This window comes from Mesorhizobium sp. M1423 (genome assembly GCF_040317575.1).
In the GTDB taxonomy this organism is placed as follows: domain Bacteria; phylum Pseudomonadota; class Alphaproteobacteria; order Rhizobiales; family Rhizobiaceae; genus Mesorhizobium.
On sequence record NZ_JAMYKU010000002.1, the window covers coordinates 224,993 to 281,522 of the forward strand.

Here is a 56,530-nt window from a genome sequence, read left to right on the forward strand (position 1 = left end):
CAAGGCCGGCCAGAAACGCGTGCTGGACGGGTTTGTCACGGGGGTTTGAGGCCGCCGGTCACCGATACCGCGCTTGGTTCCACTTATGGCCGAGCAGCGACAGGATGATGATCAGCCCGTTGAAGAACTGGACGTAGAAGCCGCTCAGTCCCGCCGCGACGACGCCGGTCTGGATGAAGGACACCGTAACCGCGCCGATCGCGCCGCCGACGACGGTGCCGATGCCGCCCCAGGTCGGCGTGCCTCCGACGAACACCGATGCCAGCACCGGCAGCAGGTATCCGTCGCCCGCCGTCGGCCACCAGGTGAAGTTGATCATTACCGAGAACGTGCCGGCGATCGCCGCGCCGATACCGACGAAGACGAACACTTTCACCCTGACGCGCTTGACATCGATGCCCATCTGCTGGGCGCTGTCGGGATTGTCGCCGACCACCTTGACCTGGGCACCGAAGCGATGGCGGTTGTAGAGCAGCGCCGACAGCACGACGAAGGCGATGGCCCAGAATATCTGCACCGGGATGCCGTAAAGCTGGCTGGAGAAGATCTTGTAGGCCCAGCTGTCGGCAAGGCCGGTCAGCGCGGTCGACCTGCCCTCGTTGATGATCTGGATCAGGCCGCGCAGCAGGAAATTCATGCCGAGCGTGGCGATCAGCGACGACAGCCCGCCATAGACGACCAGCGAGCCGACCAGGAAGCCGAGCAGCATGCCGGTGACGATTGCGGCGGCGATGCCGACGAACGGGTCGTAGCCGGCCTGCACGACCAGCGCGAAGACCCACGAGGCGAAGCCCATCGTCGCCGGAAACGACAGGTCGATCTCGCCACAGGTGACGACGAAGACGAGCGGCACCACCACGAACAGCGCCACAGGCAGCGTGGTCAGCACGGAACTATAGAGATACCAGCTGGTGAAGACCGTCGGATTGGCGATCATGAACACCGCCATCATCACGATGAACACGGCAAGCGTGCCGAGTGCGGCGCGGTTGTCGAGGACAAAGCCGCGCAGCCAGTTATCGGACGGGTGTTTCCATGCCTTTCGGGCGGCATCGCTGCTGCCTAGAGGGGTCTGCAGATCGGGATCCATGGTCTTGCTCATCGCGCTATCTGCTCCCCGGCGTCGCGAAGTCCCGGCAATCCGCCGGGATGTGCCACGTCTTCCATGAAATTGATGAGGTCTTCGGCCGACTTGACCTCGCTGCGGTCGGCGCTGAGCGCGACCTTGCCGCGGTCGAGCACCACGAAGCGGTCGGCGATATCGAAGACGTGATGGATGTTGTGGCCGATGAACAGGATCGACCGGCCGCTCGCCCGCACCTGGCGCACGAAATGAAAAACCTTCGCGGTTTCGGTCAGCGACAGCGCCGTCGTCGGCTCGTCGAGGATGATCAGGTCGGCCTGCTTGTAGATGGCGCGGGCGATCGCCACGCCCTGGCGTTCGCCGCCCGACAGCTGGCCGACGATCGACTGCGGCGTGAACACCTTCGAGGTGAAGCCGATCTCGCGCATCAGCCGGCTCGCCTCCGCGATCTCCTTGTTGACCTTCAGCCATCCAAGCCAGCCGGTGAGCTCGCGGCCCATGAAGATGTTGCGCACGATCGTCTGCTGCACGGCGAGCGCCCGGTCCTGGAACACCGTTTCGATGCCGGCGTCGCGCGAGCGCGCAGCACTCCACCCGGTCACCGGTTTGCCGCGAATGAGGATTTCGCCGCTGGTCGGCTTGACCACGCCGGAAAGGATCTTGATCAGCGTCGATTTGCCGGCGCCGTTGTCGCCGATCAGGCCGACGACCTCGCCGCGGTCGACGCTGAGATTGACGCCGCCAAGCGCATAGACCTGGCCGTAGGACTTGCTGATTTCACGCAGTTCGATGAGGCGTTCGGCCATGGCGGTCCTCGCTTGTTTGTCGGTCGTCGCCGGCCGGGATTCAACCCGGCCGGCAGATCGGGCGATCAGCGCAACGCCTGCTTGGCGAGTTCGGAAACGATCTCATAATTCTGCGGCGTGACGAAGCCGGCACCGGTGTCGACATTCATCGGCGCCAGACCCAGCACCACCTGCTGGCAGAGGCTGAGGATTGGTAGGTAGCCTTGCATGAACGGCTGCTGGTCGGCCGTCAGCTGCACCCAGCCGCCCTTGAAGCCCTCGACGATCTGCGGGCTGGTGTCGAAGCCGAAGTTGAAGATGTCGCCCGGCTTCCTGCCCGCCGCCTGCATGTAAGTCGGCACATTGCCTAGCAGCTGCCCGCCGGGATAGCCGACCGCCTTGACGTCGGGATTGTTGAGCAGTGCTGCCGTGATCACCGGAATGGCCAGATTGGGATCGGCTGCCCACTCGGTTTGAGAATTGATTTGAACGACGTCGATGCCGGCCTCTTTCAGTGCGGCGACCGTGCCGCGTTCGCGCGCGCCGCGGCTCTCGTTCTCGAACGGGCCGATCATGATCGCCTTGTCGCCGGCCTTCAGCCCGGCCAGCTTGAACGCCTCGGCGCCGAGCGCCCGGCCCTGCTGCTCCTGCTGGGCGCCGACATAGCCGCCGCCGAACGCCGCCGTGACCGTCGGCACCGGCACGTTCTGGTACATCATCTTGATGCCGTCCTTGTGCGCCTGTTCGGCCAGCGGCATGATGGCGGCGCTGCCCGGGTGGCCCATCATGGCGATGCCTTGGGGCTTGACCGCAACAGCCTCGCGCAATTGCTGGACCATCTTCTCCACGTCCCACCCAGAGAAGATATAGTCGACCTTGGGCCCGAGATCGGCGGCCGCCTGCTTGGCGCCATTATAGACGATGGTGCCGAACGCATCGCCCTCCGCCCCGCCGGCGAAGAAACGGATATGGACATCCTTGCACCACTGGGCATCGAGCGCCTGCGCCGGCAAGGTCGAGAGTGCGGCGGCGAACGCCATCGCGGCCGCCGCGACGGTCGAGCGCAGAACTGTCCTTCTCATCGTAATGCTCATGCACGTTCCTCCCTTTGTTCCCTCGCTAGCCGAGGGGTTTTGACGATCGCTTCGGCAACGCGCCGCAATCTTTCGCTGGCCGGCACCTCCCGCCGGCCGACTTCTCACACCGGGTTCGGCAGATAGCTCGCGCCTCCCCGGCATTGTTTGAGATAATCCAGTGCCCGCACCTGGCCGGTGATCTCGAGATCGCCACGATAGACGGGGTCGTGCCAGCCCTCGATGTCGATGGCGCCCTTGTAGCCGGCCAGCCGCAGCTCGCTGATCACTCGCGTCCAGTCGCTGTCGCCGAACCCCGGTGTGCGCATCTGCACGAACGGCAGGCGGCCGAACACGCCATGTTCGCGGATCACGTCCCAGCGCACCGTCGCGTCCTTGCCGTGGACGTGGAAGATGCGCGGCGCCCATTTGCGGATCTGCGGGATGGGGTCGATCAGGTAGACCAGCTGGTGGCAGGGCTCCCACTCCAGGCCGAGATTGTCGTCCGGCAGTTCGTTGAACATCAGCTCCCAGGCGTCTGGATTGTGGGCGATGTTCCAGTCGCCGCTGGCCCAGTTGCCGTCCATGGCGCAGTTCTCGAAGGCGATGCGCACGCCCTTGTCGGCAGCCCGTTTTGCCAACTTCCCCCATACCTCGCGGAAACGCGGCAGGCTGTCTGGCAGCGGCTTGCCGCGAATGCGGCCGGTGAAGCCGCTGACCATGTTGGTGCCGAATAGATGCGCGTTGTCGATGATCGTTTCCCACGCCTGGAGCACGCCGCGATCAACTTCACCGCTCTCCAGCGGATTGCCGAACACCCCGATCGACGAGATGACGACATCGGCATCGCCGATCGCCTCGCGGATCTCGCCCGCCAGCCGTGGAATGTCCTTGCCGCCCAGCGTCTGCCAGAAGAACGGCTGGATGCTCTCGAAGCCGAGCGGCAGGATCTGCCTGACATAGGCGGCCGGGTCGTCGAGATTGGCGCGCACCATGGTGCCGATCCTGATGTCGAGCAGCGGGTTTGGCATCATGATCCTTCCTGTGCAGTGATAGCGACCCGATGCCCGGTCTCGGCGCTCTCGATCGCAGCGAAAACCATGGCCAGGCTCTTGATGTTGTCGGCACCGCGCGTCTCCGGCTCGGTGCCGGTTTCGACGGCGCGGACGAAATCCTGGATAATGCCGAGATGGCCGCCGACGCGATCGGCCGGGTCGAGCGGCGGCACGGCGATCGGTTCGGTGCGGTCGAACAGGCCTTCACGGACCGGCCGCACGACTTCCGCCTTCAGCCCATCCTCGCCGTCCCAGACAATGCTGCCGCGCTCGGCGACAATACGCCATGTACTGTCCCAACTGGTACGGAAGCCGGCCGCGCACCAGCTGCCGGCATAGGTGAACAGCTTGCCGCCGCCGAGGTCGAAGCTTGCGGTTGCCGACGACCCTTGCCGATACCAGGAATTGGCCGGCTCCCACTCCTGGCAATGGACTCCGGTCGGTTCGCCGGCCACCATGTAGCGGGCCGCGTCGAATGTGTGGATCGCCATGTCGAGCAGCAGCACATGGCGCATCTCTTCGCGAAAACCGCCGAAATGCGGCGCAACGAAGAAATCGGCGTGGATGCTGGTCGCAGCACCAATGACGCCGGAATCGAGAAAGCGCCGGATGCGCCTGACATTGGCGACATAGCGGCGGTTCTGGACGACGGCATGGATACGCCCGGCGCTGCGGGCGGCCTCGACGATGGCACGCGCATTGTCCGGGCTGTCGGCGAGTGGCTTTTCGGTCAGCAGGTGGCAATTATGGGCAAAGGCGGAAAGCGCGACCTCGCGGCGGGCGGCGGGAACCACCACGTCGAATACCGCGTCGGGCCTGGTCTGGTCGAGCACGGCGTCGAGGTCGGTTCCAATGATGGCGCTCGAAAGCTCGTATTCGCGCGCCCTCGCCCGCGCCCTTTCGACATCGATATCGACCAGGCCGACAATGGCGAGCCCGTCGATCTGCCTGACTGCATCGAGCCAAGCCTTGCTCATCGCGCCGCAGCCGACCAGGACGACATTGATCATCCAGTGTTCCTCCCTCTCGGCCCCTCCAGACCGATCCTCACGGCATTCACGGCAGGGCCGTGAATGTTTTTCCGTAAACGTTTACGAGAACACACCCGATGGCGTAGAATGTCAATTGGCCGGTTGCGAAAAATCGTGGTGTCGGCTTGGCCCGGAGAGCAGCCGGTGCTAGCCAAGCAAGGGGGAGAACTGTCCTTTGGCGTCCAGCATTCACGACCTTGCGCGTCACCTGAACATTTCGATCGGCACGGTGTCGCGCGCGCTCAACGGTCGCGCCGACGTCAATGCCGACACACGCCAGCGCGTGCTCGATGCGGCCAAGAAACTGAACTATTCACCGAACCAGTCCGGCCGCAGCCTGCGGCGCGGCGCCACCCATTCGATCGCCTTCATGCTGCAGCCGCATCCGGGCGACCAGGAGTATGGCGAGCCGTTCTTCATTCCATTCCTGACCGGGCTGCAGGCCAAGCTCGCCGAAAGCGGGCTCGACCTGATCGTGGTGATGGGCGCGCCGGGCGACTATCAGCAGGAGCGCCTGCGCCGTGTCGTCGAGACCCGCCGGGCCGATGCCGTGGTGCTGGCCTGGACGCGGCGCGAAGACGAGCGCATCGACTATTTGACCCAGGCCGGTTTCCCGTTCGCGACGCTCGGCCGCAGCCGTTCCGGCGGCGATGCCTACCCCTCGCTCGACCTCGACTTCGAAAAAGCCGGAGCTGACGCCGTCGATCGTCTCGTCGCGCGCGGCCACCGGCGCATCGCCGCCATCCGCCCGTCGCTCGACCTCAATTTCGGCTATCTGTTCCTCGCCGGCTATCGCAAGGCGTTGCGGCGGCACGGCATTGAGTTCGACCCCGAGCTGATCGCCGACGGTTTCATCAACGAGGCTGGCGGCTACGCTGTGACGCCCAAGGTCATGCGCTCCAAGGACCCGCCGACCGCCATCATCTTCAACAACGACGCGATGGCGCTTGGCGGCTGCAAGGCTCTGGCCGAGGCGGGAATCAAGCCCGGCCACGACATCGCGGTGATCGTCATCGTCGACACGCCGCTCTGCCGCTATTTTTCGCCGGCGCTGACCGGCTTCCGCCCGGCGCTGGAGCCGATGGGCGAGCGGCTGGCCGAAATGCTGCTGGCATCGATTCCGGCCTTCGCCGGCACCGAAGGCGCCCGCATCATCCGCGAAGTCTGGCCGCTGGAGCTTATCGCGCGCGACAGCGATTGAGCGCGGCGGTCACCGAGCAGGTTCAGATTGATCAAGGCCCGCCGCGCTCGCGCTCCGGCGTTGCAACCAGCAAGGCCGCTGCGGCATTGGCGGCGGCAAGTGCCGCCTCGACAGGCTGCCCACGCGCAAGCCCCGCCGCGAAGGCGCCAACGAATTCGTCGCCGGCACCGTGGGTGCTGATGACCTTCACCGGCATCGCAGGCAAGGCGAACGCCTGGCCGTCGCGGTCGCGATAGGCGACCCCCTCCCCGCCGGCGGTGACGATGGCAGCCGGGTAGGAGCCGACGAGCATACCGGCCGCCTTCGCAGCACCCTCGAGTGTGTCGACGACCGGAACACCGGCCAGGAATTCCGCCTCGATGGCGTTGACGATGACGATGTCGGTGAGCGCGATCAGCTCGGCGGACAGTTTCCGGGCGGGTGCGGCGTTGAGGAGGACGCGGCCGCCATGCGCCTTCACCGCCCGCGCCGCGGCGATATTGGCGGCTTCTGGCACCTCGTTTTGCAGCAGCAGCACCGCCGTTTGCGCGATCAGCTCGGCCGCCTCCGCAATGTCCTTTTCGCCGAGAGTGAGATTGCTGCCCGAGACGATCACCGCGCCATAGTCGCCGCTGTCGTCGAAAATCGCTACGCTCATGCCCGAGCCGGCGCCGGAAGCCTCCCGCACGGAGCGCCGGTCAACGCCCCAGCGATCGAGATTGTCGAGAAGCGCGCGGCCGAAATCGTCATCGCCGACAGCTCCGATCATTGCCGCACGCACGCCGGCCCGCGCTGCCGATACCGCCTGGTTGCCGCCCTTGCCACCGCATTTTGGATGCCAGGCATGACCGGTCACCGTTTCGCCCTTGCGTGGGCGATCGGGGGCTTCGACCATGATGTCGTAATGCAGGCTGCCGAATACGGTGACCAGCGGCGGGGAAGCCGTCATGTGCCCCTGACTTTCACGAGCCGCTGCCTTTCATGAGTTCTTGTCTTTCCGTTTCGACGTCACCGCGGACATGGTGCGGCCGAGATTGCGCTCCGCCGCCTGGTAGTCGCGTTGCGCCACCGCGACGAACAGCGCGTCGAGGATGTTGAGCTGGGCAATGCGCGCCGCGGCGTTCTCACCCATCAACGGCGAGCCTTGCGCGGTCGAGCAGAGCACGATGTCGGCGACGGCTGCCAATGGCGAGTTATCGTAGTTGGTGATGGCCAGCGTGCGTGCGCCGCTTTTGCGCGCAAGCTGTATAGCGTCGATGACGGCGCTGGTGTTGCCGGAATGCGAAAAGCCGACGGCGATGTCGTCGGCGCCGAGCAACGAGGCCGACATCAGCATCATGTGCGAATCGTCGTAGACAGAGGTGCGGATGCCGATCCGAAGGAATTTGTGCGAGACGTCGCGTGCGATCTGCGCCGAACCGCCGACGCCGTAGAAATCGCGGTTCCTGGCGCGGTAAAGCAGATCGGCGGCGCGGTCGAAATCGTCCATGTCGAGGATGGCGAGCGTCTCCTCCAGCGCCTGGATGGAGGTGCGGAACACCTTCTGCACGATTTCGGCCGAGCTGTCGTCCACCGACAGCTCCTGATGCATCTCGGCGGTCGGCAGGCGGCTGTATTCATAGACCGCCGTGCGGAAATCGCGATAGCCGGAAAAACCCAGCTTCTTCGCGATTTTGACCACCATCGCCTCTGAGACGCCGGCCTCCTCTGCGATCTGCTTGAGCGGGATAGTCTCGTCGAAGCCGCGCCTGCCGAAGACGGTTTCCACCACCTTCGCCTCGAGCGGCGTCAGATGCGGCATCATCATGCGGATGCGCGGCCCTACTGCTTTCAGATCCAGCCCGGTCAATGTCATCCACGTCCCCTCGTCACGCGATCGATAAGCATCGCGGCGAGGATTATAAGGCCAGTTGCCAGGAGCTGATAGAAGGACTGCACGTTCATCAGCGTCAGGCCATTGCGCATGCTGCCAAGGATGACGGCACCCAGGATTGTGCCGACGACGCTGCCCTTGCCGCCCATCAGCGAGGCACCGCCGATCGCCGCCGCTGCTATGGCGTCGAGCTCCCAGAGATTGCCGAGAATGGGTTCGGCCGCACCCAACCGGCCGATCAGGATCTGTGCGGCAAGCGCCGCCAGCAGGCCCGAGATCATATACGCGGCGATCTTGGTGCGGGCGATCGGCACGCCGGCTATATAGGCCGCTTCCTCATTGCCGCCGACGGCGAGCAGATATTCGCCGAACGGCGTCTTCTTGAGGATGATCCAGGCAATCAGCGCGACCACGGCCACGATAATGACCGCCAACGGCAATCCGAACAGCGAGCCATTGAAGATGGCACGGAAGCCGGCAGGCAGGCCGAGCACCGGATTGCCGCCGGTATAGATCAGCGCCAGCGCCCGGTAGGTGCTGAGCGTTCCCAGCGTGACGATGAAGGGCTGCAGCCCGACATAGGCGACCAGCACGCCGTTGAGCAGGCCGCAGGCAAGGCCGATGGCGAAGCCGGCGGCGATGGCCAGCGGAAACGGCACGCCGGCAACCAGCATCGAGGCCGAGATGACTGCCGAAAGAGCTGCCGTCGGCCCGACGGACAGGTCGATGCCGCCCGAGATGATGACCAGCGTCATGCCCAACGCCAGGCAGGCATTGATGCTCGACTGCTGCAGGATGTTGATCAAATTGCGCTCGGCAAAGAAGCCGGGGACCAGCGCCCCGAAGACAGCGAGGATTACCACCAGGCCGATCAGCGTGCCAGCGTCGCGCACCGAAAACCGGTGCAGGAAATCTGCGCTTGGGCGCGCTGCTGTGTGTTGGGTTATATCGGTCATCCGCTGGTCCTGTCCGTTATGCACCGGCCCGACGGCCTTGCGCCTTGCCGGCCTCAATCTCCGTTTGGGGTATGGCGTGCGCGGCGATCGCCTGTTCGCTGAGACTTGCGCGGCCCAGTTCGGCGGCGACCGTGCCGTCACGCATGACCAGCACCCGGTCGGCGAGCCGGATCACCTCGGGCAACTCGGACGAAACGACGATTACCGAATGGCCTTCGGCGGCGAGCTCCTCGATCAGGTGGTAGATCTCCGCCTTGGCGCCGACATCGATGCCGCGCGTCGGCTCGTCGAACAGAAGGATCCGCGTTCCCGCCGCCAGCCAGCGGCCGATGATCGCCTTCTGCTGGTTGCCGCCGCTGAATAGGCGGATCGGCCGGTCGAGCAGGAACGGTCTGAGATTGACGCGTTTCATCTTCTCGGCTGCCACGCGCTTCAGCCGGCGGTGGTCGATGACGCCGCGCGGCGCGAACACGCCCATCGACGCCAGCGCCATGTTGCTGGAGATCGACCGCAACGGCACGATGCCTTCGCGCTTGCGCTCCTCCGGCACAAGGCCGATGCCGGCGGCGATGCCGTCGCGCGGACTGGAAAGTTTTATCGCCTTGCCGTCGATCTCCATTGTGCCTGATGACGCCCGGTCGGCGCCGGCCAGCAATCGCAGCAGCTCGGTGCGGCCCGAGCCGACCAGGCCGGCAATGCCCAGCACCTCGCCGCGATGCAGGTCGAACGAAACGTCACGGACCTTGGTCGCCGAGGCGAGGCCACGCACGCTCAGCCTGATCTCGCCGGAAGCATGCGAGCGGTGTTGTTCCTGCGCAAGCTCGCGGCCGACCATCATCGAAACGACGGCCTTTTCCGACACCTGCGCGAGATCAACGGTTTCCACCACGGCGCCGTCGCGCATGATGGTGGCGCGCTGGCAGATGCCGAACACCTCGTCCAGCTTGTGCGAGACGTAAACGACGGCGACACCGTCGCGCGCCAGACCGGCAATGACTTCCGCCAGCCGTTCGAACTCGCTAGGCGTGAGGCTCGATGTCGGCTCGTCCATCGCCACGATCCTGGCGCGGTCGAGCAGCGCCCGGGCAATCTCGACGATTTGCCGCTGCGCCACCTTCAGGCTGCCGAGCGGGGCTGCCGGGTCGATGGTCGGATCGATGGCGGCGAGGGCTTCCGCAGCGCGGCGTTCCTGCTCGCGCCGGTCGACGAAGACGCCGCCGCGCGTCAGCGGATGGCCCAGGAACATGTTCTGGGCAACGCTGAGACGTGGCACCTGCTGTAATTCCTGATGGATCATCGCGACGCCCGCGGCGCGCGCCTGGGCCGGGTTGTTCAGCGTCACCGGCCTGCCGTCGATGAGCACGCTTCCCGCCGTCGGCCGGTAGACGCCCGACAGGATGCGCAGCAGCGTCGACTTGCCGGCACCGTTCTCGCCAAGCAGGCCATGGATTTCGCCGGCGCCGACCGAAAAGGACACGTCGCTCAGCGCCCGCACGGCCGGAAACAGCTTGGAAATGCTATCGAATTGCAGCCGGGCTGACATTGCTTCGGTGCTCCAGGCAAGGTGCCGACCCAAGGCCGGCACCCGCCGCCCTGCTCTATTGGCCCGCTGCCGCGTCCTCGAGCAGTGCCTTGCGCACGGCGTCGCCGCCGCCCGAGTAACGGTCGGCATTGTCCTTGGTGATCAGCGCCTGCGGCGTGGCAACGACACGCGGCAGCTTCTGCCCGGCCACCAGGCGCAGCGCCGATTCCAGCGCCACTTCGCCGGTCAGCACCGGAAACGAATCGACGGTACCAGTCAGCTCGCCGGCGCGGATCGAGGCATAAGCGTCGGAAATCCCGTCGGTGCCGAAGACGGCGACCTTGTCCTGCAGGCCGGCGGCCTTCACCGCTTCGACGATACCCAGCGCCATGCCGTCATTGTTGGCATAGAAGCCGATCAGGTCGGGGTGCTGCTGCAGGATGTTGGTGGCCGCGTCGTAGGAGGTCTGGCGATCCCAGTTGCCCGGCACGCTGGCGACGACCTCGAACTTGCCGGCTTCAGTAATCGTGGTCTTGAAGCCGTCGGTGCGCTGGACGGCGGCGTAGACGCCAGCCTGGCCTTCGACGATGGCAACCTTGCCGCCATCCGGCCGGTTCTTGATGAACCATTTGGCGACGCGCACGCCATTGTCGCGCTGGACATTGCCGACATAATACTCGGCCTGCGGGATGACCGCGTCATTGACGTTGACCACCGGCACGTTGGCTGCCTTGGCCTGTTCCATGATCGGCTGCAAGTTGGAGTCGGTCTGCGGTGAAACGAGCAGCACGTTGTAGCCTTGCGTGACCAGGCCTTCGGCGATAGTGAGCTGGCCGAGTTGGTCGCCCTCGCTCTGCGCCGCCTGGTAGACGACGGGCACGCCGATGCGGTCGCCGAACGACTTGTAGCCCTCGCCCAGCGAGCGCCAGTATTCGTTGGTCAGCGTCTTGGAGACCGCACCCGCCTTGGTGCCCTCGGGCAGCTTGGGGAAAGCCCCGAACTTGGCCTCGAGCTGCGACCAGTCGACGCGATCCTTCTCGGTGTCGGAATTGAGCGGCGCGAGGTCCGCGGATAACACCGAGCCGATGGACAGCGCCATCAGGGCAGCGGTAGCGGTGACGAGCAGAAATTTCATGGTCTTTCCTCCCTTGTTGAAAAACGGTGATGGCGCCGGCCTCAGCTGTCCGGCCCGAGCATGGCTTCCTGGATGATGGCCTGCGACGCGATCGCGTCCTGACGGTCGACGGCGGCTGACAGGCGGTTGTCGCCGTCCAGCCGATCGACGACGCGCAGCATGCGCTTGACGGTGGCGATGTTGACTTCGCATTCGTGGACGGGATCGAGCCCGGTCATGTCGGGGAACGTGTCGAAGTAGATGGCCCCGGCATAGCCGTCGCGGCGGATCTGCCTGAGCAGCTCGATCGTCTGCAGCGTGTGCACGGCACCGACCATCAGGCCGTCGTCGCGCTTGGCGTAGCCGTCGTTGAGGTGCACGCCGAGCAGCTTGCTGTGCCGTGCTATGAGGGCGGCAGCGAAAGCCGGCTGCTCGTCGGCATAGAGCACGTGAGCGAAATCGAGCGTCACGCCGAGATTGGGCAGGCCGATCTCGCGGATCGCCAGCAATGTCGTCGCCGCATCGGGCATCAGGCTGTAGGAGCGCGGCTCGTTGGGTTTGTATTCAAGGCTAATCTGGCAGCCCGGATCATGCGCCGCTACTTCACGAATGCCATCGATTTCGTGTTGCCAGAGTGTTGCGTAGTCAGCCTGGAAGGCGTAGTCGAAGCCATCCTGCCCGAGCCACAATGTCATCAGGCTGGCGCCGGCCTCGCGCGCGGCGTCGATGCCGGCCTTGGTCAGGTCGATGGCCTCGCGGCGAACGGAAGGATCCGGATTGGTGAAGGCGCCGAGCTTGAAGGCCGGATTAGAGTAGTAGCGCATGGCGAAGCCATTGATGGAAAGCCTGAGATTGCCGAGTTTGCGTGCCATTTCCGCAGGTTTTTCATCGACATGGTCGGGGAAGTTGAGGTCGAGATCGGTCAATTCCGCAACCTTCGCCGCACGCGCCGCCATTTGCAGCATGGACGGTTTACCAACAAGATCAGGCCACTCGGCCTGTGGCCGCGAGGCAAAGGAATTGAGGCGGGTAGCGAAACGACAGACTGTCATCGGTGACCTTTCATTGTCATAACTTCACATAAGAATGATTATTTGTAAAGTTGTTAATTGCTCTCGGTGGCGACGGATTCGCCATGCCCGGGCTAGTTGCGACCACATGAGGCCCAGGCAAGCGCAGCACTGTCACGCAAGTATCATGTTCGCGTCCTAGATCGCTTCTCCGAAGGCTTTCGCGGCATTCTCGATGCGACGCGGCGCTTTTTCAGATCCCGGCTGTTTTGTCACAAAGAGGATTTCCATGAAAAACCTGCACCGAAACGCGTCCCTCGCAGTCGCGCTGGCGATGTTCACCGCCTTGACTCCGGCCTTGGCTGAAAACGCAGCGACCGTCGGCGGCGTCAGCTTCGTCAACAAGGGCCTGGTCGGTGTCGGTCGCATCCCGGCCAGCCAAAGGGACAAGTTCGGCGAGACGTTTGGCTCCGGCTCGGGCATGGCGATCGACGCTGCCGGCTGGACGCATGGCGCCGATGGCTATAAGGGCTCGCTGTGGCTGCTGCCGGATCGTGGCTACAATGTCGTCGGCACCACCGATTACCGTCCGCGCATCAACACGATTGCCCTCGAGTTCGCCCCGATCGCGCCGGGTGCAGTGCCAGCCGCCGGCCAGGAACAGTCGGGCCTCAAGGCAACGCTAGCCGACACCATGCTTTTGACCGACGACAAGGGCATCGATGCAACCGGCCTAGATCCGCTCAACGGCGTGCGCGCAGCGACCGACGACATGCCGATCCTGCCCGAAGCCAACGGCAAGCTCGCGCTCGATAACGAGGCGATCGTGCGGCTGCCCGACGGCACCATGTTCATCTCGGACGAATATGGTCCGAACATCTACCACTTCTCCGCCGGTGGGCGTCTGATGTCGGCAACGCAGCCGCCGGCGGCGCTTGTCCCGATGCGTCATGGAACGCCGAACTTCGCGTCCAACAATCCAGGACCGGGCGCGGCAGACCCAGATCCGAAGGATCCCGAAACCGGCCGTCAGAACAACCAGGGCCTCGAAGGCATGGCACTGACGCCGGACGGCAAGTTCCTGATCGCTGTGCTGCAATCGGCCGCCAGACAGGATGGCGGCGATTCCGCTTCGACGCGCCAGAACACGCGCGCGCTGGTCTACGATGCCTCGGATCCGGCCCAACTCAAGCTTGCGCATGAATATGTCGTGCCGCTGCCGGTGTTCACCGATGCCAAGGGCAAGACCAAGATTGCCGCGCAGAGCGAAATCGTGGCTCTGTCGGACAAGACCTTCCTGATGCTGGCGCGCGACAGCGGCAACGGCCAGGGGGTGAAGGGCGACACCTCGCTCCATCGCGAGATCAGCGTCGTCGATGTGTCGGCGGCAACCGACATCGCCGGCACCGAGTTCGACAAGGACACGCCGGTTGCGCCCAAAGGTGAGCTCGATCCCTCGGTGACGCCAGCCAAGCTGACGCCGTTCATCGACATCAACGACAAGACCGAGCTCGGCCGCTTCGGGCTGCACAATGGCGCGCCCAATGACCGCAACAACCTTTCGGAGAAATGGGAGGCGATGTCGGTGGTAAGCGTCCTCGACCCAACACGGCCCGACGACTATTTCCTGTTCGTCGCCAACGACAATGACTTTCTCACCCAGGACGGCTTCCAGGTCGGCGCGGCCTACAAGGCCGAAGATGGCGCCGACGTCGACACGATGTTCCTGGTCTATCAGGTCACGCTTCCAGGCCTCGCCGGGAAGTAGCGACACCCCCAGGCAGGCGTACGCGCCGAACGCGTCCGCCTGCCTGGCACGATCGAACGGTCGGGCCCTTCAGTTGCGGCTCGCCGGCACAAGGATTGTGTTCTAGTGGGTTTGCAAAACCTAAGACTGACGATCCGTCGAAGGCACTTACCTCAACATCTCCGCGTCCTTTGGCACGCCCGCATCGATCGGCTCGGCCGTCCTGTCCGACACGGCGGCGATCTTCCCGGCGGCCGACAGGTTCGGGCGCACGAAGACCGGCGCGACGCCGTCGACGCGGCTGTAGAGGTCGATAATGTCCTGATTCATGAAGCGCACACAGCCGGAGGAAGCGTTCTTCCCGATGGAATCCCACTCCGGCGTGCCGTGCAGCCGGTACATCGTGTCCTTGCCGTCGCGGAAGAGATATAGCGCGCGTGCGCCCAGCGGGCTGTGCGGGCCGGGCGGCATGCCGTCCTTGTATTTCGCCAGTTCCGGCCGGCGCTGGATCATCTCCGGCGGCGGCGTCCAGACCGGCCACTTCTTCCTCGCCTGAACCACGGCGCTGCCGGTCCATCCGAAACCGGCCTTGCCGAGGCTGACGCCATAGCGAATTGCCTTGCCGCCGTCGCGCACCAGATAGAGGAAGTGCTCGGAGGTATCGACGACGATCGTGCCGGGTTTTTCTCCGGTCGGATCGGACACGATTTGGCGCACGAATTTCGGATCGACCTTGGCTACCGGGATTGCCGGCAGTTGATAGCCCTCGTCGACGCGCGCTGCATACATACTTGCGGCATCGCCGAAAGCCGGATCGCTTGGCGCCGCGGTCACTGGCGGCGCCGCTACGTCCGTCGTGGTGCACGCCGAAAGAGCCACGGAGGCCGCGCCCAAAGCGGATGCACCAAGAAACCCACGCCGGTTCAGGCGCTCAAAAAACAGCGGAATATCGGACATGAACCCCCGGCTTGCCCATGAGATCCAGGAAAGATGCGGCCCCACGCGTGCAGGATCAATATACGATTCCGGAAGCTTTGAGAACATGATTGGATCAAGGCGCGCCAGGCGGAATTCGCAACGCTGCGTCGACCTGTCTCGTTAAATCGGCAATCATTGCGGACCGGACTCAAGATAAGCCTTCGCCGAGTTGCCTGCCATGGACGACAAGATGCCCGCACGCCGGCGGACCAGCGACCTCACCAGTGGACCTATCCCGCGTACATTGCTGCTGTTCGCCCTGCCGGTGCTCGGCTCCAATGTTCTGCAGTCGCTCAACGGCTCAATCAATGCCGTCTGGGTCGGTCGTTTCCTCGGCGAAGCGGCGCTGACCGCCACGTCCAATGCCAACCTCGTGCTGTTTCTCATCCTCGGCACCGTCTTCGGCATCGGCATGGCGGCGACCATCCTGGTCGCGCAATCGGTCGGCGCCCGCGATCTGCCCGAAGCCCGCCGCATCGTCGGCACCAGCGCCACCTTCTTCTTCCTTGTCTCGGTGGTGTTCGCGGTCTGCGGCTGGATCTGGGTCGATACAATCCTCAATGCGCTCGGCACGCCGGCCGATGCGTTGCCGCTGGCGCGCTCCTATCTGCGTATCATTTTTCTCGCCGTACCGATGATGAACCTGCTGTCCTTCGTCATGACGGTGCTGCGCGGCGCCGGCGATTCGCGCACGCCTTTCCTATTCATGGCGCTGGCCGTCGTGCTCGACGTCATTTTGAACCCGTTGCTTATTCTCGGCATCGGCCCGTTCCCCGAACTCGGCATCGCCGGCTCGGCCACCTCGACGCTGATCGGCCAGACGGTAAGCGTGCTTGCCATCCTGATCGTGCTTTATGCGCGCAAGCACCCGCTGCGGCTGGCCGGCGCCAATCTTGCTCTGCTGCGGCCGGACCCGGCGCTGCTGCGCATTGTCGTCTTCAAGGGCGTGCCGATGGGCCTGCAGATGATCGTCGTCTCGTCCGCGGCGCTGACTGTGACGGGCATGGTCAATGCCTACGGCTCGCAGGTCGCGGCTGCCTACGGCATAGCCGCCCAGCTCTGGACCTATATCCAGATGCCGGCGCTCGCCATCGGCGCCGCGGTCTCGTCCATGGCGGCGCAAAATGTCGGCGCCGGGCGCTGGGACCGGATCGGCCGCATCGCGGCGTCCGGCGTCGGCTTCAACCTTGTGCTTACCGGCGTGCTTGTCGCGCTGCTGTTCGTATTCGATCGCGCGGTGCTCAGCCTCTTCCTCAGCAGCGACAGTGCAGCGATCGACATCGCCACTCACATCAACAAGGTCGCATCCTGGTCCTTCATCCTGTTCGGCATCACCATCGTGCTCTTCGCCACTGTGCGTGCCACGGGCGCGGTGATGCCGCCGCTGATCATCCTGGTGATCTCGGTACTTCTGGTGCGCACCAGCTTCGCCTATTTCTTTCGAAGTGCGATCGGTGAGGAAGCGTTGTGGTGGAGCTTTCCGGCCGGCTCGATAACCTCGCTCGTGCTGGCCACGGCCTATTATCGCTTCGGCCGTTGGCGCAGCGTGCACATGATCGAGAGCCGGCCGGCTGCCGGCGAACCGCCGGATACCGGCCTCGGCGTGCCGCGCCAGCGCGCGCATCTTTCGCCCGAGACGCCGAACGGCTGAAAGGCCGGCTCAGCGCGCGTATTTCGCGCCAAACCCGAGCGCCACCAGCGAAAAGACGACAATCATGCCGGCAAAGGCCAGGCTCGCCACGGTCGCGCTTGCCACGGTCGACAGGATGCCGATGCCGATGACCGGCAGCGCGTTGCCGCAAAAACAGCAGATGAAGAAGGCCGAGACCACTTCGGCACGCCGGTCCCCCGGCGCGATCTCGTTCACCACCTGCAAACCACCGCGATAGCCGAGCGCTGACGCCACCCCGCACAAGGCAGTTGCGGCGACCATGATGGCCATCGAGGCGAAGACCTGCGCCGCAACGATCAGTGCGACGCTGGGGATCATCAGCGCAAGTGCCGCAAACATCGCGGCCCGGCTCGAAAGACGCGTCGTCGCCACAATGGTGCCGGCCGCCACGATCGACAATTCAAAGAACAGAGCGCCGGCTACCGCATGGTTGGCTACCTGCAGTTGCTGCGCCAGGATGCTCGGCGCGAGTGCCGCATAAAAGCCGACGAGCGCCATCGCGCCAAAGCCGGTCACCGCCGGCGCAACGAAATTTGCGCGGATGTCATCAGGCACGGAAAGCCGCGGCCGCATCGAGACGTCAGCCAGTTTTCCCGGCCGCGAAACGGTTTCCTGCGTACGCCAGATCAGCAGGGTTACGATCGCTAGCATCGCCAGGTGGACGACGAATATCAGCCTGAGTGGCCAAGGTGCGTATTCTGCGAACAACCCGGCCCCCAGCGCACCAAGGCCGAGGCCGAGAAAATTGGTGCTGGTGGCAATCGTCGCCGCCTGTGACTTGTCGTTGGCCGAGAGCAATTCGGCGAGCCAGGCCGTCCCAGTCCCGGCGCCGACGCCAATTCCCAATCCGCTCAAAATCCGGGCGATGTCGAGCCACGCGACATTTTCTGCGAACAGGAAAAACACCGCGCTGACGACGGCCACCGCCATCCCGGCCAATGCCATCGGACGGCGCCCGATAACATCGGACACACGGCCCAACATCAGCAGCGCTGACAGATTGCCGATGACATAGACGGCGTAGACCAGCGTCAAAGTGATCTGCGAGAAGCCGAAGACCTGCTTGTAGATGATGTAAAGCGGCGTCAGCGCCGTGCTGCCGGCGAAAAGAGCCGCGATCATGGCAGCCACGGCAGCCGCTGCGGCGCTGCCGCCGAGTTCGTGATCGCGCGTCATGACTTGAGCGTGAGCTGTCATTTTTCGACCTTTTGCTGTTCGGATCTGACACCAAACGCCTTTTTCGCGTCAGCCGTTCCCCCTTCCCGACTTGCTCCTGACAAGTTTGGCAGCTTTGCCGATGGCGCTGAGCGAGATCCTCTTTTAACCTCAGCGGATTGTCAGGGGAGATTCATGGGCAAAGGACGGGTCGAGGCATTCACCGATGGCGTGGTCGCCATCATCATCACCATCATGGTGCTGGAATTGAAGGTGCCGCATGGCGAGGATTTTTCCGCGCTGGCACCACTCTGGCCGATATTCCTCAGCTATGTGCTGTCCTTTATCAATGTCGGCATCTACTGGAACAATTTGCACAACATGTTCCATACCGTGCAGCGGGTTGACGGCCGCGTGCTGTGGGCGAACCTCAACCTGCTGTTCTGGCTATCGCTGATGCCGGCGACGACAGCCTTCATGGGTGAGAACCATTTCGCGCCCGTGCCGGTCGCCGTCTATGGCGTCGACCTGGCGCTCTGCGCCATCGGCTTCAACATCCTCACCATGGCCCTGCATCGACTGCACAGCAGCGAAACCCTTTTCGCCAGGGCATTGGGCAATGACCTCAAGGGAAAGATCTCGCTGGCCCTCTATATCGCCGCCGTCGCACTGACCTTCGTCAATCACTGGATCGGTGTCTCGATCTATGTCCTGGTAGCGCTGATCTGGTTAGTGCCGGACAGGCGCTTCGAGCGGCTAATCGAGAAATAGACAGACCATGATCCCGAACCGAAGGACCGCGTCAGCGAAAAGTGGATGCCGGTTTTCGGAAAAGATCATGGTCCAACGAGAAGATAGAGCCCATCCCGAATTTTATCGGGATGGAACAGGCTCTAGCCTCGCATTTCCTTCAGCTTTTCCGCTACCGAGGCGGCAAGGTCGGCGTAGCGCTCCTCCAGCCGCTCGGCCGCCTTGATCACTGAAAAATCATGGCCGAACTTTTCCAGCGCCATACGCAGCTTTTCGACGAACTCCGCCTGTTTTTCGAGCGCCGAAAAAAGCGTTTTCACTTGCGCTTCGCTGATGTCGGGATTGGCAAGCATTTGCGGCACTTCGCGGCCCATCTGGTCGCCGGTTGCGGTCTGTTCTTTCAGGATCTCGATCCAGTCGGTCAATCGTCAGTCTCCTTTTTCGATATCAGCATGCGCAGCGCCCGCCGACGCGGTCAACCCGAAGATACCGGCATCGGCTTGCGCGAGCCTCGTTCCGCGCTAAGTTCGCCGCGGCCAGAACAGGAGAAAATCATGACCACCAACGCCGAGATCCAGACCGCCCTGCCCGCACTTGCCTCCGGTAATGTCGCCGTCATCACCGGCGCGGCCAGCGGCATCGGCCTTGCCGCGGCCAAACGGCTAGCGGCGATGGGCATGAAGATCGTGCTGGCCGACATCGGCGGCGCACGCCTCGATGAGGCCCGACACGCCGTCGCCGCCATCGCCGGCGAGAGCGCCGTGCTTGCCGTTGCAACTGACGTCTCGAAAGCCGACGAGCTCGACCGACTGGCCGAACGGACATTCGGCGCCTTCGGCGACGTCTCGCTGCTGATGAACAATGCCGGCGTCGGCAACAACCCCGGCAAGCCCTGGGAGAACCGCGAGGCCTGGAAGCAGTTGCTGGACATCAATTTCTGGGGTGTCATCCATGGCGTCGAGGCCTTTGCGCCGCGCATGCTGGCGGCGGGAAAGCCGGGTCTGATCGTCAACACCGGCTCCAAGCAAGGCATCACCACGCCGCCCGGCAACCTCGCCTACAACGTCTCCAAGGCTGGCGTGAAGACCTATACCGAGGGCCTTGCACACGCGCTGCGCAACGAGCCCGGTGCCAATGTCGCGGCGCATTTGCTCATTCCCGGGTTTACCTTTACCGGCCTGACCGAAGGTGCGACCGAAAAGCCGGCCGGCGCCTGGACCGGCGAGCAGGTCATCGACTTCATGCTGGCCTCGGTGCTGCGTGGCGATTTCTACATCCTGTGTCCCGATAACGAGGCGACCCGGTCCATGGACGAAAAGCGCATGGCTTGGGCGATTGGCGACATCATCGAGAACCGCCCTGCCCTGTCGCGCTGGCACCCGGACTACAAGGAAGCCTTTGCAGCATTCATGAAATGATCCGGGCGAACGTCGCGCAGGAACCCGGACAACAGGCTCCCTCACGCCGAAGCGTGCTTCTTCGCGTTGCGCTTCTTGGCCACGGCTTTGGCTGCGGCCATGTCGGCAACCTGTTCGTCGTGCCGCTTCGCCGCGCGTTCACATTTGGCCCGGATTTCCTCGACTTCGGATTCGGTCAGGTGCTCGATGCCGATAAAGGTATTCTTGGCTTTGCTGACGCGGATCAACTCGTCGAGCTTGGCCTGGATCGCTGCACTGTCGCGGTTCTGGGTGTTCTGGATGAGAAACACCATCAGGAAGGTGACGATCGTGGTGCCGGTATTGATGACGAGCTGCCACGTGTCGGAAAAGCCGAAGACCGGACCGCTTGCCGCCCAGACCACAATGATCAGGAAACAGACGGCAAACGTCGGCGGCAGACCGGCAAGATGGGCGATATGGTTGGCGATCCTGGTGAACAGCTTTTCGATCATGGCAGGGAGAAACAATCGGCAACTGCTTCGAGTTCCCTGCGAGGAGGAATTCACGGTCAAATAGCGCACGCGCCGCGCTCGCAACGATCAGGCGGCGTCGTTTTCCCAGCGGTCGAGGAAAGCCTCGATAGGCAAGGCCTGCATGTCGGGGACTGCCCTGGCCAGTTTCTCGACCGGCCAGTCCCACCAGGCAAGACGTTCGATCCGTGCCGCAGTTTCCGCGCTGAAGCGCTGGTACAATGGCCTGGCCGGAACGCCAGCGACGATTGCATAGGCCGGCACGTCGCGCGTCACCACCGCGTTGGCACCGACGATCGCGCCGTTGCCGATCACTATGCCAGGCATGATCACCGCGCCATGGCCGATCCAGACATCATGGCCGATGCTGACGGCTTTCGCCCGCCGTCGGTTGCGGAACGCCTGATCGACACCCAGCCAGCGGAAGTACTCGTTGGGCCGGTAGCTGATCTTGTGTTGCGTCAGCCGCTCGACCGGATGTTCCAGCGCATTGATGCGGCTGTTGGCGGCAATCGAGCAGAATTTGCCGATCGTCGTATAGATCGCTTCAGCGTGGCGCTCGAAGTAGGAGAAATCGCCCACCGTCACCTCGCGTAGGATGACCCGCTCGCCGATCGACGCATAGCGTCCAAGCTTGCACGCCTTCAGCTCCGCCGTCGGATGGATGCGCGGCTCGGGATCTTTCAGGACAAGGTGTTCGGGACGGTCCATGCGCGCGCTTTACGCCGGCACGCATAGTCTCGCAAGCCGAGTGCAGCGCCGCGCATCCGTTTGGATGCGCCAAGGACCCTGTAGCACCTTCAGTCTCTATTTCGGCTTGCCGCTGGTCCACACCACGTTCTGGCCGTAGAGCGGCACGGTGGTGACCGACATCTTTGCCGAGCCATCCTGCACCTGGCGCGAATGCGATAGGTAGATCAGCGTCTCGTTGGCCTTGTCGTAGATGCGGTTCACCACCTGCTTTTTCCAGATCAGGCTGATGCCTTGCTTGAACACCTCCTCGCCGGCCTCGCTCATGTCGATGTCGCCAATGGTGATCGGCCCGGTCTGGCGGCAGGAGATCGAAGAATCGGACGGGTCCTCGAACCAGTTGCCTTTCTGCAGGCGGTCGATCATGCCACGGTCGAAATAGGAGACGTGGCAGGTCACGCCCTCGACCTTCGGATCCTTGATCGCCTCGACGATGATGTCGTTGCCGAGCCAATCGACGCCGACCTTGCCGACTTCCTCGGCGACGGCCGCGCCGGCACCAATGACCAGGCATGCAGCCAACGCGCCGCCAATCAATTTTCGCAAAGAGGCCTCCTGCGGTTCGAATTTTGCCGACCTCAGGTGGGACGAACGGCGGCGCTTTGCAAGCAGATCGCCTTCCCACAGCATTGCCGGTTGCGGCAACGCGACATCTTTGCGTCGGTGCGACTGAACCGCTAAGAGTGATCGCCAAGCTGGGGCCTTCACGGCGCCAATATGGCGGCCGATGGAAATCACGACGGACTTTCACTGATGATGCGTTCAATTCTGGTCGGCATTCTGGTCCTGATGGCCGCAGGCATCGGCTGGCTCACCTTCGACTGGTACCGCGGACATTATGGCGGCGAGCCGTTCGGAGCGCCGTTTACGCTGGTCGACCAGAAGGGCGCGCCGGTCACCGAAGCCGCCTTTCGCGGCCACCCCAGCGTCGTTTTCTTCGGCTTCACGCATTGTCCGGAAGTCTGCCCGACCACGCTTTTCGAGTTGGCCGGCTGGCTGAAGACGATGGGCGACGACGGCAAGAATCTGCGCGCCTATTTCGTTACGGTCGACCCGGAGCGCGACACGCCCGAAATCATGAACACCTATGTCAGCAATTTCTCCGATCGCATCCTCGGCATCACCGGCGATCCCGACAAGGTCCACGCCATGGCCAAGTCCTTCGGTATCTACTGGAAGAAAGTCGACACGAACGACGGCGACTACACGATGGACCACACCGCTTCGGTGCTGCTGCTCAATGCCAAGGGCGATTTCGCCGGCACCATTGCCTATGGAGAAAGCCCGGACGCCGCCATCGCCAAGCTCAAACGGCTGGCGGCGGAAGGTTGACATATCCGGTAATGACGCAGACGCGTTTGTATTTCACCGCGGGCAAGATCGAGGCTGATCGCATCTTCGCGGCCCTCGGTGCGGCGTTCGACGATGAGGGCCTGCCGATTGCGGTGCTCGAGGTCGACGAGGACCGCGACATCCACGAAGTATCGCTCTATGCCGACGACGACGTCGATGCGATCGAGGCGCGGCTTAGGGACATCCTTGCCGGACTGTCGCTGTCGAAATCGATAGAGCGCGAAGCGCTGCCCGACATCGACTGGGTGGCGCGCTCGCTGGAGGGGTTGAAGCCGGTGCGGGCCGGGCGCTTCTTCGTCCATGGCGCGCATGACCGCAGGAAGCGCCACAGCGGTGAGCTCGCCATCGAGATCGAGGCCGGCCTTGCCTTCGGCACCGGCCATCACGGCACCACCGCCGGCTGCCTCGAAATGCTGGAGCAGGTCATAGAGCGCGAGCATCCGCGCAACGCGCTCGACCTTGGCACCGGCAGCGCGGTGCTCGCCATCGCGGTGGCCAAGCTCGCGCATATTCCGGTGCTGGCGACCGACATCGACCCGGTCGCCGTCAAGGTAGCCGCCGCCAATGCGCGGCTGAACCATGTCAAGGCGCTCATTGAAACGGTGGCTGCACCCGGTTTTCATCATCCGATCTTTGCCGCGCGTGCGCCCTTCGACCTGATAATTGCCAATATATTGGCGCGGCCGCTGATGCGGCTGGCGCCTCAAATGGCCGGGCATATCGCGCGCGGTGGCTCGATCGTTTTGTCAGGCATTCTCGAGCGCCAGCGCGACGCGGTGATCGCGGCCTATGTCGGCCAGAAATTCCGGCACGTCCGCACCTTGCACCGCGAAGGCTGGGTGACGATCCATCTCAAGCGCTGAGGCGCAGCGCCTTCAACGCATCCGCTCGGACCTAGCGAGAGTTCGCCGCTTTCTTCAGCTCTTCGCGATCGTAGCCGTGAGCTTTCAGCGTTTCGTCATCAAAGCCAAGCAAAACGCCGCTCACATACCGGCTCGCTTCGCGCTGGCGAGCTTCGATCAGCGCGTTCACAGCGCTTCTGAAAAATCCGCGTCTGGCTGAAATCGTGGACATGATGGTCTCCTTTGCAGGCAATAAGACACGTTCCTCCACGTTAAGAAGGTAAGCCTTGCTGACGCTTTTTGAAATCGCCGATTCTGCATGGCCTCCATGCGCAAAAAGAGGCTGTCGCGACCAGGCATGATCGTTCCGAAAATCGATTCCGATTTTCGAGGTCATGCGCTACGGTCGCGCCAGCATTCGAGGAGAGCCCACATGTTCCAGACCTTCGATTCCGCCGGCGATCCGGCCGTTGGCAAGCCGCGCGTGGCAATGCTGCGCCAATGGCTGGCGGCGAACGGGCTGGATGGCTTCATCGTGCCTCGTGCCGACGAGCACCAGGGCGAATATGTCGCCGACCGCTCGGCACGGCTGAAATGGCTGACCGGCTTCAGCGGCTCGGCCGGCGTCGCCATTGTGCTTGGCGAGCGCGCCGCCATGTTTGTCGACGGGCGCTACACGCTGCAGGTGCGCCAGGAGGTCGATCTCGACATCTTTTCGATCGAGAGCCTTGTCGACAACCCGCCGGCCAACTGGATCAAGGACAATCTCGGCAAGGGCGTGCGGTTGGGCTTCGATCCATGGCTGCATACGATCAGCGACGTCAAGGCGCTGAAGGCCTCGGCCGAGAAGTCCGGCGCGATACTGGTGCCGCTCGAACAAAATCCGATCGACGCCATTTGGCAGGACCAGCCCGGGCCGCCACTGGCGCCGGTCGAGATCCATCCGATCGGCTTTGCCGGCGAACTGGCCAAGGACAAGCTGGTCCGGCTGGCGGCAGCCATCGAGAAGGAGGGCGCCACCCATGCCGTATTGACCGACCCCTCCTCCATCGCCTGGGCCTTCGACATCCGTGGCGGCGACGTACCACACACACCGCTGGCGCTCGGCTTTGCCGTGCTCGCCGCCGACGGATCGCATCTGCTTTTCATGGACCAGCGCAAGTTCTCACGCACCGTCGCAGCCTATCTGACGCAGCTCGCCGAATTGCACGAACCCGGTGAATTCGAAACAGCGATCGTCATGCTGGCCAAGGGCGGTGCAAAAATCGCGCTGGACCCGGCTCTGGCGGCGGAGAAGCTCAGCATGCTGGTCGAGGACAATGGCGGCACCGTCACTGCCGCACCGGATCCGGCCCGCATCCCACGCGCAACGAAGAACAAAGCCGAGATCGCCGGCGCCCGCGCCGCGCATCGCCGTGACGGAGCCGCCGTCGCCAAGCTGCTGTGCTGGCTCGACCGTCAGGAACCCGGCACGCTCGACGAGATCACCGTTGTCACCACGCTCGAGGAGACGCGCCGGCAAACCGGCGACGAAACACAGATGCCGCTGCGCGACGTCTCGTTCGACACAATCTCCGGCGCTGGTCCCAACGGCGCCATCATGCACTATCGCGTCTCCCGCGCCACCAATCGCAAACTGGAGCATGGCGAGCTGTTCCTGCTCGATTCCGGCGGACAGTACCAGGACGGCACCACCGACATCACCCGCACAGTGCCGATTGGCGCGCCGACGGAAGAGATGCGCGAGCGCTTCACGCTGGTGCTGAAAGGCATGATCGGCATCTCCATGCTGCGCTTTCCCCCAGGCACGCGCGGCTCCGAACTCGATGCCGTAGCGCGCCTGGCGCTATGGAGACACGGCTGCGATTTCGCCCATGGCACCGGGCACGGTGTCGGCTCCTATCTTGCCGTACATGAGGGCCCGCAGCGTATCGCCAAGACCGGCACCGAAAAGTTGCTGGCCGGCATGATCGTCTCCAATGAGCCCGGCTATTACAAGGAAGGTTCTTACGGCATCCGCATCGAAAATCTCGTCCTGGTCACTCCGGCTGAGATGGTCGAAGGCGGTGACATCGCCATGCATGGCTTCGAGACGCTGACGCTGGCGCCGATCGACAAGCGGCTGATCCGGTCGGATCTGTTGACGCGTGACGAGTTGCATTGGCTCGACGAATACCACGCGCGGGTGCTGGCCGAGATCGGACCGATGCTCGACGGCGAGACGCTGGCCTGGCTGGAAAAGGCAACCGCCCCGCTGCCGCACGACTTCAAGCAATAGCGGCGGCGGCAACGCCGGTTGACAGGCTTTGCTCCGCAAGCAGTTCTTGCAAAGCCGTGACGTTGGGAGAACCGGCTCCCTTGCGCCAGAACAACACCGTGACGGCGTTGTCTTCGTCAGAGGGCAGTTCGTGCAGCTTTAGCCAGCGGCTCTCCGGGAAACCCGAAAGCACACTTTTCGGCATCAGCGCTATGCCCATGCCAGCCACCACGCAACCAAGGATGGCATGGTATGAACCAAGCTCGATGGTTTTCTCGGCCATGAACCCTCTGCGCGCGTACCATTGTTCCAGCCGCTTGCGGTGCGGGCAGCCGTGCTCGAAGGCTATCATGGTTTTGGGCATGTCCAGGCGGTCGTCGATCGAAACGCGCGATGCCGCCGAGACAATGATCAGCTGCTCCTGGAATGCGGGCAGCTTTTCGAACGGAGCGTCGGCGATGGGCTCGGCGGCGAACGCCGCATCGAGCTCGCCGGCAAGCATGGCGGTCGCGAGAACCTGAGGATTGCCGGTGCGCAACTGGATTTCCACTTCGGGATAACGTGCATGATAGTCGGCGAGCAGCCTTGGAAGCCGGGCCGCGGCGGTGCTCTCCATGGCACCTAGGCGAAGCGTGCCGCGCGGGCGTGGATCGAGCATCGCCGTTCGCGCCTCCTCCGCAAGCGCCAGCAGCCGATCCGCATAGCCGACCAATTTGTGACCGGCCGGCGATACGTGCAGGCGCTTGCCCTCCCGGATAAACAGCTGCACGCCGAGATCCTCCTCGAGCTGCCGGATGCGTGTGGTCACGTTCGATTGCACGCGAAACAGTTTTTCCGCTGCCCTGGTGATTCCGCCCTCGCGCACCACCGTGCGGAAGATGCGCAGATCGGCCAAATCCATACATCCTCCTGGAGAACGTAACGATCTTAATTATTCATTTTAGCTAATTAGCCCTTTCCCGTAAATCGTCGGTGTAGCTGCCTATCAACACGGCAAACCGGGGGAGATGGAAATGTCGCCCGAGCCCTTCGGCATCCAGCCGATCGATCTAAGCGCATTGACGCCAAAGCAGCGTGAAGCGCTCTATAGCGGCGCCGTGCGGCGCGCCCACCAGGAGAGAGCGGAGGCGATCCGGCTGAGCCTGTCGCAGGTCGCGTCGATATTCAAGAAACCTGCTGGCTGGGCAGGAGCTATTACATGGTTTGCAGCGCAGATGAGCGCTGCGGCGAAGCCGCACGATCAGAAGTGGTGATTTTCGCAATGGCGGTGGGTCGGCTATCGACCGGACCCCAGCATCATCCTGAGTGCGAAGCCGACCTGGCTTGTGCTGCCCAACAACTGCGTGACCGACATCACACAGACGACGCCAATCTGCAGGGGATTGACCGCAGCCTTACTGCTGCCAACCGGCTTTCTTCAACAGATCCGCCATCTGGTCTGCCCAATGTGGATTGCGCAGCCTGAGCGGCGCCAAGGCATCGCCTGTAGGGTTCTCCATCTCCCGCATCAGTTCGACGCAAGATCTTGCCTCCGGCAGACGGCCAAGCGAGACGTAGCAGCAGGCGAGTGTTTCATAGGTGGGTCGCCACGTGGGACCGACCTTGCGAGCCTCAATCGCCGCGACGAGCCCCTCGTTTGCCTGCCCCGCAAATAGATAAGCGAGCGCCAGGACATTAAACCAGACGAAGTTCTGCGGATCGTACCGGTTCAACATAAGGCCGTGTTCGAGCGGCGCTATCGCTTCGGATGCGCTGCCGCGGAAAAGCTGCCCCATTCCCATAGCCAGATGACCAAGGGCGAAACTTGGGCTGATCTCGATCGCTCTTTCCGCAGCAAGAACGGCTTGTTCCTGCGCATTGGCATAGATGCTGCAGATGGCGAGCGCATAATGCGAATAGGGATTTTTCTCGTCGAGCCGAACCGCCTTCAGGGCTGCATCCAGGCCTTCTCGGATATCCTGTGCCGGCTTGTCGCTCCAGCCGTAAGCGACGATGCCGGCGCTCACCCGACCGAGCCAGAGATGGGCCTCTGCGAGTTCAGGATCGAGCTTGCACGCCAGCCGAAATAACTCGCGGCCACGCAAGTGAGTTTGACGGCCGACGTGGTGAAAATGCCAGGTACCTTGCCGCACCAGGTCCCAGGCCGTCGCATTTCCGCTGTTGCGTCCAACGGCTGGGAGCGACTCCGTCTTGAGCAGTTCGGGTTCGATCGCACCAGCCACCCGCTCGGCTATGGCATCCTGGACGGCGAACGCCTCCGTCAGTTCCATCTCGTATCGTTCGGCCCAGATCTGATTGGCCGAGGCGGCATCGACCAGTTGCGTCGAGACCCGGATCTGCTGGCCGGACCGGCGCACACTTCCTTCCAAGACATAACGGGCGCCAAGCTCGCGGGCCACCTGTTTGGAGTCGACCGACTTGTCCTTATAGACGAAGCTGGAATTGCGCCCGATCACCCGGAACCATCGGAACCTTGTCAGCGCGGTGATGATGTCCTCGGTGATGCCGTCAGCCAGATAGGCCTGTTCCCTGTCGCCGCTGACATTGGCGAACGGCAACACCGCAATGGACGCCCTTTCGGAGAGACCCGCCAGTTGGCTCGGAAGCGCATCGTCTGCAGCGGGGTCAAGCACATGAACACTGCCGGCGAAGCGATATCCGGTGCGGGGGACGGTGGCGATCCATTCGCTGCCGTCCGGCTGCGGGCCGAGTAGCTTGCGCAGGGCGGCAATCTGCACCGAAAGATTGCTTTCCTCGACGACGGCATCGGACCAGGCGGCCTCCATGAGGGCCGTCCTGCTCAGCGCCTGCGTCGGTGCCTCCACCAGGGCCTGAAGCAACGACAAGCCTTTTTGCCCGACCGCAACTGGCTTGCCCTCGCGAACAAGCGTCCCGCGCAGCAGGTCGAGCACGAACGGCCCGAACGCGAAGCGTCGCGGTGCTGAAGCATCTCGCTTTCCGGCTTCGGAAGAATTCGGAACTTTTCGCCTCCTGTTAAGGACTTCGGACGGGGGACTGATCATTCTGGCCGTCCTTCGCACAGACTAACACAAATGGAGGTTCAAGATGATGATGTTGAAACGGCCGGCCGCAATGGACAGTGCTGCGCCCAGCGAGGGAAAGGCTTTGGTTGTTAGGGGCGGCGAGGCTTATCGGGCCGAACAGGGGTCGGACTATCTGCCGGGAATAAGTGCTGAGACCGTCGGAGCGAAGGCCCTTTGGCTGGGCGTCGCCTCAATCCCGCCGGGCAAGCGGACCAAAGCCCATGTCCATGCGCGCCACGAAACAGCATTTTATATGCTGAGCGGAGACGAGTTGGAGATGTGGAGCGGGGACGAACTGCAGTTTCGCGACCTCGTGCATCCCGGCGACTATCTCTACATTCCCGCCAACGTGCTTCACGTTGCCGTGAACCGGGCAAGCACGCCGGCCACCTTTATTGGCGCCCGCAACGAACCGACCGCACAGGAGAGTGTCATTCTCTTCCCGAAGATGGACGGCAAAATACCATAGAGCGGCGATCTGGCAGGAAGACAGGCGTACTCCGTCGGTCCACTAGCCGACGAGCTGCCGCGCAAGGATCAGCACGGCAGCACCCGCCAGGAACATCGCCATCAGCCCGCCGCGCAGCGAGACCAGGCCGGCAACAATCAAGGCTGCCCATTCCGCCGGTCCGGCGCTGAGCGCCGCCGGCGCCACCAGCGTGGTCAGCACCGCCGCCGGCACGGCGCTGAGCCCGGCCTCGACGCGCGGATGGATATGGTCGAAGCGTGAGATCACCAGATGACCGCCGATGCGGGTCAGATAGGTCGCGATCGAAGCGGCGACGATGATCCACAAGGTCGTGCTCATGGCCGTGTCTCCACGCCGCTGTGGCGGGGCGGCAGGATGACGGCGAGCAGCACGCCGGCCAGCGCACCTATGGAGACATGCCAGGGCGAGCCGACGGTTTTGTACGCAATGATGGAGGCGGCAGCGCTGGCGATGACCACCGGCAGCCACAGCGGCCGCTTGCGGAAGCTCATGACCAAGCCGAGAAAATAGATCGGCAGCAGGAAGTCGATGCCCAGCACATGGGTGTCGGGAATAAGCTTGCCGAACATCGCGCCGAGCGCGCTTTCGATGACCCAGAACACATAGACCGGCAGCCCAAGCCCCATATACCAGGTAAACCCGACGGTTTCGCCGGCCTCCGCCTTGCGCTCGGCCATCGCGAACTGCGGATCAGTGAGCACGAAATAGCCTATCGCCTGCTGGATCAGTGGCCAATGCGCGATGCGCCGGCCGATACCGGCCGAATAGAGCACGTGGCGAAAATTCACCGCGAAGATCGACAGCACGATCAGCCACGGCGCGACATGCTGGCCGAACAGCTCGATGCCGACCATCTGGCTGGCGCCGCCGAACACCGTTGCGCTCATCAGGAACGCTTCGAGCACGGAAAACCCGTTGTCGACTGCGAGCGCCCCGAACAGCAATGCAAACGGCGCCGATGCCACCACGACGGGCATGCTGAGCCGCACGCCGTCCCAGAAATCGCTTTTCGCACTGTTTTCGGAGATTGCTTCCGCCGACATCAATCGCCTCCTCGGGACGGTCGTATGTAGGGAGGGCCGCCCTGCTTGTCACACCAATTCGATTGAGGCAAATGATCAGCGGAAGTGATGGCTGAGGCGGGCGGCAAGGCGCTCCAGTGCCCAGTGGATAAAAATCAGACGCTTGGCACCTGGGAGGGCATATCCGTTGGCGCCGATCGGTCCTTGCCAAAAGTGGCGGCCACAGACCCAAGGCCAGAGGTGGTTCCCCAGAGGTGGTTGCAATGAGCGAATTTTTCATCGATCCAAAATTCGGCCGCCTGGCCTTCGGCGCCGATCCCGGCAGCTATCACGCGACGCGGCCTGGCTATCCTGATTGGGTATTCGAAATTCTATGTGAACGGTGCCGTCTCGCCCCTGGCACGGCGACGTTCGAGATTGGCGCAGGCACAGGAACTGCTACGCGCCGCTTACTCGAACTGGGCGCGAGCCCGATGCTCGCCATCGAGCCGGATTCTCGCCTCGCGACTTTCCTTTGCGAGACTATTCAGGACAAGGCGCTCTCGGTGAGCGTCTCTGCGTTTGAGGATGCCGTCCTTGAGAAGGCCGGTTTTGATCTCGGCGTCAGCGCCACTGCCTTTCATTGGCTGGATGAGGACACCGCGCTGGTCAAGGTCGCCGAGCTGCTTCGGCCGGGCGGCTGGTGGACAATGGTCTGGAATGTATTCGGCGACAACAGTCGCCCCGATCCCTTTCATGATGCGACGAAGGCACTGCTTGAAGGGCCTTCGAGCCCTTCGGCGGGCTCAAATGGTATTCCGTTCGCCCTTGATGCCGAGGCCCGCGTGGCGGCGCTGGAGCGACCCGGCGCGTTCGATTCCATCGAACATCGGACAAGTGTCTGGTCGCTCGTCCTCGATCCTGACCAGACGGTCGCCCTCTATGCCACTTTTTCCAACATCAACATCCGCAGCGACCGCGAAGCAATCCTGGCGGAGCTGGGTCGCATCGTCCGCGACGAGTTCCAAGGCTCCATAACCCGCAACATGACCACCAGCCTCTACACTGCGCGGCGCATTTGACTGTCTGATTTATCCGCTAGCGCGGCGAAGCCTTGCCTTCGATCGCCCTGCCCCAGTCGAGCAGCGGTTTTGCCCGCATGACGAAGTCGACGAGTTCGTCGACCAATCCAGCTCCATAAATATCCGCCGGCTCGACTGCGTGCCGGACGGCAAAATGCCGATTGCGGATCGCGGCAGCGAGATCGGGCTCGGCGATATGCTCGAAGCCGCGCGGCGTGCGCTTCATGCAGCCGTCCGGGTCGAGCTCGAGGCCGTTCTTCTTCAGCGCCGCGACGAGGGTGCGGAATTCAGCCGGCCGCTTCGCGATCGCGTTGCGCAGCGCCAGCAATAGCTCCGGTCCGGGCTGCCACCAGGCAACGGCGGCAAAGCAGCGATCGAGCCCGATATGGACGTAAAACACGCCCTGTTCCATCTTGGTGCCGTCAGGCGAAAGGATCGCCGACAAATGCCGGTTATAAGGCCGTTTGTCCTTGGCGAAACGCACATCGCGATTAATCCGGAACAGCGACTTCTTGCGGTCGCCGCGCAGGCCGAGCCCCGCGGCCGTGAAGCGCTCGGAGAGCGTTTCGACCAGATCGCCGAAGGGGTCGCGCAGATCGCGTTCGAAAAGGTCGCGGTTTTCCAAAAACCACTCCCGGCTCTGATGAAAATCCAGCGCCTTGAGGAAGGGAATGGCCTTTTGCCCAAAACCGTTGAACGCAGCCGCCATCACGCGCCCTTGCCGATCCGCTGCAACCAGGTGTCCTCGTCGATCACCTCGATGCCGAATTTGGTCGCGTCCTTCAGCTTGGAACCGGCGCCCGGCCCCGCTACCAGGAGATCGGTCTTCGCAGAAACCGAGCCGGCGACCTTCGCGCCGAGACGTTCGGCCATCGCCTTGGCCTCGGGGCGCGTCATCTTTTCCAGCGTGCCTGTAAACACGATTGTCTTGCCGGCGACCGCACTATCGGCTGAGACATTCACGATGTATGGCTTCGGGTGGACCTGTGTGAGCAGCGCTTCAAGCACGGCGTCGTTGCGTTCATTGCCGAAGAAATCGCGAAGCGCACCTATCACCGTATCGCCGATGCCGTTGATCGAAGGAAAAACGGTGTGTGGATCGGCTGCCGCTGCTGTCTCCTTGCCAATGCGGATCAACTCCTCGATCGTCGAGAAGGTTCGGGCAAGCACAGCGGCCGTCGTTTCGCCGATATGGCGGATGCCCAGCGCAAAGATGAAGCGATCGAGTTCCGGTTCGCGGCGAGCGTCGATGGCAGCGAAGAGCTTGTCGAGGCCGTCGTAGTTGCGTTCCTCGACACTGCGTACATTCTTGCGCGTCTTGCCCGACGCGGCCTCACGCTGCCTGGCCTGCTCTTCCCGCCGCTCGGCCAGCGCCTTGGTAACGGCGGGACGACGATCCCTGAGCGTAAAGATATCGGCGGCTGTCTTGATCAACCCGGCGTTGAAGAACAGATCTATGTTTTCAGCGCCCAGGCCTTCGATATCCATGGCGCCGCGTGACACGAAATGGCGCAATCCTTCCACGGCCTGCGCAGGGCAGATCAGTTCGCCGGTGCAGCGGCGGCGGGAATCCTCCTTGCCGGTCTTCTCGTTGATCTCGCGCGTTGCGGGTGAGCCGCAGATCGGACATTTGTGCGGGAATTCGTAGGGCACGGCATCTGGCGGACGCTTATCGGCTACGACGCTGACGATCTGCGGAATGACGTCCCCTGCCCGCTGGATGACCACTGTGTCGCCGATACGCACGTCATAGCCGTCGCGGATCGGCTGGCCGTTGCTGTCCAGACCCTTGATGTAATCTTCGTTGTGAAGCGTGACGTTTTCGACCACGACGCCGCCGACCGTGACGGGTGCAAGCCGGGCAACGGGCGCCAGCGTACCGGTACGGCCGACCTGAATGTCGATCCTCAGCACGGTTGTCATGGCCTGTTCGGCCGGAAATTTGTGGGCGATGGCCCAGCGTGGTTCGCCAGTGACGAAACCCCATCTGCGCTGCAATTCCAGCTGGTCGACCTTGTAGACGACGCCGTCGATGTCGTAGCCCAGTGATGAGCGCTGGGTCTCGATCAGGTGATAATGCGCGACCAGTTCCTCGACCGATCTTGCCCGGACCATCAGCGGGCTGACCTTGAACCCCCACTCCGCGAATTTCTGCACGGAATCGTACTGGGTCGGAGCCGGATCCTTTGTGGTAAAGCCCCAGGCGTAGGCAAAGAACTTGAGGTTGCGGCTGGCGGTAATAGACGGGTCCTTCTGACGGAGCGACCCGGCCGCGGTATTGCGCGGATTGACGTAATCCTGGCCGCCGATCGCCGCCGAGCGCTGCTTCAACGCCTCGAATTCCGCGTAGGTCATATAGACCTCACCGCGTATTTCGATGACCTCGGGCCAGCCCGATCCCTTCAAGGTCTTGGGAATGTCGGCGATGGTCCTCAGATTGGCGGTGATGTCCTCGCCAACGGCGCCGTCGCCGCGCGTTGCCCCCTGCACGAACACACCACCTTCATAACGCAGCGAAGCCGACAGCCCGTCGATCTTCGGCTCAGCCGTGAAGGCGATGTCCAGATCCTTGTCGCGATCAAAGAACCGCCGGCCACGTACGATGAAATCGGCGACATCCTGGTCGGTATAGGCCTTGGCGAGGCTGAGCATCGGCACCGCATGACGCACCTTGGCAAAGCCTTCCGCCGGTGGCGCGCCGACCCTGCGTGAGGGGGAATCCTCACGCAGCAAAGCAGGGAAGCGCTGTTCGATGGCGAGATTGCGCCGCGTCAGCGCGTCATATTCCGCGTCCGTGATTATCGGCGCGTCCTCGCCATGGTAGCGCCGGTCGTGCTCGGCGATCTCCTGCGCCAACCGCTTCAACTCGCTTGCCGCCTCGCTTTCGCTGAGCGAATCGACTGGTTTTTCGTCCATACACTGCTCCCTCCACGGTGGCGCGACACAATAGAACAGGATTCTCTCATGAGGGAGAGATCAGACACGGAAATCATTCCTGAACAGCAGGATGGAGCCAGACCCTGACTCAGGTCACGAGCGCCGGAAACGAACTCGTCTAGAGCAATTCCAGGAAAAGTGTGAAACGGTTTTCCGTCCGGAATTGCGCAAAACAAAGAGGTAGAGCGGTTCGGCGTGATGAACCGCTCTACGCTGCCGCGATGTTCTCCCGCAGCAAGCGCTCGGCCGCCGCGCGCGCCTCGTCGGTGATGGTGGCGCCGGCGAGCATGCGCGCGATCTCCTCCTGCCGCGCCGCCCGGTCCATCTCGGCGATGCCGGTCGACACCCGGTCGGCCCCGCCTGACTTGGAGATCAGGAAATGCGTCGCGGCGCGCGCCGCCACTTGCGGCGCGTGCGTGACCGAAAGCACCTGCACGCGCTTTGCCAGCCGCGCCAGCCGCTGGCCGATGGCGTCGGCAACCGCGCCGCCTACCCCGGTGTCGATTTCGTCGAAGACCAGGGTCGGCGCCGAGCCGCGATCGGCCAGCGCCACCTTGAGTGCCAGCAGAAAGCGCGAAAGCTCGCCGCCGGAAGCGACCTTCATCATTGGGCCGGGCCGGGTGCCGGGGTTGGTGTGCACCCAGAACTCGACCTGGTCGATGCCTTCTTCCATGCGGCTCCCGGCATCGCTTGCGATCTCGACGATGAACTCAGCCCGTTCGAGCTTCAGCGCCGGCAGTTCGGCCATTACCGCCTTGGTCAGCCCTGCGGCCGCCGCATGGCGAAGCGACGACAGCTGGGCCGCCGTAATGTCATAGGCCTGACGCGCAGCTGCAGCCTGTCTCTCCAGCGCATGCAGGCGCTCTTCGCCAGCGTCGAGATCGGTAAGGTCGGCCGCCATGGTGTCGCGCAGTTGCGCCAGATCGTCGACAGCGACGCTGTGCTTGCGCGAGGCGGCACGCAGCGCAAACAGCCGCTCCTCGGCCTTCTCCAGCCGCTGCGGATCATATTCAGTGGCGCGAAGTGCTGCTTCCACGCCCGACTGCGCCGCGTCGAGCGACAGCATCGCCTCGTCGAGCGATTTGACGACCTCTTCAAGCAAGCCGGGCGCTTCCGTCACCTTGCGCTGCAGCCGCCTGAGCAGGCTGGCCAACTGCGGCAAGGGTGAGGACGGGCCCGAGAGCACATCCTGCGCATCGTGGATTTCCGAGGCGATCTTTTCGGCACGCATCATCGAGGCGCGCAGGTCGGCGAGCTCGGTCTCTTCACCCGGTTGCGGATCGAGCCTGGTCAATTCGGCGACCGCCGCACGCAGATAATCGGCCTCGCGGGAAGCCGCCTCGACTTTGGCCCGGTGCCGTGAAAATTCCTGCTCGCAGGCGCGCCAGTGCCGCCACGCCTCGCCTGTTGCACGCGCGGCGCCCAGATGACCGCCGAAGCTGTCCAGCAATTCCCGATGCGCACCGGGATCGACCAAAGCGCGCTCGTCGTGCTGGCCGTGGATCTCGACCAGCGCATGGCCGACGTCGCGCATCAGCGTCACGCTGGACGGCTGGTCGTTGACGAAAACGCGCGTGCGGCCGTCCGCCGTCTGGACGCGGCGCAGGATGATGTCGCCGTCGTCCTCGATGGCGTTCTCGGCGAGCAGCATACGGGCCGGGTGGTTGCGCGGCACGTCGAACACAGCGATGACCTGGCCTTGTGCCGCGCCATGCCGCACCAGCGAGGCGTCGCCGCGGGCGCCAAGCGCCAGCGACAAGGCGTCGAGCAGGATGGACTTTCCGGCGCCGGTTTCGCCGGTCAGCACCGAAAGGCCGGACGAGAAGTCGATGTCCAGCTTCTCGATCAGAACGATATCGCGGATCGACAGCCTGGAGAGCATGGTGACGCGCCGCTCAGGCGCCGGTGATCAGCTTCCCGGCCTTGGAGATCCACGATCCGGCATTCTCGCGCGGCTCGAGCCCACCACTCTGCAGGAGCTTATAGGAGTCCTTGTACCACTGGCTGTCGGGATAGTTGGTGCCGAGCACGGCCGCGGCGGTCTGCGCTTCCGACGTCAGCCCCATCGCGTAGTAGCTCTCGGTCAGACGCGCCAGCGCCTCCTCGACATGGCGTGTGTTGGAATAGTTCTCCACCACGTTGCGGAATCGTTTGACGGCTGCGATGTACTCGCGGCGCTCGAGATAATAGCGGCCGATCTGCATCTCTTTGCCGGCGAGCTGATCGTTGGCGAAGCGGATCTTCTCCTTGGCGTCGTCGGCATATTCGGACGTGGGCCAGCGCGTCACCAGGTCCTGCATCGTCTGCACGGTAAGACGCGCTTCCTTCTGGTCCTGGGTGACGTCCTTGATCTGGCGGTAGTAGCTCAGCCCGATAATATATTGGGCATAGGCTGCATCGTCGGTCGACGGGTAAAGGGTCAGGTAGCGCTTGGCCGAACCAATCGCCTCGTCGTAATTGCCCTGACGGTAGTCGGCAAAGGCGCCCATCACCATCGATTTGCGGGCGAATTCCGAATACGGATGCTGGCGGTCGACGGCATCGAATTTGCGGCTTGCCTCCTGCAGGCGCCCGGCATTCAGATTGGCGAGACCCTGATTATAGAGCACGTCGGCCGGCTCGGTCTGATCGACATAGGTCGATAGATCGACGTCCTTCTCGGACGACATGCAGGCCGACAGAAACAGCGATGGAACGACGACCGAAAGCGCCAGGAAAACAGCCCGCCGCGGCGCCTTCGATTGACCAACTCGCTTGAAAAACATGATTGGATTCCGCCCTTTCGGCGTCATTTCAGTCGACGGCAGCAGCCATAAACCATAACCGCCTTGCCCGGCAACGCTATCCCCGGCCAATCGCACATTTTTGTGGCGGTTTGGCGCCACCTGGAAAGCTGTGCGATTTGGCCGGCCAGTGATGCATCCTTGCAACACAGCTGATCGCAATAAGAGCCGCAAAAACGTTAAGAATCAGATCATCCAGGGCGCAAAGAGGGGGGCATTGACGGCGCTCATCTCGGCGGCACGGCCGCGCTCGCGGCGCGTCGTCTCGACGATCTCGAAAGCCGAACGGTCGGACAAGAGACGGCGCAGCGCCGCGGCGTTCAGCCTGTGGCCACCACGATAGGAGCGGAAGCAGCCGATAAACCGGGCACCGGCGAGCGCCAGGTCGCCCATTGCATCCATCGTCTTGTGCCGCGCGAACTCGTTGGGATAGCGCAGGCCTCCCATGTTGATCACGCGGTTGTCATCGCCGATCACCAGCGAGTTCTCCAGCGAGGAGCCGAGCGCGAAGCCAGCTGCCCATAGCCGCTCGACGTCCTTCATGAACCCGAAAGTGCGGGCCCGCGCGACGTCGCGGCGGAAAATGTCGGCATTCATATCGGATGCGAAAAGCTGGCGGCCGATCGCCGGGCTTTCGAAATCGATCTCGATCTCGAAGCGCGTGCCATCATAGGGCCTGAACTCCGCCCAGCAGGCGCCGTTCTCGATGCGAACCGGCTTGACCACCCTGATGTAGCGACGCTTGACCGGCAGCGTTTCGATGCCTGCCTGGTCCATGGCCTCGATGAACATGACCGCGCTGCCGTCGAGGATAGGCACCTCACGGCCGTCGATTTCAATGACGAGATTGTCGATCCCAAGCCCAAAGAGCGTCGCCATCAGATGCTCGACCGTGGCAATGTGCTCGCCTTGCGGATCGCCAAGCATGGTGCAGAGGTCGGTGGCACCGACCTCGGAAACGAGCGCGCGAAATTCGTGGCTTCCGCTTGCATTCGAAAGCTGGAAGACGATACCCGTATCGGCATCTGCCGGCAGGAAATGGACGGTGACCGGATTGCCGCTATGGACGCCGATACCAGTCAGCGTCGCACGCGATTTAAGTGTCGTCTGATAGTCGTGCAAAACAATCCCCATAGCCCGTACTGCCTAGGTCCGCTTCATCTGCCCTGAGGGCGCGGCTCTTGATTGATCGGCAGGCAGGGCCACTTCCCCGAGACTCCCAGCAAACCGACTTTGGTCGGTGGCGAAGATAATGGTCCCACAGGGAGACTCCAAATCACGGTTTCTTACTCTTTGTAACTGCGGTCCAGCGCGGGATTGCCCCATAAGTCCTTGTTTTAAAATCGCTTTTAATATTAACAGGCGAACAGTTTCCTGCTCGCCTGTTAACAACTGTTACGAACCGTCAACAGATCAATTGGCCTGCCGGCGCAGGAAGGCGGGAATCTCCAGCTGATCGTCTTCCTGGACAGCCCGGCTCTGCGGCGTCAGTCGGCCCTGCTCGTCCAGCTGGCCGCGGCGCGGCGCGTAAAGCTGCGGATCCTGGCTGGCTAGGCGGCGCACTTCCGCCGGCGCCTGGCGCAGTTTCGGTTCGCGCGGCTGCGCCGGCTGCAGCCGTGCAGGTTCCTCTTCGCGGCGGGTTAGGCCGTTGGTCAGGCGCTTGAGCAAGCCCATCGGGCCGCTGTTCTCGTGGTCGGCCGGGCGGGCCTTGGCTTCCACTTCAGCCTTCACCTGCGGCGGGAAATCCTCTACCCGCGGCATGCGCTGGGGTGCCGCGGCAATCGGCTGCGGCATTTCACGATGCGGAGCCGGCTGCATCGCTTGCTGAACCACTGGCTGCATCATCGGCTGCGGCTGAGCGGGAGGCGCCTGGAAGATCTTGCTCTGCGGACGGAAGTCTTCCGAATGCGCGACCGGTGCCGGGCGGGCCTGCGCCATCGCTGCCGCATTCGCCTCGGCGAGCTGAATGGCCTCGGCGACCGGATCGGCAGCACGTGGTTCATAGATCGGCTGCTGGACAGGCGCCGGGCGCATTTCCGTGACCTGAGCCGCCGGGCGGCTGACCGGCTTCGGCGGAGCCGTGCGGATGGCGATCGGCGCTGCAGCGATTTCGGCCGCCGATTTGTCGATGCCGGTGGCGACCACCGACACGCGGATAACGCCTTCGAGTTCCTCATCGAAGGTGGCGCCCAGAATGATGTTGGCGTCCTGGTCGACCTCTTCGCGAATGCGGGTTGCGGCCTCGTCGACTTCGAACAGTGTCAGGTCGCGGCCGCCGGTGATCGAGATCAGCAGGCCCTTGGCGCCCTTCATCGAGGTCTCGTCGAGCAGCGGGTTGGCGATGGCGGCTTCCGCGGCGGCCATTGCGCGGCCCTCGCCCGAAGCCTCGCCGGTTCCCATCATCGCCTTGCCCATTTCGCGCATGACCGAGCGGACGTCGGCGAAGTCGAGATTGATCAGGCCTTCCTTGACCATCAGGTCGGTGATGCAGGCGACACCCGAATAGAGCACCTGGTCGGCCATGGCGAAGGCGTCGGCGAAGGTCGTCTTGTCATTGGCCAGCCGGAACAGGTTCTGGTTGGGAATGACGATCAGCGTATCGACACATTTCTGCAGTTCCTCGATACCCATGTCGGCCGTCTTCATGCGGCGCTGGCCTTCGAAGTGGAACGGCTTGGTGACGACGCCGACGGTAAGGATGCCCTTTTCGCGGGCAGCGCGCGCGACCACGGGCGCCGCCCCGGTGCCGGTGCCGCCGCCCATGCCGGCGGTGACGAAGCACATATGCGTGTTCGAGAGATGATCGATGATCTCGTCGATGCACTCTTCCGCCGCCGCGCGCCCGACTTCAGGCTGCGATCCGGCGCCGAGACCCTCGGTGACATGCGCACCGAGCTGGATCAGCCGCTCGGCCTTCGACATCGTCAGTGCCTGCGCGTCGGTGTTGGCCACCACGAACTCGACGCCGCGCAAGCCGGCGGTGATCATGTTGTTGACGGCATTGCCGCCGCCGCCGCCGACACCAAACACGGTGATGCGCGGCTTGAGCTCGGTGATGTCCGGCTTCTGCAGATTGATGGTCATTGTCTTCGTCCTTTGCCTTTCCCGCCGCTTCGCCGCCGCGGCCGCCTATGGGGCTGTCCCCGTCAAATTAAAAACTGTCTCTCAACCACTGACTCATTCGATGCAGTTTTCCGCCTGTTCCGGTCATCCGAAGACCGGAAATTCCCTTCGCCGGGCGGCTCTCGAAGCTCGCCATCTGCGGGTAGATCAGAAGTCCGACCGGGGTCGAGAAAGCCGGCCCCTTGGCCGCCTCGGGCAGGCCTGCCACGCCGAGCGGGCGGCCAATACGTACATTGCGGCCGAGAATGCGGCGTGCTGCTTCGGGCAGGCCGGCAAGCTGGCTGGCGCCGCCGGTCAGCACCACACGCTTGCCGACGGCATTGCCGTAGCCGGACTTGTTCAGCCGGTCGCGCAGCAGTTCCAGCGTCTCGTCGATGCGGGCGCGGATGATGCGCGTCATCACCGAGCGCGGGATCTGCAACGGCACCTCGCCGTCCTCGCCGATCGGATGGATCGAGACCAGGTCGCGGTCGTCGGCGCTTCCTGGCAGCGCCGAGCCATGCATCACTTTCAGCCTTTCAGCGGCATCGAGCGAGGTCGATAGGCCCTTGGCCATATCCAGCGTGACGTGGTTGCCGCCAATCGCGATGGCGTCGCCGTGGACGAACTTGCCTTCCGAAAATACCGAGATCGTCGTCGTGCCGCCGCCCATATCGATGCAGGCCGCGCCCATTTCGAGCTCGTCGTCGACCAGCGCGGCAAGCCCGCTGGCATAGGGCGTCGCCACCATGCGCTCGACCGACAGATGCGAGCGGTTGATGCAGAGCTCCAGATTGCGCAGGGGCGCCGCGTCGCCTGTCAGCACGTGCATGTCGACGCCAAGCTGGTCGCCAACCATGCCGCGCGGATCGCGCACACCGCGCTCGGCATCCAGCGAAAAGGCCACGGGAAGCGAATGGATCACCTCGCGCTCAGCCCGCAGCGCCTGCTTGGCGCCGGCGGCAAGCACGCGCTTGATGTCGGCCTCGTCAGCCTCATGGCCGCCGAGATTGATGGTGGCCGAAAAAGCCTCGCTCTTCAGCCGGCCGGCGGTCATGTTGACGATCAGCGAATCGACCGTCAGTCCCGCCATGCGTTCGGCGGCGTCGACGGCAAGACGGATGGCGTGCTCGGCACGGTCGAGATCGATGACGACGCCCGATTTCACGCCTTGCGATTTCTGGTGGCCGATGCCGATCACCTGGATGCGATGCGAGCGTCCGCGCAGCAGCTTGCCATCGTCGCGCGGCTTGAGCTTGGCCACCACGCAGCAGACCTTGCTGGAACCGACATCCAGCACCGTCAGGATGCCGGACCGGCGCGACGAGGCATCGCTGTTGCCGCCAAGCCAGCTCATATCTTCGTCTCCGGCTTGCGCTTCAGCATCTTGGGCTTTTCGTTAAGCGCAGCCTCGCGCTGCGTCGCCGCTTCCGGCGTCAACTGGACGACCAGACGGTCGGAAAGGCGCATGTCGACGGCTGCGATGTCGCGCGTCAAAAGCCCGTTCTCGTGGTCCATCCTGACCAGGTCGGCAATCGCCTGGTCCTCACCGTCTTCGGGAAGCTTGACGGTGATGCCATTCTCAAGCTTGAGATCCCAGCGCCGTTCGCCGATGCGGACATAGCCTTTGATCCGCGCGGCAAGCTCCGGATAATTCTTGATCCTGGCCAGGAAATCCGGCGCCTTGGCCGGTGCGCCGGTGCCGATGATCAGCGGCAGCAATATCTGCTTGCCGCCGGAGAACGGCGCAATGACGGTGCCGGATTTCTCGATGACCGAAAGCGCGCTCCCTTGCTGCCACAGCGCGAACGGCTCGCGCTCCTCGACGCGCACTTCCAGCGTATGCGGGTAGACTTTGCGCACTGCCGCGGCTTCGACCCAGGGCAGCGTGGTGATGCGTTCGCGCGCAGCTTCGGCATCGAAGCCGATCAGCGAGGTCCAGCCGTCGAGTTCCAGCCTGTCGAGAATATCGATCTCGGAGGTTTCGCGGTTGCCGACGACCTTGACCTGGTCGACGGCAAAACCGGTGCGGGCGGTGACACTCTGGACGATGGCGTCGGCATGCCCGCCGAGATAGGCGCCATAGGCGCTGCTCGAAATAAGCAGTGCCGCCGACAGGATGGCAGCGCAATAGGGCGGCGCTTCGAAATCGCCCTCGCCGAGGCGCGCCAGCACACGCACCGGCCGGCGGAGCAGGCGTGGCAGCACGAAATGGTCGAACGACAACGGCATGCCGAACAGCACCGGCCCGGCCGCGCCCTTCCCCTTGCCCTGTCCCCACTTCAACGCAGACACGAAGCGTCCTCCACCATCCAACTCAACAAATCGCCGAACGAGTGTCCCGCTTGCGCGGCGATTTCCGGCACCAAAGACGTCGGCGTCATACCCGGCTGGGTGTTGACCTCGAGCCAGACAATTTCACCGTTTTCGGAGTGACGATCGTCATAACGGAAGTCCGACCGGGAAACGCCCCGACAGCCGATAGCTTGGTGAGCCTTGAGCGTCAGTGTCTGTATTTTTTGGTAAATATTCGGTGAAAGTTTTGCCGGGCATTCGTGTTTTGATCCGCCCGCGACGTATTTTGAATCATAGTCGTAGAAGGAATGGCCGGTCGGGATGATCTCGCAGACACCGAGCGCCACATCGCCCATCACCGCGCACGTCAATTCTCGCCCGTGCACATAACGCTCGACCATCACCGTATCGCCATATCTCCACTCGGACGAGCCGATGATCTGCGGTGGATGCGACTGGCCTTCATGCACGATGACGACGCCGAAGCTCGATCCTTCGTTGACCGGCTTGACCACATAGGGCGGCTTCATCGGGTGCTTGTTCTGGATGGCGAAGCGATTGGCCACCTTCGATTCCGCTACCGGAATGCCGGCCGCCTTGGCGACCTTCTTGGCCTGTTCCTTGTTCATCGCGAGCGCCGAGGCAAGCACGCCGGAATGGGTGTACGGAATGGCCAGATACTCGAGGATGCCCTGGATGGTGCCGTCCTCGCCGAAGGGGCCGTGCAGCGCGTTGAAGACGACGTCGGGCTTGAGCTCGGCGAGCACCGAGCTGATGTCGCGCGAGACGTCGACCCGGGTGACCTGGTAGCCCTCCCCCTCGAGTGTATCGGCGCAGGCTTTGCCCGACGACAGGGACACGGGCCGCTCGGACGAGAATCCCCCCAGAAGGACGGCCACGTGCTTGCTTGTCATTCCCCGTCATTTCCTCTCACAGCAGGCCTGCACCATCGTGCATGGCCCGAAAAGCATCGCGCGCACTCAAATACGCCGAGCAGCTTTGCTCCCGTGTTTCCGCAACATTGAGTCCGAGTCTCCCGGCAGGTTGCCCCCCAGACGGAAACGCGAGTAACGCGTCGAAACGACTCAAATCAGGAAACGCTTCAGGGCAGAGAATCAGAGAGTTGATTCGCTGGCAAGTGCTTACGATTCCGATGGATTCACTTTCCGCAAAAACGGCAGCAAAATGTGAATTCATGAGGTCCGGAGGCAACGGTCTTCGGCTTGCGCTAAAGCAGCTGCCCGAGAAATTCCTGGACGGCATGGCCCGGCCGAAAATTGCCGATGCGCTTGATCTCCCACTGCAGCCGGATGCCCGATCTTTCGAGCACGCGCGCACGCACCGTCTCACCGAGATATTCAAGCTCGTAGCCTGTGGCGGTCCCGGTGTTGATCATGAAGTTGCAATGCATCGGCGACATCTGTGCCCCGCCGACCATCAGGCCGCGGCAGCCGGCCTTGTCGATTTCCTTCCAGGCCGAGGTGCCCTCGGGATTCTTGAAGGTCGAGCCACCGGTCTTTTCGCGGATCGGCTGCACGGTCTCGCGATGGTTCTGGACAGCATCCATCGCGGCCTTGATCGCCGCCTTGTCCTCCGGAACGCCTTCGAACAGCGCCGACGTGAAGATCAGCCCGGACGGCGCAGCTGAATGGCGATAGGCATAGCCCATGTCGGCGTTGCTCAGCACATGCACATTGCCCTTGCGGTCGAGCGCCCGCACCTCGACCACGCGCTCGCGCGTCTCGACACCGTTGGCGCCGGCGTTCATCCTCAGCGCTCCGCCGATGGCGCCGGGAATGCCGTGGTAGAAATGAAAGCCGCCGATGCCGGCCTCGTAGGCAACGGCCGCAACGCGCTTGTCGGGTGTCGCGGCCCCCGCCTTGATCGTGGTCGGCGCTATCACTTCGGTCTCGCCAAAGCCTTTGGCCGAAAGCCGGATGACGAAGCCCGCAATGCCGCCGTCACGGACAAGCAGGTTTGAGCCGACGCCGACGATGGTCAGCGGTATTTCCTCGGGCACCGCCTTCAGGAACGCGGCAAGATCGTCCTCGTCGGCCGGCTGGAACAATGCCTCCGCGAGCCCGCCGGCTCGAAACCAGGTGATCTTGTCCATCTCGGCATTGGGCGTGATGCGGCCGCGCAGTCCGGCAAGCCGGTCGCCAAGCTTGTCGATCAACGCCTGGCCGCGCATCATGAGATAGTCCCGCCGAGTTCTTTGGGCAGCGCATAGGCCCATTGGGTGATGTTGCCAGCGCCGAGGAAGACGACGAAATCGCCCGGCTTCGCCACCTCGCGCACGATCGGCGCAATCGCCGCCGGACCTTCGATGTAGCGTGCGTCGCGATGGCCGCCGGAGCGGATGCGCGACACCAGTGCGTCGGACGTAACGCCGTCGATCGGTTCCTCGCCGGCCGCATAGACGGGCGCCACCATTACCGTATCGGCGTCGTTGAAGCAGACGGAAAACTCGTCGAACAGATCGCGCAGCCGAGTGAAGCGATGCGGTTGGGTAACGGCGATGATGCGGCCCTTGGTGGCGCTGCGCGCCGCCTTCAGTACCGCCGTGATCTCGACCGGATGATGACCGTAATCGTCGAACACATCGACACCGTTCCACGAACCGGTATGGGTGAAACGCCGCTTGACGCCGGCGAAGGACGACAGGCCCTTCTTGATCGCCTCGGCCGAAAGGCCGAGCTCATGCGCGACGGCAATCGCCGCCGTCGCATTGGAAACGTTGTGGCGTCCGGGCATCGGCAGCCGCAGACCGGCAATCGTTATCTGGCCGTGCGTCTTGCGGTCGCGGATCACCACGTCGAATTCCGAGGTTGGGCCGTCCATGCGGTGATTGGTGAAGCGCACGTCGGCCTGCGCATTTTCGCCATAGGTGATGACGCGCCGGTCCTCGATGCGGCCGACCAGCGCCTGCACCTCGGGATGGTCGGTGCACATCACGCCAAAGCCGTAGAACGGCACGTTCTCGACGAACTGGCGAAACGCCTCGCGCACTTTGTCGAAGGAGCCGTAATGGTCGAGATGTTCGGGGTCGATATTGGTGACGACGGCAATCTCGGCCGGCAGCTTGAGGAAGGTGCCGTCGCTCTCGTCGGCCTCGACCACCATCCATTCGCCGTCGCCCATGCGGGCGTTGGTGCCATAGGCATTGATGATGCCGCCATTGATCACCGTCGGGTCGAGCCCGCCGGCATCGAGTAGCGTCGCCACCATCGAAGTCGTCGTTGTCTTGCCGTGCGTGCCGCCGATCGCGACCGCCTGCCGGAAGCGCATCAGCTCGGCTAGCATTTCGGCGCGCCGCACGATCGGCAGCAACTTCTCTCTCGCCGCCTTCAGCTCCGGGTTGGATTTCTTGATTGCGGTGGAGACGACGACCACTTCGGCCTCGCCGAGGTTCTCGGCCTGGTGGCCGACGAAGCATTCGATGCCCTTGTCGCGCAGCCGCTGCACATTGGCGCTGTCGGCCTGATCGGATCCCTGCACCTTGTAGCCGAGATTGTGCAGCACCTCGGCGATGCCGCTCATGCCGATGCCGCCAATGCCGATGAAATGCACGAGGCCGATCGTCTGTGGCATCTTCATCAATGCGTCTCCTTCCTGAATTCCGAAACGGATTTCCTGGACGCAATAGCCTCTGTCAGATCGGCGAGCAACCGCGCGGCATCCGGTTTACCGGACGATTTCGCCGCCGCAGCCATTGTCGCCGCCCTGCCTGGATCATCCATTAGCCCGCCGACAAGCGCAGCGATCCGCTCCGCCGAAAGCGTGGATTGCGGATGCACCTCGGCGCCCCCCGCTGCGGCAAGGGCGGCCGCATTCGCCGCCTGGTCGTGGTCGAGCGCGTGCGGATAAGGCACCAGCAGCGCCGGCCTGCCGATCACCGCGATTTCCGATACGGTCGACGCGCCGGAGCGCGACATCACCAGATGCGCCGCCGCGAGCCGCGCCGCCATGTCGGTGAAGAAGGGCGACACCTCGGCCTCGATGCCAAGCGCGGCATAGGCGGCTTCCACCCGCGCCACATCGTCGGCGCGGGCCTGCTGCGTGATCGCCAGTCGCCTACGCTGTGCATCGGAAAACCGGGCGATCGCCGCCGGCACCGCATCGGAAAAGAACTGCGCGCCCTGGCTGCCGCCAAACACCAGAAACCGGAACGGCTCTTCGCCGGCCGATGCAGCATAGGGTGTATTCGCTGCTTCCAACACTTGCGGCCTGACCGGATTGCCGGTGGTCACCGTCTTGGCGCCAGTGGCACTGATGTCTTCCGGCAGGAACCCGCCGGCAACGGCGTCGACGCGGCCGGCGAGCGCCCGATTGGCGCGGCCCATCACCGCATTCTGCTCGTGGATCAGCGTCGGCACCTTGCGCCGGGTCGCCGCGTAAAGCGGCGGCAGTGTCGGATAGCCGCCGAAGCCGACCACGATGGCGGGCTTGATGCTGGCGATGACGGCCGACGCCTGCCGCACCCCGCGCCAGATTTTCCAAAACGCGGCGAGCATGGCAAAAGGATTCTTCGAGCCCATCGTCGCCGACTGGATCGGATGGATGGCGGTCGCCGGGAACTGCCCGGCAAAGCGCTCGGCGCGGTCGTCGGTGGCCAGATGTACCGCCCAGCCGCGCGCCTTGAGCTCATGTGCCAGCGCCTCGGCCGGGAACAGATGTCCGCCCGTTCCGCCAGCAGCTAGAAGGATGACCCCCTTCGCCATCTCACTCCGCCGGCATCGCACGCGGCGACGGCATGAAGCCCAGCTGCTTGCGCTTTTCCGGGCGCTTGCGCGTCAGCGCCAGCACCATGCCCATCGAGATGGCGATCGCGATCTGGGAGGAACCGCCATAGGAGATGAACGGCAGCGTCATGCCCTTGGCCGGCATCAGTTGCAGATTGACGGCCATGTTGATGACCGACTGCAGGCCGAAGACGGTGACCAGGCCGCCAACCGCGTAGCGCGTGAAATCGTCCTGCTCCTTGAGTGCCGTGTTGAGGCCGCGCAGCACGATGAAGCCGAAGATGGACATGATGAAGAAACACATGATCAGCCCGAATTCCTCGCCAGCGACCGAGAAGACGAAATCGGCATGGCTGTCGGGGATGACCCGCTTGACGGTGCCCTCGCCCGGCCCGACGCCGAACCAGCCGCCATTGATCAGCGCCTCGCGGCCCATGTCGACCTGGAACGTGTCGCCCTCGCCGGTCATGAAGCGGTCGATGCGGCCGGCAACGTGCGGGAACACCGCATAGGCGGCGAACACGCCGCCGACGCCGGCAGCACCCAGCGCGACGATCCACAGCCACGGCAGCCCGGCCATGAAGAACATCACCCCCCAGGTGCCGAGCACCAGCATGGTCTGCCCCAGGTCAGGCTGCGCCACTAGCAGCGAGATGACCAGCGCAAGCAGCAACATGGCGAACAGATTGCCCGGAATGTCGGGCTGGCGCTTGTGCTCGGCGAACAGCCAGGCGCAGATGATGACGAAGCCCGGTTTCAGGAACTCGGACGGCTGTATCGACAGGCCGGCAAGCGATACCCAGCGCCGCGCGCCTTTCACCTCGACGCCGATATAGAGCACCGCCACCATCAAAAACAGCGTGATGCACAGCATGACCAGCGCCATGCGCCGGATCTGCCTGGATTCAAGGAACGAGACGGCAAGCATCACTCCAAGTGCCGGAATGGTGAAGATGATCTGGCGTGTGGCGAAGTGGAAACTGTCTAGTCCGATGCGTTCGGCCACCGCCGGGCTTGCGGCGAAGGACAAAACGATGCCGAGGCCCATCAGCGACAGGAACGCCGCCAGGAACCAGCGATCGATCGTCCACCACCAGGTCGCCACGGGGCTTTTGTCGAGACGGCTTTGCATTATCGTGTCCCTCCGATGGGCTTCACGCCATCAATGGCGGTTGCGGCTTGCCTGAACGCCTCACCGCGGACTTCGAAATTCTTGAACTGGTCGAAACTGGCGCAGGCCGGCGACAGCAGCACCACCGCCTCGCCGCTACTATCCTTGGCCGCATCGCGGGCGGCGTGTTCGACCGCCGCAGCCAACGTGCCTGATATCTCGTAGGGCACCGCTTCGCCCAGCGTCGCCGAAAAGGCCGGTGCGGCTTCGCCGATCAGATAGGCCTTGGCGATACGCGGGAAGAAGCCGCGCAACGGCTCGATGCCACCCTCTTTCGGCAGACCTCCGGCAATCCAGTAGATACGCGCAAAGCTCGACAGCGCCGGTGCCGCGGCATCGGCATTGGTCGCCTTGGAATCGTTGACGAACAGCACATGCCCTTTGCGGCCGACCTGCTCCATGCGGTGCGCCAGCCCCGGGAAACTCTCCAGTCCGGATTGGATCTCGCCGAGCTCGAGCCCGACCTTGAGGCAGGCGGCGGCGGCGGCCAGCGCATTCTGCGCGTTGTGCTGGCCGCGCAACGAGCCGATGCCTTCGAGAAAGGCGACCCGGCTGTAGCGGCCGTGCACGGCTTCCATCAGGTTGGTGCCTTCGGCGAAATAGCCGTCGGTCAGCGGCAGGCGCTTGGAGATGCGAATGATCTGCCGGCCCGCTCGCTCCAGCCGGTCGGCGATCTGGGCGCACCAGGAATCGTCGACACCGATGATTGCCGTCTCGCTGCCGGCCACCAGCCGCTCCTTGATCGAGGCGTAGTGTTGCATCGTGCCATGGCGATCGAGATGGTCCGGCGTCAGGTTGAGCAGGATGCCGGCCGTCGGATTGATCGAAGGGGCAAGATCGATCTGATAGGACGAGCACTCAACCACATAGTGCCGCTCGGGCTGCGGCGGATCGAGCGTCATCACCGCGCGGCCGATATTGCCGCCCATCTGCGTGTCGCGCCCGGCCGATTTGAGGATGTGCGCCGTCAATGCCGTGGTCGTCGACTTGCCGTTGGTGCCGGTGATGGCGATGAAGGCTGCTGCCGGCGCCCGCGCCGTCCGCTCGCGGCAGAAAAGCTCGATATCGCCGATGATCTCCACGCCTGAGCCCCGCGCGAGCTCGACGGTCCAGTGTGGCTTGGGATGCGTCAGCGGCACGCCGGGCGACAGCACGAAGGCGGAAAACCTCGCCCAGTCCGCGCCGCGCAGGTCTGCGGTGGCGATGCCGACCGCGCCGGCCTTGGCAACGCTGTCGGGATTGTCGTCCCAGGCGAGGACGTCCGCGCCGCCCTCGATCAGCGCGCGCGCCGTGGCAATCCCCGAGCCGCCGAGCCCGAAGAGCGAAACGCGCTTGCCTGAAAAGGATGCGGCGGGGATCAAGCGGCCTCCTATCTGAGCTTCAGGGTCGACAGCCCGACCAGCGCCAGAATGACGGCGATAATCCAGAAGCGGATCACCACCTGGCTTTCGGTCCAGCCGAGCTTTTCGAAATGATGGTGGATCGGCGCCATCAGAAAGACGCGCTTGCCGGTCATCTTGAAATAGCCGACCTGGATGATGACCGAGAATATCTCGACGACGAACAGGCCGCCGACGATGACCAGCACGATCTCGTGCTTGGTCGCCACCGCGACCGTGCCGATCAGCCCACCCAGCGCCAGCGAGCCGGTATCGCCCATGAAGATTGCCGCCGGCGGCGCATTGAACCACAGGAAACCGAGACCGGCACCGATCACCGCTCCGAGGACCACGGCAAGCTCACCGGTGCCGGGAACGAAATGGATCTGCAGATATTCAGCGAACACGGCATTGCCGGAGAGATAGGCGATGACGCCGAAGGACGCCGCCGCGATCATGATCGGCACGATCGCCAGCCCGTCGAGGCCGTCGGTCAGGTTCACCGCATTGCCGGCGCCGACGATGACGAAGCACGAGAACGGGATGAAAAACCAGCCGAGATTGACGAGAAACTCCTTGGCGAAAGGAAACGTCAGCGATGACGAGAACGGCGCCTGGCCGTTATGCATGATCACCCAGGCGGCGATGCCGGCAATGACGAATTCGAGCCCCAGCCGCGCTTTTCCGGAAAAGCCGAGATGCGATTGCTTCGTCACCTTGAGGTAGTCGTCATAAAAGCCGATCGAGCCGAACCCCAGCGTCACCAGCAGCACCACCCAGACGTATATGCTGGACAGGTTCGCCCACAGCAGCGACGAGCCGACGATGCCGGACAGGATCATCAGCCCGCCCATGGTCGGCGTTCCAGCCTTCTTGAAATGCGTCTGCGGCCCGTCGGCGCGGATCGGCTGGCCCTTGCCTTGCCGCAGCCTCAGCGAATTGATGATGGTCGGTCCGAAGATGAACACGATCAGTGCCGCTGTGATCAGCGCTCCGCCGGTGCGGAAAGTTATGTAGCGGAAGACGTTGAAGACCGAGATCTTGTCCGCAAAATCGACGAGCAGTGTTAACATGCGCTTGCGTCCCCCGGACCGATCCTAGGTCTGTCTGCTGGTTGTGGCTTCCGCCGGAAACTTGCCGAGCAATGCCTCGACCAGCTTTGAAAAGCCTATGCCTTTCGACGATTTGATCATGACCACGTCGCCGGGCTTCAACTCCGATAGAAGCACCGGCTTCAGATCTTCCGCGCCGGCGCGGTACTCCGTCTTGATCTCGCCGGGCAGCACGTCGGCCAGCGCCCGCATTTCCGGGCCGCCAAGAAAGACCGTGCGCGTGTCGGTGCCGACGATCAGGTCGGCAAGGGCGGCATGCAATTTCGCCGAATGGCTGCCGAGCTCGAGCATATCGCCAAGCACGGCAATGCGCCTGCCTTCGCCCGACACCGGTGTCGTGTTGAGCAGTGCCATCGCAGCACCCATCGAGGCCGGATTGGCGTTGTAGCTCTCGTCGATCAGCGTGATTGGCCCCTTGGGATGACGCAACACATAGCGCTTGCCGCGTCCGCGTTCGGGCGAAAGATCGGCCAGCGCCTGAGCAACCCTGGTGACGTCGGCGCCGACCAGATGCGCTGCACCCAGCACCGCCAGCACATTCTGCACCATATGGCGGCCCGGCGCGCCGATCCTGGCGACGATCTCGTGCCCGCCAATCTTGGCGGTGATGACGGAGTGATCGGCATTGAGCTCGCATTTGATCAGTTTGAAGGTCGCCCGGGCATTCTCGCCGAACCCGTAAACATGCTCGACGCCGGCCTCTTTCGCCATCTTCTCCAGCAGCTTCCAGCGCGGGTCGTCGCGGTTGAGTAGGGCGGCGCCACCGGGCTCCAGCCCTTCGAAAACCTCCGCCTTGGCCTTGGCGATCTCGTCCAGATTGCGGAAGAAGCCGAGATGAGCGGCCGCGATCAGCGTGACGATGGCGACATGCGGCCGGACCATCTTGACCAGAGGCCGGATCTCGTCCGGATGGTTCATGCCGATCTCGAAGACGGCATAGTCGCAATCCTGCGGCATGCGCGCCAGCGTCAGCGGCACGCCCCAATGGTTGTTGAACGACTGGGCCGATGCATGCACCGTGCCGACCGCGGACAGAGCGTGGCGCAGCGCTTCCTTGGTGGTGGTCTTGCCCGCCGAGCCGGTCACGGCAATGACCCTGGCCTTTGAGCGAGTGCGCGCCGCGACACCGAGCTTTTCCAGCGCGACAAGCACGTCCTCCACGACGATCATCGGTGCCGTCAGCCGCCCCAGCGACGGCAACTTGCCCTCGGCGACGACAAGCACGCCGGCGCCCGCCTTGATGGCGGCGGTGACGAAATCATGGCCGTCCATCACCTCGCCCTTGATGGCGAAGAAGGCGTCTCCCGGCTGCAGGCTGCGGCTGTCGATGGAAATGCCGGCGATGCCTTCAGGCATCGGACCGAGCGGCCGGCCATCCATGGCGGCAACCAGCGCCTCGGAGGTCCACAGATAGCTCACGCCGCTTGCTCCCTGAGCGCCGAGCGAACTTCCTCATGATCGGAAAAATGCAGCGTCTCGGTGCCGATGGTCTGGCCTTCCTCATGGCCCTTGCCGGCCACGATCAGCGTGTCGCCAGCGTGAAGCATCCCGACTGCCTCGTGGATGGCCTTGCGCCGGTCGCCGATCTCGATGGCGCCAGGTGCGGCCTCCAGGATCGCGGCGCGGATCGTCTCGGGAACTTCCGAGCGGGGATTGTCGTCGGTGACGATGACGACATCGGCCAGCCTTGTGGCGATCTCGCCCATGATCGGCCGCTTGCCCCGGTCACGGTCGCCGCCGCAACCGAATACGACGATGACGCGGCCGGTGGTAAAGGGACGCACCGAAGCCAGCACGTTTTCCAGCGCGTCCGGCTTGTGCGCGTAGTCGACATAGACCGGTGCGCCATTGGCGGCCGTCCCAACGAGGTCGAGCCGCCCCGGCGCACCCTTCAATTTCTCTAGCGCCATCAACGCCTTGGCAACAGATGTTCCAGTCGAAATGGCGAGGCCCGCCGACACCAGCGCATTGGCGATCTGGAAGTCGCCCGCCAACGGCAGGTCGACTTCATGGAGAACGCCGTCAACTTCGACCTCGGCGCGTTGGCGGTGGCGCTCGTGCTCGACCCGCTTCAGCCGCAGGAAATCGCCGTGGCGGCCGACCGTCAGCACGTTCAGTCCCGCTGCCCGCGCCGCCTTGATTGTCGGCTCCGACCACGGGTCGTCGGCAAAGATGACGGCCGGCGCGCCCTTCGGCAGCAGCGCATCGAACAGACGCAATTTGGCGCGATGATAGTCCTCGACCGTCGGATGATAGTCCATATGGTCGCGGCCGAGATTGGTGAAGCCGCCGGCCGCAAGCCTGACGCCATCGAGCCGGCGCTGGTCGAGGCCATGGCTGGACGCTTCCATCGAGGCGTGGGTGACGCCGGCCTCCGCCAACTCCTTGAGCAGCCTGTGCAGTGCCACCGGATCCGGCGTGGTCAGCGAGCCATATTCATTGCGGCCCGGCGCCACCACGCCGGTCGTGCCGATCGAAGCGGCGACCAAACCCGCCTGCTCCCATATCTGTCGGGTGAATGCGGCGACGGAGGTCTTGCCGCTGGTGCCGGTCACCGCGACCATGGTTTGCGGTTGCTTGCCGAAAATACGGGCAGCACTCAGCGCCAGCGCAAGGCGCGGATCGTCTACGACAAGAACCGGAACTGGCAGCCCGGCGACCGCACTGCCCTTGCCGACAACAATCGCGGCAGCGCCGCGGCTCGCGGCATCGGCGGCATAGGCTGCGCCATCCGCCTTGGAGCCGGTGAGCGCGAAAAAGACAACACCCGGTGCTACCTGGCGGGAGTCCGACGAAATCCCTGTAACCTCCATGTCGAAGGAAGCTGTCCCCTCGACAGGCAGGATACCGGCTAGATTTTTCAGCTTCATCGAACCCCGTTCATCGCAACAAAATAGCGCGCAGTTGCCGGCGCGCCCCAAGAATCACTGATAGGAAACCAGCGTTGCACCATTTTCATGGCTGAAATCTGGCTTCACGCCAAGCATGGAAGCCGCACGTCGGATGATGTTTGCAGCCATGATGCCCGCATTCGAGGCAGCCGTGGCACCCATGCCGGGCTTTTCCGGCTTCGGTTCGTCGGCGATCGTAAGCACTATGTATTGCGGATCGTCCATTGGGAAAGCCGCAACGAAAGCGTTGAAATTCTTTTCCTTCGAGTAGCGGCCGTTGACGACCTTCTCCGCCGTTCCCGTCTTGCCGCCCACCCGGTATCCTGGCACCCGGGCATTGCGGCCGGATCCCTTTTCGGCATTGAGGGCATAGAGATAGCGCATGCCCTCGACGGTCTTGTCGCTGACCACTTTCTTGGCCACCGCCATCGCCTGCTCCTGGGTGCGCGGCAGGAAGGTCGGGTCCATCAGATAGCCGCCATTCATCAGCGCGGCGCAGCCGACCGCCGTCTGCAGCGGGGTCGTCGACACGCCGTGGCCGAAGGCGATGGTAATCGAATTGACCTGCTTCCAGACCTTGGGCTCGGTCGGCCGGGCGACTTCCGGCAGTTCGGTCTGCATCTTCTCGAGGATTCCCAGGCGATGCAGGAATTCGCGGTGTCCGTCGATGCCAACCGCTTCGGCTTCCTTGGCCGAGCCGATATTGGATGAGTAGATGAACACTTCCGGCACCGACAGCACCCGGCCCTTGCCATGGAAATCATGGATGGTCTGATGGCCGATCCTGATCGGGCGCGACGCGTCGAAACGGCTTTGCAGCGTTATCTTGCCGGAATCGAGCGCCATGGCGGTGGTGAAGCTCTTGAAGGTCGACCCCATTTCGTAGAGGCCGGCGGACATGCGGTTGAGCCGGTCCTTGTCCTGCGCGTTATACGGGTTGTTCGGATCGAAATCCGGAACCGACGCCATCGCCAGCACCTCGCCGGTCTTGACGTTGAGCACGACGGCGCCAGCCGCGATCGCATGGTACTTTTCCATGCCGGTGCCGACCTCGTCGCGCACGATATGCTGGACGCGCAGGTCGATCGAGAGCTGCACCGGCTTCAAATCCTTGGCTACCGCCAGGCCCGACGCTTGAAGGTCGCTCAAGCCCTGTTCGTCGATGTATTTCTCCATGCCGGAGATGCCCTGATTGTCGATGTTGGTGAGGCCGACAATGTAGGACGAGGTTTCGCCGGCCGGATAGAACCGGCGCTTTTCGGTGCGGAAGCCGAAGCCGGGGATGCCGAGCTGCATGATATCGGCCTGTTGCTTCGGCGTCAGTTGCCGCTGCAGCCAGACGAAGCCGGCGCCGCTCTTCAGCTTGTTGTATGTCTGCTCGTAGTCGATCTCGGGAAGCACCGTCGACAGCTTTTCGATCGCCTCGTCGGCATCGACGATGCGGCGCGGTTCGGCAAACAGCGACGCCGTCTTGATGTCGGTCGCCAGCACTTCGCCGTTACGGTCGACGATGTCGGGTCGCGATGCCGTCACCCGGCTCTGCGGCCCGCCCGACAGGTCGGGGTTCTGGAAACCCAGATAGACCAGCCGCCCGGCAATGGTCGAATAGATACCGAAGAACACCGCCATCGTCATGACAATGCGGGTCCTGCCCTTGCCACCGGTTGCCTTGCGGGCACCATCGACCACGATCGATCCGCCCGCGCCGGGCTTCGAACCGCGCTTCAGCAGCCTGCCAACCTGTGGAAATCTGGCGGCCATTGGAAATCCGGTGATCATTGGATGATGCCTCCGGTCACCACGGGATCCTTGCCGCCGACATCGGCCATGCCGCCCAGCCGCTGCGATGAAAGGTCCTCGATGTTGACGGGTTTCGCCGGCAGATCGTCCAGCCCGACGATCTGCCGCGCATTGACCGGCTCGAGTCCGAGTTGCGATTTGTAGATTTCGGTGAGCTTTTGCAGGCGCGACGGCTGGGTAAGCAGGCTCCAGTCCGCCTTGAGCAGGTCGATCGTGTCCTCTTCATAACGGATCTGCGCCTGGATCTTGTGCACTGCCGCCAGTTGCTCCTCGGCCTCGCGCTTGGTCTTGTAGGTCAGGGCAGCCGCCGAAACCATGACGGCGATCAGGACTATGTCGCTGGTACGAAACACGTGCTCACCTCTCTCCCGGTCGATCGGCGCCGGGAAGCTTTGGGCCAGGCAGTTTTGGCAGGCCGAAAATCGAAAAATCGCCGGCACGCGCCGGCGCCTCTGTACGGATCGCAGCGCGCAGCCTTGCCGAGCGCGCCCGCGGATTTGCCAATATCTCGGCATCGCCAGGCGTCACGCCGCCGCCCTTCTTGGTGAAGGTGGCGGTGCGCGCCTGGGCCTCGGGCAGATGCCGCGATCCGGTCGCTGAATCGG

54 protein-coding genes (2 of these 54 cut by a window edge) are annotated in these 56,530 nt (G+C 63.5%); 12 read left to right on the forward strand and 42 right to left on the reverse strand.

All coding sequences use genetic code 11. From position 1 onward, the window contains the following. Positions 1-49: the 3' end of an ATP-dependent helicase gene (locus NKG95_RS03890; protein WP_353039999.1), read on the forward strand. It extends 2,759 nt beyond the left edge of the window; only the last 49 of its 2,808 coding nucleotides appear in the window; its start codon lies off the left edge, out of view; the stop codon is at positions 47-49. A 9-nt stretch (positions 50-58) separates the two neighbouring features. Here NKG95_RS03890 and NKG95_RS03895 read toward each other — a convergent pair whose 3' ends face one another. From NKG95_RS03895 to NKG95_RS03915, 5 genes are all read right to left on the reverse strand, one after another. After that, positions 59-1,102 carry an ABC transporter permease gene (locus NKG95_RS03895; RefSeq protein ID WP_352482912.1) on the reverse strand — a complete coding sequence of 348 codons (1,044 nt, stop codon included), beginning with the start codon at positions 1,100-1,102 and terminating at the stop codon, positions 59-61. After that, the gene (locus tag NKG95_RS03900) at positions 1,099-1,890 is read right to left on the reverse strand and encodes an ATP-binding cassette domain-containing protein (protein WP_352482911.1); all 792 of its coding nucleotides are present in this window, start codon (positions 1,888-1,890) and stop codon (positions 1,099-1,101) included. Before NKG95_RS03900 ends, NKG95_RS03895 begins: the two co-directional genes overlap by 4 nt. Positions 1,891-1,955: 65 nt before the next feature. Further along, on the reverse strand, positions 1,956-2,963 hold the full coding sequence (locus tag NKG95_RS03905; protein WP_353040000.1) for a substrate-binding domain-containing protein: 1,008 nt from the start codon (positions 2,961-2,963) through the stop codon (positions 1,956-1,958). Between the two features lie 104 nt (positions 2,964-3,067). Continuing rightward, a complete protein-coding gene (locus NKG95_RS03910; protein ID WP_353040077.1) occupies positions 3,068-3,973 on the reverse strand; it encodes a sugar phosphate isomerase/epimerase family protein in 906 nt (301 codons plus the stop codon). Beyond that, on the reverse strand, positions 3,973-5,007 hold the full coding sequence (locus NKG95_RS03915; RefSeq protein WP_353003410.1) for a Gfo/Idh/MocA family protein: 1,035 nt from the start codon (positions 5,005-5,007) through the stop codon (positions 3,973-3,975). The genes NKG95_RS03910 and NKG95_RS03915 overlap by 1 nt, the downstream gene beginning before the upstream one ends. A 196-nt stretch (positions 5,008-5,203) precedes the next feature. Here NKG95_RS03915 and NKG95_RS03920 point away from each other — a divergent pair, with 196 nt between their 5' ends. Continuing rightward, positions 5,204-6,229, forward strand: coding sequence for a LacI family DNA-binding transcriptional regulator (locus NKG95_RS03920; RefSeq protein WP_353040001.1), 1,026 nt, complete (start codon positions 5,204-5,206; stop codon positions 6,227-6,229). Between the two features lie 31 nt (positions 6,230-6,260). Here NKG95_RS03920 and NKG95_RS03925 read toward each other — a convergent pair whose 3' ends face one another. The 6 genes from NKG95_RS03925 to NKG95_RS03950 are packed head-to-tail and all read right to left on the reverse strand — an operon-like array spanning position 6,261 to position 12,725. Then, complete coding sequence (locus NKG95_RS03925; RefSeq protein ID WP_352844509.1) at positions 6,261-7,157, reverse strand: ribokinase; 897 nt, start codon at positions 7,155-7,157, stop codon at positions 6,261-6,263. A 30-nt stretch (positions 7,158-7,187) separates the two neighbouring features. After that, complete coding sequence (locus NKG95_RS03930; protein WP_023721163.1) at positions 7,188-8,063, reverse strand: MurR/RpiR family transcriptional regulator; 876 nt, start codon at positions 8,061-8,063, stop codon at positions 7,188-7,190. After that, positions 8,060-9,037 carry an ABC transporter permease gene (locus tag NKG95_RS03935; protein WP_352855203.1) on the reverse strand — a complete coding sequence of 326 codons (978 nt, stop codon included), beginning with the start codon at positions 9,035-9,037 and terminating at the stop codon, positions 8,060-8,062. Before NKG95_RS03935 ends, NKG95_RS03930 begins: the two co-directional genes overlap by 4 nt. Before the next feature lie 16 nt (positions 9,038-9,053). Next, positions 9,054-10,580 carry a sugar ABC transporter ATP-binding protein gene (locus NKG95_RS03940; protein ID WP_353040002.1) on the reverse strand — a complete coding sequence of 509 codons (1,527 nt, stop codon included), beginning with the start codon at positions 10,578-10,580 and terminating at the stop codon, positions 9,054-9,056. A 55-nt stretch (positions 10,581-10,635) separates the two neighbouring features. Beyond that, positions 10,636-11,694: a sugar ABC transporter substrate-binding protein gene (locus NKG95_RS03945; protein WP_353040003.1), complete on the reverse strand. Its 1,059-nt coding sequence runs from the start codon at positions 11,692-11,694 to the stop codon at positions 10,636-10,638. Positions 11,695-11,735: 41 nt separating this feature from the next. Then, positions 11,736-12,725, reverse strand: a complete 990-nt coding sequence (locus NKG95_RS03950; RefSeq protein WP_353040004.1) for a TIM barrel protein — start codon at positions 12,723-12,725, stop codon at positions 11,736-11,738. 247 nt (positions 12,726-12,972) lie between these two features. Here NKG95_RS03950 and NKG95_RS03955 point away from each other — a divergent pair, with 247 nt between their 5' ends. Further along, positions 12,973-14,451, forward strand: coding sequence for an esterase-like activity of phytase family protein (locus NKG95_RS03955; protein WP_353040005.1), 1,479 nt, complete (start codon positions 12,973-12,975; stop codon positions 14,449-14,451). A 147-nt stretch (positions 14,452-14,598) separates the two neighbouring features. Here NKG95_RS03955 and NKG95_RS03960 read toward each other — a convergent pair whose 3' ends face one another. Further along, positions 14,599-15,387, reverse strand: a complete 789-nt coding sequence (locus tag NKG95_RS03960; RefSeq protein ID WP_353040006.1) for a L,D-transpeptidase — start codon at positions 15,385-15,387, stop codon at positions 14,599-14,601. 199 nt (positions 15,388-15,586) lie between these two features. Here NKG95_RS03960 and NKG95_RS03965 point away from each other — a divergent pair, with 199 nt between their 5' ends. Next, positions 15,587-17,059: an MATE family efflux transporter gene (locus NKG95_RS03965; protein WP_353003417.1), complete on the forward strand. Its 1,473-nt coding sequence runs from the start codon at positions 15,587-15,589 to the stop codon at positions 17,057-17,059. 9 nt (positions 17,060-17,068) lie between these two features. On the opposite strand, the gene NKG95_RS03970 is transcribed toward NKG95_RS03965, so the two are convergent. Next, on the reverse strand, positions 17,069-18,277 hold the full coding sequence (locus NKG95_RS03970; protein WP_353040007.1) for an MFS transporter: 1,209 nt from the start codon (positions 18,275-18,277) through the stop codon (positions 17,069-17,071). Between the two features lie 153 nt (positions 18,278-18,430). On the opposite strand from NKG95_RS03970, the gene NKG95_RS03975 reads away from it, so the two are divergent. Continuing rightward, positions 18,431-19,006 carry a TMEM175 family protein gene (locus NKG95_RS03975; protein ID WP_023721173.1) on the forward strand — a complete coding sequence of 192 codons (576 nt, stop codon included), beginning with the start codon at positions 18,431-18,433 and terminating at the stop codon, positions 19,004-19,006. 122 nt (positions 19,007-19,128) lie between these two features. Here NKG95_RS03975 and NKG95_RS03980 read toward each other — a convergent pair whose 3' ends face one another. Next, a complete protein-coding gene (locus tag NKG95_RS03980; RefSeq protein WP_353040008.1) occupies positions 19,129-19,410 on the reverse strand; it encodes a hypothetical protein in 282 nt (93 codons plus the stop codon). A gap of 129 nt (positions 19,411-19,539) precedes the next feature. Between NKG95_RS03980 and NKG95_RS03985 the strand changes: the two genes are divergently transcribed. Then, on the forward strand, positions 19,540-20,403 hold the full coding sequence (locus NKG95_RS03985) for an SDR family NAD(P)-dependent oxidoreductase (protein WP_023721175.1): 864 nt from the start codon (positions 19,540-19,542) through the stop codon (positions 20,401-20,403). Between the two features lie 41 nt (positions 20,404-20,444). On the opposite strand, the gene NKG95_RS03990 is transcribed toward NKG95_RS03985, so the two are convergent. The 3 genes from NKG95_RS03990 to NKG95_RS04000 form a co-directional block, all read right to left on the reverse strand. Beyond that, on the reverse strand, positions 20,445-20,876 hold the full coding sequence (locus tag NKG95_RS03990; protein WP_353021205.1) for a low affinity iron permease family protein: 432 nt from the start codon (positions 20,874-20,876) through the stop codon (positions 20,445-20,447). An 87-nt stretch (positions 20,877-20,963) separates the two neighbouring features. After that, entirely contained in the window at positions 20,964-21,605 is a 642-nt protein-coding gene (locus NKG95_RS03995) for a DapH/DapD/GlmU-related protein (protein WP_352481528.1), read from the reverse strand. Positions 21,606-21,701: 96 nt separating this feature from the next. Continuing rightward, a complete protein-coding gene (locus NKG95_RS04000) occupies positions 21,702-22,190 on the reverse strand; it encodes a CreA family protein (protein ID WP_023721178.1) in 489 nt (162 codons plus the stop codon). 207 nt (positions 22,191-22,397) lie between these two features. Between NKG95_RS04000 and NKG95_RS04005 the strand changes: the two genes are divergently transcribed. Next, entirely contained in the window at positions 22,398-22,976 is a 579-nt protein-coding gene (locus NKG95_RS04005) for an SCO family protein (RefSeq protein ID WP_352465122.1), read from the forward strand. An 11-nt stretch (positions 22,977-22,987) separates the two neighbouring features. Beyond that, on the forward strand, positions 22,988-23,860 hold the full coding sequence (locus tag NKG95_RS04010; RefSeq protein ID WP_353040009.1) for a 50S ribosomal protein L11 methyltransferase: 873 nt from the start codon (positions 22,988-22,990) through the stop codon (positions 23,858-23,860). A 31-nt stretch (positions 23,861-23,891) separates the two neighbouring features. Here NKG95_RS04010 and NKG95_RS04015 read toward each other — a convergent pair whose 3' ends face one another. Further along, positions 23,892-24,236 carry a hypothetical protein gene (locus NKG95_RS04015; RefSeq protein WP_348633244.1) on the reverse strand — a complete coding sequence of 115 codons (345 nt, stop codon included), beginning with the start codon at positions 24,234-24,236 and terminating at the stop codon, positions 23,892-23,894. 36 nt (positions 24,237-24,272) lie between these two features. Here NKG95_RS04015 and NKG95_RS04020 point away from each other — a divergent pair, with 36 nt between their 5' ends. Continuing rightward, positions 24,273-26,117 (forward strand): aminopeptidase P family protein, encoded by a 1,845-nt coding sequence (locus NKG95_RS04020; protein ID WP_353040010.1) that lies wholly within the window; start codon positions 24,273-24,275, stop codon positions 26,115-26,117. On the opposite strand, the gene NKG95_RS04025 is transcribed toward NKG95_RS04020, so the two are convergent. After that, positions 26,107-26,997, reverse strand: a complete 891-nt coding sequence (locus NKG95_RS04025) for a LysR family transcriptional regulator (protein WP_353040011.1) — start codon at positions 26,995-26,997, stop codon at positions 26,107-26,109. The genes NKG95_RS04020 and NKG95_RS04025 overlap by 11 nt on opposite strands. Positions 26,998-27,109: 112 nt before the next feature. Between NKG95_RS04025 and NKG95_RS04030 the strand changes: the two genes are divergently transcribed. Beyond that, the gene (locus NKG95_RS04030) at positions 27,110-27,349 is read left to right on the forward strand and encodes a hypothetical protein (RefSeq protein ID WP_352481531.1); all 240 of its coding nucleotides are present in this window, start codon (positions 27,110-27,112) and stop codon (positions 27,347-27,349) included. A gap of 141 nt (positions 27,350-27,490) precedes the next feature. On the opposite strand, the gene NKG95_RS04035 is transcribed toward NKG95_RS04030, so the two are convergent. Beyond that, positions 27,491-29,008 (reverse strand): winged helix-turn-helix domain-containing tetratricopeptide repeat protein, encoded by a 1,518-nt coding sequence (locus NKG95_RS04035; protein ID WP_023721185.1) that lies wholly within the window; start codon positions 29,006-29,008, stop codon positions 27,491-27,493. A 154-nt stretch (positions 29,009-29,162) separates the two neighbouring features. On the opposite strand from NKG95_RS04035, the gene NKG95_RS04040 reads away from it, so the two are divergent. Continuing rightward, complete coding sequence (locus tag NKG95_RS04040; protein WP_502913917.1) at positions 29,163-29,609, forward strand: cupin domain-containing protein; 447 nt, start codon at positions 29,163-29,165, stop codon at positions 29,607-29,609. A 42-nt stretch (positions 29,610-29,651) separates the two neighbouring features. Here NKG95_RS04040 and NKG95_RS04045 read toward each other — a convergent pair whose 3' ends face one another. Together NKG95_RS04045 and NKG95_RS04050 are read right to left on the reverse strand one after the other, a co-directional pair. Beyond that, complete coding sequence (locus tag NKG95_RS04045) at positions 29,652-29,948, reverse strand: AzlD family protein (RefSeq protein ID WP_023721187.1); 297 nt, start codon at positions 29,946-29,948, stop codon at positions 29,652-29,654. Continuing rightward, positions 29,945-30,673 (reverse strand): AzlC family ABC transporter permease, encoded by a 729-nt coding sequence (locus NKG95_RS04050; RefSeq protein WP_023721188.1) that lies wholly within the window; start codon positions 30,671-30,673, stop codon positions 29,945-29,947. Before NKG95_RS04050 ends, NKG95_RS04045 begins: the two co-directional genes overlap by 4 nt. Positions 30,674-30,915: 242 nt before the next feature. On the opposite strand from NKG95_RS04050, the gene NKG95_RS04055 reads away from it, so the two are divergent. Next, entirely contained in the window at positions 30,916-31,713 is a 798-nt protein-coding gene (locus tag NKG95_RS04055) for a class I SAM-dependent methyltransferase (protein WP_353040012.1), read from the forward strand. A gap of 16 nt (positions 31,714-31,729) precedes the next feature. On the opposite strand, the gene NKG95_RS04060 is transcribed toward NKG95_RS04055, so the two are convergent. The 20 genes from NKG95_RS04060 to rsmH form a co-directional block, all read right to left on the reverse strand. After that, complete coding sequence (locus NKG95_RS04060) at positions 31,730-32,422, reverse strand: DUF2461 domain-containing protein (protein WP_023721190.1); 693 nt, start codon at positions 32,420-32,422, stop codon at positions 31,730-31,732. After that, a complete protein-coding gene (gene ligA / locus NKG95_RS04065; protein WP_023721191.1) occupies positions 32,422-34,629 on the reverse strand; it encodes an NAD-dependent DNA ligase LigA in 2,208 nt (735 codons plus the stop codon). Before ligA ends, NKG95_RS04060 begins: the two co-directional genes overlap by 1 nt. A gap of 229 nt (positions 34,630-34,858) precedes the next feature. Further along, complete coding sequence (gene recN / locus NKG95_RS04070) at positions 34,859-36,532, reverse strand: DNA repair protein RecN (protein WP_353040013.1); 1,674 nt, start codon at positions 36,530-36,532, stop codon at positions 34,859-34,861. Positions 36,533-36,545: 13 nt separating this feature from the next. Then, positions 36,546-37,415, reverse strand: coding sequence for an outer membrane protein assembly factor BamD (locus tag NKG95_RS04075; RefSeq protein ID WP_352456160.1), 870 nt, complete (start codon positions 37,413-37,415; stop codon positions 36,546-36,548). A 204-nt stretch (positions 37,416-37,619) separates the two neighbouring features. Beyond that, positions 37,620-38,567 (reverse strand): UDP-3-O-acyl-N-acetylglucosamine deacetylase, encoded by a 948-nt coding sequence (gene lpxC, locus NKG95_RS04080; protein ID WP_353040014.1) that lies wholly within the window; start codon positions 38,565-38,567, stop codon positions 37,620-37,622. A 279-nt stretch (positions 38,568-38,846) separates the two neighbouring features. Continuing rightward, positions 38,847-40,517, reverse strand: a complete 1,671-nt coding sequence (gene ftsZ, locus NKG95_RS04085) for a cell division protein FtsZ (RefSeq protein ID WP_023721195.1) — start codon at positions 40,515-40,517, stop codon at positions 38,847-38,849. Positions 40,518-40,584: 67 nt separating this feature from the next. Further along, the gene (ftsA, locus tag NKG95_RS04090) at positions 40,585-41,892 is read right to left on the reverse strand and encodes a cell division protein FtsA (RefSeq protein ID WP_023721196.1); all 1,308 of its coding nucleotides are present in this window, start codon (positions 41,890-41,892) and stop codon (positions 40,585-40,587) included. After that, on the reverse strand, positions 41,889-42,830 hold the full coding sequence (locus NKG95_RS04095) for a cell division protein FtsQ/DivIB (RefSeq protein WP_353040015.1): 942 nt from the start codon (positions 42,828-42,830) through the stop codon (positions 41,889-41,891). The genes ftsA and NKG95_RS04095 overlap by 4 nt, the downstream gene beginning before the upstream one ends. Continuing rightward, positions 42,818-43,744, reverse strand: a complete 927-nt coding sequence (locus tag NKG95_RS04100) for a D-alanine--D-alanine ligase (protein WP_352481537.1) — start codon at positions 43,742-43,744, stop codon at positions 42,818-42,820. Before NKG95_RS04100 ends, NKG95_RS04095 begins: the two co-directional genes overlap by 13 nt. A 314-nt stretch (positions 43,745-44,058) precedes the next feature. Beyond that, the gene (gene murB / locus NKG95_RS04105; RefSeq protein WP_031194586.1) at positions 44,059-45,024 is read right to left on the reverse strand and encodes a UDP-N-acetylmuramate dehydrogenase; all 966 of its coding nucleotides are present in this window, start codon (positions 45,022-45,024) and stop codon (positions 44,059-44,061) included. Further along, positions 45,021-46,427 (reverse strand): UDP-N-acetylmuramate--L-alanine ligase, encoded by a 1,407-nt coding sequence (gene murC, locus NKG95_RS04110; RefSeq protein WP_023721200.1) that lies wholly within the window; start codon positions 46,425-46,427, stop codon positions 45,021-45,023. Before murC ends, murB begins: the two co-directional genes overlap by 4 nt. Beyond that, entirely contained in the window at positions 46,427-47,551 is a 1,125-nt protein-coding gene (gene murG, locus NKG95_RS04115; protein WP_023721201.1) for an undecaprenyldiphospho-muramoylpentapeptide beta-N-acetylglucosaminyltransferase, read from the reverse strand. Before murG ends, murC begins: the two co-directional genes overlap by 1 nt. Before the next feature lies 1 nt (position 47,552). Beyond that, positions 47,553-48,704 (reverse strand): putative lipid II flippase FtsW, encoded by a 1,152-nt coding sequence (ftsW, locus tag NKG95_RS04120; RefSeq protein WP_023721202.1) that lies wholly within the window; start codon positions 48,702-48,704, stop codon positions 47,553-47,555. Next, the gene (gene murD, locus NKG95_RS04125) at positions 48,704-50,104 is read right to left on the reverse strand and encodes a UDP-N-acetylmuramoyl-L-alanine--D-glutamate ligase (protein WP_023721203.1); all 1,401 of its coding nucleotides are present in this window, start codon (positions 50,102-50,104) and stop codon (positions 48,704-48,706) included. The genes ftsW and murD overlap by 1 nt, the downstream gene beginning before the upstream one ends. Before the next feature lie 8 nt (positions 50,105-50,112). Beyond that, positions 50,113-51,195, reverse strand: coding sequence for a phospho-N-acetylmuramoyl-pentapeptide-transferase (gene mraY / locus NKG95_RS04130; RefSeq protein ID WP_353040016.1), 1,083 nt, complete (start codon positions 51,193-51,195; stop codon positions 50,113-50,115). A 24-nt stretch (positions 51,196-51,219) separates the two neighbouring features. After that, on the reverse strand, positions 51,220-52,653 hold the full coding sequence (locus NKG95_RS04135; protein WP_353040017.1) for a UDP-N-acetylmuramoylalanyl-D-glutamyl-2,6-diaminopimelate--D-alanyl-D-alanine ligase: 1,434 nt from the start codon (positions 52,651-52,653) through the stop codon (positions 51,220-51,222). Next, the gene (locus NKG95_RS04140) at positions 52,650-54,104 is read right to left on the reverse strand and encodes a UDP-N-acetylmuramoyl-L-alanyl-D-glutamate--2,6-diaminopimelate ligase (RefSeq protein WP_353040018.1); all 1,455 of its coding nucleotides are present in this window, start codon (positions 54,102-54,104) and stop codon (positions 52,650-52,652) included. The genes NKG95_RS04135 and NKG95_RS04140 overlap by 4 nt, the downstream gene beginning before the upstream one ends. A 54-nt stretch (positions 54,105-54,158) precedes the next feature. Then, positions 54,159-55,886: a peptidoglycan D,D-transpeptidase FtsI family protein gene (locus NKG95_RS04145; protein ID WP_353040019.1), complete on the reverse strand. Its 1,728-nt coding sequence runs from the start codon at positions 55,884-55,886 to the stop codon at positions 54,159-54,161. Between the two features lie 14 nt (positions 55,887-55,900). Continuing rightward, the gene (gene ftsL, locus NKG95_RS04150; protein ID WP_254818995.1) at positions 55,901-56,278 is read right to left on the reverse strand and encodes a cell division protein FtsL; all 378 of its coding nucleotides are present in this window, start codon (positions 56,276-56,278) and stop codon (positions 55,901-55,903) included. A 4-nt stretch (positions 56,279-56,282) separates the two neighbouring features. Next, a protein-coding gene (gene rsmH / locus NKG95_RS04155) for a 16S rRNA (cytosine(1402)-N(4))-methyltransferase RsmH (RefSeq protein ID WP_353040020.1) crosses the window boundary here: on the reverse strand, positions 56,283-56,530 show its 3' end. It continues 784 nt past the right edge of the window; 248 of the gene's 1,032 nt are visible here — the last part of the coding sequence; its start codon lies off the right edge, out of view; the stop codon is at positions 56,283-56,285.

Excerpts from the sequence above, each read along its gene's own strand:
- NKG95_RS03895 (WP_352482912.1), bottom strand. The coding sequence starts at position 1,102 with ATGAGCAAGACCATGGATCCCGATCTGCAGACCCCTCTAGGCAGCAGC.
- NKG95_RS03900 (WP_352482911.1), bottom strand. The coding sequence starts at position 1,890 with ATGGCCGAACGCCTCATCGAACTGCGTGAAATCAGCAAGTCCTACGGC.
- NKG95_RS03905 (WP_353040000.1), bottom strand. The coding sequence starts at position 2,963 with ATGAGCATTACGATGAGAAGGACAGTTCTGCGCTCGACCGTCGCGGCG.
- NKG95_RS03910 (WP_353040077.1), bottom strand. The coding sequence starts at position 3,973 with ATGCCAAACCCGCTGCTCGACATCAGGATCGGCACCATGGTGCGCGCC.
- NKG95_RS03915 (WP_353003410.1), bottom strand. The coding sequence starts at position 5,007 with ATGATCAATGTCGTCCTGGTCGGCTGCGGCGCGATGAGCAAGGCTTGG.
- NKG95_RS03925 (WP_352844509.1), bottom strand. The coding sequence starts at position 7,157 with ATGACGGCTTCCCCGCCGCTGGTCACCGTATTCGGCAGCCTGCATTAC.
- NKG95_RS03930 (WP_023721163.1), bottom strand. The coding sequence starts at position 8,063 with ATGACATTGACCGGGCTGGATCTGAAAGCAGTAGGGCCGCGCATCCGC.
- NKG95_RS03935 (WP_352855203.1), bottom strand. The coding sequence starts at position 9,037 with ATGACCGATATAACCCAACACACAGCAGCGCGCCCAAGCGCAGATTTC.
- NKG95_RS03940 (WP_353040002.1), bottom strand. The coding sequence starts at position 10,580 with ATGTCAGCCCGGCTGCAATTCGATAGCATTTCCAAGCTGTTTCCGGCC.
- NKG95_RS03945 (WP_353040003.1), bottom strand. The coding sequence starts at position 11,694 with ATGAAATTTCTGCTCGTCACCGCTACCGCTGCCCTGATGGCGCTGTCC.
- NKG95_RS03950 (WP_353040004.1), bottom strand. The coding sequence starts at position 12,725 with ATGACAGTCTGTCGTTTCGCTACCCGCCTCAATTCCTTTGCCTCGCGG.
- NKG95_RS03955 (WP_353040005.1), top strand. The coding sequence starts at position 12,973 with ATGAAAAACCTGCACCGAAACGCGTCCCTCGCAGTCGCGCTGGCGATG.
- NKG95_RS03960 (WP_353040006.1), bottom strand. The coding sequence starts at position 15,387 with ATGTCCGATATTCCGCTGTTTTTTGAGCGCCTGAACCGGCGTGGGTTT.
- NKG95_RS03965 (WP_353003417.1), top strand. The coding sequence starts at position 15,587 with ATGGACGACAAGATGCCCGCACGCCGGCGGACCAGCGACCTCACCAGT.
- NKG95_RS03970 (WP_353040007.1), bottom strand. The coding sequence starts at position 18,277 with ATGACAGCTCACGCTCAAGTCATGACGCGCGATCACGAACTCGGCGGC.
- NKG95_RS03975 (WP_023721173.1), top strand. The coding sequence starts at position 18,431 with ATGGGCAAAGGACGGGTCGAGGCATTCACCGATGGCGTGGTCGCCATC.
- NKG95_RS03985 (WP_023721175.1), top strand. The coding sequence starts at position 19,540 with ATGACCACCAACGCCGAGATCCAGACCGCCCTGCCCGCACTTGCCTCC.
- NKG95_RS03990 (WP_353021205.1), bottom strand. The coding sequence starts at position 20,876 with ATGATCGAAAAGCTGTTCACCAGGATCGCCAACCATATCGCCCATCTT.
- NKG95_RS03995 (WP_352481528.1), bottom strand. The coding sequence starts at position 21,605 with ATGGACCGTCCCGAACACCTTGTCCTGAAAGATCCCGAGCCGCGCATC.
- NKG95_RS04005 (WP_352465122.1), top strand. The coding sequence starts at position 22,398 with ATGATGCGTTCAATTCTGGTCGGCATTCTGGTCCTGATGGCCGCAGGC.
- NKG95_RS04010 (WP_353040009.1), top strand. The coding sequence starts at position 22,988 with ATGACGCAGACGCGTTTGTATTTCACCGCGGGCAAGATCGAGGCTGAT.
- NKG95_RS04015 (WP_348633244.1), bottom strand. The coding sequence starts at position 24,236 with ATGACCTCGAAAATCGGAATCGATTTTCGGAACGATCATGCCTGGTCG.
- NKG95_RS04020 (WP_353040010.1), top strand. The coding sequence starts at position 24,273 with ATGTTCCAGACCTTCGATTCCGCCGGCGATCCGGCCGTTGGCAAGCCG.
- NKG95_RS04025 (WP_353040011.1), bottom strand. The coding sequence starts at position 26,997 with ATGGATTTGGCCGATCTGCGCATCTTCCGCACGGTGGTGCGCGAGGGC.
- NKG95_RS04030 (WP_352481531.1), top strand. The coding sequence starts at position 27,110 with ATGTCGCCCGAGCCCTTCGGCATCCAGCCGATCGATCTAAGCGCATTG.
- NKG95_RS04040 (WP_502913917.1), top strand. The coding sequence starts at position 29,163 with ATGATGATGTTGAAACGGCCGGCCGCAATGGACAGTGCTGCGCCCAGC.
- NKG95_RS04045 (WP_023721187.1), bottom strand. The coding sequence starts at position 29,948 with ATGAGCACGACCTTGTGGATCATCGTCGCCGCTTCGATCGCGACCTAT.
- NKG95_RS04050 (WP_023721188.1), bottom strand. The coding sequence starts at position 30,673 with ATGTCGGCGGAAGCAATCTCCGAAAACAGTGCGAAAAGCGATTTCTGG.
- NKG95_RS04055 (WP_353040012.1), top strand. The coding sequence starts at position 30,916 with ATGAGCGAATTTTTCATCGATCCAAAATTCGGCCGCCTGGCCTTCGGC.
- NKG95_RS04060 (WP_023721190.1), bottom strand. The coding sequence starts at position 32,422 with ATGGCGGCTGCGTTCAACGGTTTTGGGCAAAAGGCCATTCCCTTCCTC.
- ligA (WP_023721191.1), bottom strand. The coding sequence starts at position 34,629 with ATGGACGAAAAACCAGTCGATTCGCTCAGCGAAAGCGAGGCGGCAAGC.
- recN (WP_353040013.1), bottom strand. The coding sequence starts at position 36,532 with ATGCTCTCCAGGCTGTCGATCCGCGATATCGTTCTGATCGAGAAGCTG.
- NKG95_RS04075 (WP_352456160.1), bottom strand. The coding sequence starts at position 37,415 with ATGTTTTTCAAGCGAGTTGGTCAATCGAAGGCGCCGCGGCGGGCTGTT.
- lpxC (WP_353040014.1), bottom strand. The coding sequence starts at position 38,567 with ATGGGGATTGTTTTGCACGACTATCAGACGACACTTAAATCGCGTGCG.
- ftsZ (WP_023721195.1), bottom strand. The coding sequence starts at position 40,517 with ATGACCATCAATCTGCAGAAGCCGGACATCACCGAGCTCAAGCCGCGC.
- ftsA (WP_023721196.1), bottom strand. The coding sequence starts at position 41,892 with ATGAGCTGGCTTGGCGGCAACAGCGATGCCTCGTCGCGCCGGTCCGGC.
- NKG95_RS04100 (WP_352481537.1), bottom strand. The coding sequence starts at position 43,744 with ATGACAAGCAAGCACGTGGCCGTCCTTCTGGGGGGATTCTCGTCCGAG.
- murB (WP_031194586.1), bottom strand. The coding sequence starts at position 45,024 with ATGATGCGCGGCCAGGCGTTGATCGACAAGCTTGGCGACCGGCTTGCC.
- murC (WP_023721200.1), bottom strand. The coding sequence starts at position 46,427 with ATGAAGATGCCACAGACGATCGGCCTCGTGCATTTCATCGGCATTGGC.
- murG (WP_023721201.1), bottom strand. The coding sequence starts at position 47,551 with ATGGCGAAGGGGGTCATCCTTCTAGCTGCTGGCGGAACGGGCGGACAT.
- ftsW (WP_023721202.1), bottom strand. The coding sequence starts at position 48,704 with ATGCAAAGCCGTCTCGACAAAAGCCCCGTGGCGACCTGGTGGTGGACG.
- mraY (WP_353040016.1), bottom strand. The coding sequence starts at position 51,195 with ATGTTAACACTGCTCGTCGATTTTGCGGACAAGATCTCGGTCTTCAAC.
- NKG95_RS04140 (WP_353040018.1), bottom strand. The coding sequence starts at position 54,104 with ATGAAGCTGAAAAATCTAGCCGGTATCCTGCCTGTCGAGGGGACAGCT.
- NKG95_RS04145 (WP_353040019.1), bottom strand. The coding sequence starts at position 55,886 with ATGGCCGCCAGATTTCCACAGGTTGGCAGGCTGCTGAAGCGCGGTTCG.